The sequence below is a fragment of the Cysteiniphilum litorale genome (assembly GCF_003428165.1).
Taxonomy (GTDB): Bacteria; Pseudomonadota; Gammaproteobacteria; order Francisellales; family Francisellaceae; genus Caedibacter; species Caedibacter litoralis.
The window spans coordinates 1-57,671 of record NZ_QLIQ01000003.1 but is presented as its reverse complement, the minus strand read 5'-3'; the positions used below and the strand labels follow the sequence as shown (position 1 = coordinate 57,671).

Below are 57,671 nucleotides of genomic sequence, written 5' to 3'. Positions count from 1 at the left end.
AGAGATTCTGGAACCCAAAAATGAGCGAATTCATTTTTGGTATTAATCACGGTATTCACATTATCAACTTAGAAAAGACAGTGCCTTTGTTTCAAGATGCTGTTAATTTCGTTGGTAAAGCAGCGTCTAAAAACGGCAAGATTTTATTCGTTGGTACTAAGCGTCAAGCACAAGAAGTGATTGCTGAAGAAGCATCACGTTGTGGTATGCCATATGTTAATCACCGTTGGTTAGGTGGTATGTTGACGAACTATAAAACAATTCGTCAATCAATCAAGCGTTTACGTGATCTTGAAAAAATGCAAGAAGACGGTACGTTTGAGCGTATGACAAAGAAAGAAGCGTTACAAAACTCACGTGAAATCGAGAAGCTAGAAAAAGCGCTAGGCGGCATCAAAGAAATGGGTGGTTTGCCAGATGTTTTAGTCATTATCGACAGTAAAGAAGAGCATATTGCGATTGAAGAAGCTAAGCGCTTAGGTATTCCTGTTGTTGCGGTTGTTGATAGTAACTCAAGTCCTGATGATATCGATTATGTTATCCCTGGTAATGATGATGCAGTTAAAGCAATTCGTTTTTACTTAAGTAAATTTGCTGATGCGATTATTGATGCAAAACAAGCGTCACATATCGCAGAAGAAAAAACAGCAGACGTTTCTGAAGAAGAAGCTTAATTAACTGAAGTTATGCACTTTAGAAAAAGCTATGATTTTATAAACACCCCGTCAGCCTGCGGCTGCCACCCCTCTTGCAAAGAGGGGAATTGGGCAACGGTGATTTTAATTCCCCTCTTTGCAAGAGGGGTGCCGAGCCTAAGAGGCGGGGTGTTGAAGTAGTAAAAGGTCGTAACTCAGCAATTAATAAGTTTATATTTTAAAAGTATTAACAAGAAGGAATCTAATCAATGGCTACTATTAGCGCACAATTAGTAAAAGAGCTTCGTGAGCGCACCGGTGCGGGCATGATGGAGTGTAAAAAAGCATTAACTCAAACTGATGGTGATATCGAAAAAGCAGTTGAAGAGATGCGCAAATCAGGTGCGGCAAAAGCAGACAAGAAAGCATCTCGTGTTGCTGCTGAAGGCGTTATCGTAATGTCGCAATCTGTAAACAAAGCGGTAATCGTTGAGATTAACTCTGAGACTGACTTCGTTGCACGTGATGAGAACTTTAAGAAATTTGCTGATGCAGTGGTTACTGCAGTCGCTAACTCAAATGCAAAAACACTTGAAGAAGTACTAGCTTTAACTTTAGCAAGTGGCGAGAGCATCGAAGAAGCACGTAAGAACTTGATCGCTAAAATTGGTGAAAACATTAACGTGCGTCGTGTTGATGCACTTGAAGGCGAAACGGTTGGCGTTTACAGCCATGGTGGTCGCATTGGTGTGATCGTTGCAATGAACGGTGGCAATGAAGACTTAGCAAAAGATATTGCTATGCACATCGCGGCATCAAACCCAATCGTTGTATCACAAGATCAAGTACCAGAAGATATCGTTGCGAAAGAGAAAGAGATCTTTATCGCTCAAGCGCGTGAAAGTGGCAAGCCTGATGAGATTATCGAGAAGATGATCACAGGGCGCATTCGCAAGTTCTTGGATGAGCAAAGCTTAGTTGGTCAGCCGTTTGTTAAAAACCCTGATCAAAAAGTTTCAGATCTATTGAAAGCAAACAACGCAACAGTAACTGGCTTTATTCGTTTTGGTGTTGGTGAAGGCATCGAAAAAGAAGAGACTGACTTCGCAGCTGAAGTGATGAGCCAAGTTCAAGGAGCATAATTAATATGTCACACCTGACACTTAAGCGTGTTTTAATCAAATTAAGCGGCGAGTCGCTATCAACGGATGGCTTCGGTATCCAAGTATCAGCGGTTCAAGGCATTGTAAATGATATAAAAGAAGCGCTAAGTTCAGGTGTGCAGTTGGCTATAGTCATCGGCGGAGGCAATATCCTAAGAGGTGGGCGTGCTAATTTTCAAAATCAAATTGAAAGAAGTACCGCTGATACCATGGGTATGCTTGCGACGATGATTAACGCATTGGCGTTATCAGACATATTAACGCACGCAGGTATTGACAATGAAGTGTTATCCTCGCGTGGCATTGATGGCGTGCTAGAGTGCACCAATCCAAAACGTGCAAAATGCTATTTAAATGAAGGAAAAGTGGTGATTTTTGCGGGTGGTACAGGCAATCCCTTTGTGACAACCGATAGCACAGCAACGCTTCGTGCTATCGAAATTGATGCGGATGCCATTTTAAAAGTAACGACTGTTGATGGTGTTTATGATAAAGATCCAAATAAACATGATGATGCGGTTAAATTTGACAGTTTGAGTTTTAATGAAACGCTCAAACGTGAATTGGCAGTAATGGATTTAGGTTCGTTTGTACAGGCACGTGATTTTAATGTCCCTATTTGTGTATTTAATGTAAATAATTCAGGTGCCCTGTTACGTGTGCTTCAAGGCAAAAGAGAAGGCACTTGGGTTAGAGACTAGGAGAAACTCATTATGATTAAAGAGATTTTAGCGGATGCTAAAGACCGTATGGAAAAAAGTTTAGAGAGTTTACGTCATGATTTGGCAAAGATCAGAACAGGACGTGCTCACCCTGACTTATTGGCGCATGTAACGATTGATTACTATGGCATTGAAACACCGATTGCACAAGCAGCTAATATTACGGTTTTAGATGCGCGCACGTTGGGTATTACACCGTGGGAAAAAGGCTTAGCTTCAAAAATTGAAAAAGCAATTTTGATGTCTGACCTAGGGCTTAATCCAGCAAATATGGGTGATAGCTTACGAATTCCAATGCCTGCATTAAATGAAGAGCGTCGTAAAGAGATGGTTAAATTAGTGCGTTCAGAGGCGGAAAAAGGGCGCGTAGCGATTCGCAATATTCGTCGTGATGCCAACTCTGATATCAAAGATTTGTTAAAAGACAAAGAAATCTCTGAAGATGAAGCAAAAAAAGGCGAAGAAAATATTCAAAAATTGACCAATGACATGATTGCAAAGGCAGATGTCATCGTTCAAGAAAAAGAACAAGACTTAATGGAAATTTAGTGCTATATGCCAAATGATAACATGCCCAAGCATGTTGCAATTATCATGGATGGTAATGGGCGTTGGGCAAAAAAGAGACTTTTCCCACGTACAGCAGGACACAAAGCCGCAGTCAAAAGCGTGCGTGCTGCAATTGAATTTGCCGTTGAGAAAAAGATTCAAATACTAACACTTTTTGCTTTTGGGCGTGAGAATTGGTTACGTCCACAAGAGGAAGTTGACACGCTGATGATGCTATTTTCAGAAGTGCTTGTTAATGAAGTAGCGATGATGCAGGATAATAATGTGCGATTACATGTTGTCGGTGATCGTAGCCGTCTATCTCATGAGGTCGTTAACAATATCAGCAATGCTGAAAAAGAAACAGCGCATTGTAGCGGACTGCAATTGAATGTTGCGATTGATTATAGTGGTCAATGGGAAGTGTTAACGGCTGCTAAAAAGCTATTACAACAACTGCAAAGTGGCATATTGAAGGCTGATGAAATTGATCAAATCAGCGAAGAGGATTTCAGCGCGTGTTTGATTAAAGAAATTCAAACGCCAATTGATTTATTGATTCGTACCAGTGGCGAAAAGCGGATTAGCAATTTTATGATTTGGCAGTTGTCATATGCTGAGTTATACTTCTGCGACAAGTACTGGCCTGATTTTTCAAAAAAAGATTTTAAGTTGGCGCTAGATGAATATCAAAAGCGCACAAGACGCTTTGGCAAAACGGATGAGCAAATGAAGGGGAAAGTGTGAAGGAAAGAATTATTACTGGAATTATTTTAGGTCTTATCGTGCTATGGGCGATTTTTCGCTTAAGTGATACGATTTTTGATACCGCAGTGGCAATTATCTTATTGTTTGCTGCATGGGAATGGGCTGCTTTTGCTAATGCAAAAACATTGCCTAAACGCATCCTGTATTTAGTCATTACATTGGTTTTAATTTATCTATCACAATATGTTAAGCTGCCGATATTGATACTATCCTGCCTTTTCTGGATTTTCGCACTTTATTTGATATTGCGTTACCCTAATGTGCGTTTTAATGCATTATCTAATAGCTCACGTTACTTGATGGGCTTTTTTGTGATTGTACCACTATGGGTATCCGTCTCTTTATTGCATCAACAAAAACCATCATTTCTATTGCTAATGATGTTGGTGGTAACACTTGCCGATAGCGGCGCTTATTTCGTTGGACGTCAATATGGCAAGAAGAAATTGGCACCGGTGATTAGTCCTAAGAAAACGATAGAAGGCTTAGCAGGAGGTGTGATATTTGGTGGGCTTGCAGGTGTTGTCTGCTCACTTATCATTAGTCACAGTCGCTATGAGCAAACCATTTTAATTATCCTGTCTTTTGTGATTGTGTTGATTGCACTATTGGGTGATCTTTTTGAAAGCATGATCAAACGCGAATGTGGTGTTAAAGACAGTGGCAATATTCTACCAGGGCATGGTGGTGTTTTAGATCGTATGGATAGTTTATTTTCAAGCTTACCGGTGTTTGTTTTAGTTTTGTTAGCATTTGGACTGTTGAGCTTGAGTTAAAGCCTCATATTTTTTATCGAGAAATTAATAACTGTAATTGTTCAAGATAGTTTGACTCATCAGGTGGCATATGATTTTTTTGCGCACTCCAGATGGATTCGGCTAGATAGTCCATCATCATATGCTGCACCTTATGCTCATCACGCTGTTGCTGGCAAAGCTGTTGGTAAATCTGGTGGATACCATTAGGGCGATTAGTAACAACTTGCTCAATTAATCCCATATGCAGCCCCATATGCAGAAAGGGGTTGGTTTCACCGATTTCTGGTGGGAAGTCTTTGTCTAGATTATCCAGATTTGACAGATAATGATGATACTCAGGATGATGCTCTATAATCCGTGTGATTTGCGTTTCAAGGTCAGTTAATGGCTGCTTGATTAAATACTTATGCCAACTGTCAAAGTATAGTTTTCTAAGTTCTAAACGATCGGAGCTAAAAATCATAAATAGGCTTCTTTTTGTTTGAATTCACATAAATCATAAATGGGGCATGTGCCACATTTTGGCTTTTTCGCAATGCAGATATAGCGACCATGTAAAATAAGCCAATGGTGGGCATCTTTTAAAAACTGTTTGGGAATTACTTTAAGTAAATGCATCTCCACTTCATCAACATTCTTACCAGGGGCTAAATTGATGCGATTGGCAATGCGAAAAATATGCGTATCAACTGCCATGGTTAGCTCACCAAAAGCCGTGTTTAACACAACATTTGCGGTTTTGCGTCCAACACCTGGTAATGCTTCCAAAGATTTACGATCACGTGGCACAAGGCTATTATGCTTTTCAATCAACAGCTGGCAGGTTTTAATAACGTTTTTAGCTTTTGTTTTATATAAACCAATCGATTGAATATATTGCATAAGGCGTGCTTCACCCAGTGCCAGTATTGCTTCAGGAGTATTCGCAACGGGATAAAGCTTATCAGTGGCCTTATTTACACTAACATCCGTGGCTTGTGCTGATAAGATCACAGCAATCAGAAGCTCAAAGTCTGAGCTGTAATTTAGCTCAGTTGTCGGATTAGGATTGTTATGCTGCCAGATCTCAAAAATTTTTTGACGCTTTGCTTTATTCATGAGTGTCAATTAATCCATTTTTTTCTTGGCTTTAAAGTTTGCTAAAGCTTGTTCAATATAAGCTTTCTTATCAATGTTCATATTACTTAAACGAATGTTTTGTTGATGTTTTTTGGTCTCACTTTCTTTTTGCTGTTTAAGACGTATCGCACGTTTATTATGCCGGCTACGATAGTGAGCTTTTTGTGCCTCGTATTGAGTGTCAGTTAAGGTTTGAGGTTGTGCCTCTAAAGGTAACTCATGCATTTCAATACAATCCATAGGACACGGTTCAACGCATAAATCACATCCAGTACATTCTTCATTAATCACCGTATGCATTAATTTTTTAGCGCCCATAATCGCATCAACAGGGCAAGCTAAAATGCATTTAGTGCAGCCGATACACAGATCTTCATTAATCCATGCAACTTTCTTTGGCGCATGCGTTCCACAGCTTTGATCAAGCGTTAGCTTTTCTCTTTGTAATAATTTTGCCAATGCATCTGCACCTTGTTGACCACCCGGTGGACAGCGATTGTGCTTCTCACCATTGGTGATGGCCTTGGCATAATCATAGCAATCTTGATAACCGCATTTAGTGCATTGAGTTTGTGGTAAAAGCGCATCGATGGCGTCAATGGATACAATCATTGGAGTATTAAATTATTTCATTCATCTGATAAGTTGGGCATTGTAGCACAAATCATGATTTTTGTAACAAGCATGCAGAAACTGCACCTTGCTTAGTTCGTTTGAGTATGGTGAAGTGTGACTGTGATGGTGGTAGGTTGTTACTTGCGTATTCAGCATAAATAACGCAATCATTATTGATATTGACATTGCTAAGGATGCTAGAGAGTGATTGCTCCAATAAATCACTACTAAACGGCGGGTCAAGAAAAATAACATCATAGTTATCGCAAGTTTTTAGATGAGTTAAAACATCTCTTTGATAGATAGTGGCATTTTCTATGTTGAGTTTGTTTTTATTACTGTTTAAATGCTTTATTGCCTGAACATCAAGCTCAAAGAAATCACAAGATTTTGCCAAGCGTGATAGGGCTTCAAAACCTAGTGTGCCACTGCCTGCGAAAGCATCAAGACAGTTTGCGTCAACAACATAAGGCATAAGCCAATTAAATAGTGTCTCACGTAAACGATCTGAAGTTGGACGCAGAGTAGAGTTATTTTCTCCACTAAATTCAATCTGGCGTGATTTATACTTGCCAGAAATAATGCGTACTTTGCTTAATGGTGCTTTACTAGTGTGTGTTTTAGAAAGAGGGCGCATTGTTTTATTCTCTCATTTTCCAAAATAAGAAGCCTAAAATGATCAAAAAAATAAAGCTTGGAATAGCGGCTCCCCAAAACCCTGAGAGGTTATAAACAAGACTAAAGGGTCCAAAGGTTTGGTTAATAATATAGAAGCTAAAGCCAAAGAGCATGCCGATGATAAACTTATAACCCAAGGCCGATGAGCGCATCGATCCTAAAGAGAAGGGCACTGCAATCAACATTAAAATAATTAGCGAGAGCGGTTGAAAGAAAGTCTGCCAAAATTTAAGCCAAATGCGATTGGCACTTTGCTGACCTTCTTTGTTGACTTTGATATAGTCAATCAGCTCGCTTAAATTAAGATAATCGGTATTGGAGGTAATGATCTTAAGTAAAAAGGGTGGTAATAGGTTATTCCAGTACTGTTGTTTATCATGGTAAACAATGCTGCTATCTTTGCCAATTTGCGTGCTTGAGACATCATTGACTTGCCATTGCTTATTGGTAAATAACGCATTATCGGCATGATCAATTGCCGTGAGTTGATTGTTATCGATGGTATATTTAGTGATGTCTTTAAGCTTGCCATTAGCATCATTTTTACCAACATGGATAAAGGCGTTGCCTTCACGAATCCATAAGGTTTGCGTGTCATATAGTACCAATGCTTCATTACCACCTGTGGCAAGCGTTTTGTTAATCGTTGCCTTTTTTTGGAAATATGGTGCAATGTAGGCGCCAGTTAAAAATGTTAAAAACGCCAAGCCAAAGGCAGCTAATAGTACGCCTTTAGCAATTTGTGTGATCGATTGACCTGAAGCGCGCATAACGATCAATTCACTATTATTGGCTAAAAGCCCAAGCCCCATAAGGCCTCCCAATAAAGCGCACACCGGCATGATTAGGTAAATGTTCGCAGGCACCTCATAAAGAACGTACAAAAAGGCAGCTAATGCGGTGAAGTTACCTTTGCCAATGTCACCGGCTTGTGCAATATAGGTGAATAAAAAGAAAATGGCAGTTAATGCCAGAATCATAATAAAAGACGTGTATAAAACGGTTGAGGCGACATATAAAGTTAAGCGTTTCATGTGTTGACCTCTTTGGTTTTCTCTTCAAAGATACGTCCGTTGTATTGTTTGAGTATTAAAAGCATAATACCGGCAAAGACAATATGTACCCACCAAAGTCCAAGCCAACTTGGGATATTGCCATCATTAAGCCATGACTTGGATAAAGATAGGAGGTTGAAATAAAGAATAAATACTATAAGGGCTGGAATGATTTTGCTATAGCGGCTTTGGCGTGGACGCATTTTGCACATCGCAAGTGCGATGAGTGAAGAGACGAGTATTGCCAAAGGAAAGCTTAATCGCCATTGCAGCTCAGCCTGATAGCGTGGTTCATTGCTATTTATTAGTTCTGAAGTAGGAACAGATTCGATAGAGTTGTTGTAGCCTACGCTAACCTTGGTTGGGATAAATTGCGTCGCTTCAGTGAAATGACCTTTTTGCACTTCAGCAACACCCGGCTTTGCATCATAGAAATAGCCATTTTTAAGTACTAGATATTGATTGCCATCAGGTCTTGTTTCGGCATATCCGGTAGGGGCTGTGATAATTGTGCTGCCATTGTTGGGTTTTTGCTGATAAATGAAAATATCATGCAAAGTGCCATCAGGATCGGTTGACTTGGTATAAACGACTTGTTTGCCATCACTAAAGGGTGTGATTTTTCCTGGCTGAATGAAGCTTAAAAGCGAACTTTTAGTCGTTGTCTTTTGTACCAGAAAATAGTTTTGATCCATTTTCGGTAATACAAGTAAAGTTAGAATAAGCTCTATCGCAAAAAGACTTAATGCAGGGATCATAATGAATTTTAATAAGCGAAACCAGCTAGTGCCACAGGCAAAGGTGACTGTTAGTTCGTTATTAGCAAACATTTTGCCGTAAACAATCAAAATGGCAAAGAAAAAGGCGATTGGTAGCAAATACGCAATATATTTGGGTAACATGACTGAGATCATTTTAAAAACAGCATCAGCTTCGATATTACCGCCAGAAACAATCGATAGATAACGCACAAACATATTACTGATCACAATTAACAGCAGGATAAGAATAATCGCCATCGTCATATTCACAAGCTCGCGATTAAGATAACGTAATAAAATCAAAATTTATCCTCTACAAATCATTATGTAACTAAATAAAAATCTAAGTTAATTAACTCGATACTAAAAACTTAGTGTATTTTACACGAATGTGTCAGAAAATCAGTGTTTTTGTCGGTTATTTTGAAGTTACACATATCGAGCTAAAGCTTAGTTTGAATGAGGAATGTTGGAGTTGATTCCAGTTTTTATCTAAAAAGTCTGGAGTCTGTTCCAAGTTTTTTGTTAAAAATCTAGAGTTGATTCCAACTTTGTCGTTTTTATATTAACTTCTGATTGGCGTTATTTTGTTAATTTGTTAGATTAGCGGCATTAAAAGATAAAGTGATATCAATAAGGCAAAAATGATTTTAATAACTGGCGGCACTGGGTTTATCGGCTCGCATACGGTAGTTGAGTTTTTAACAGCAGGCTTAGATGTTGTTATTTCGGATAATCTTTATAACAGTAGTGATGATATTATCGAACGTATTGCAAAAATCACTGCTAAAAAACCCATATTTATTAAAGGTGATATCCGTGATGAGGTCGTATTGCAGCAAATTTTCAGTCAATACGATATCAAGATGGTGATCCACTTTGCGGCATTAAAAGCCGTGGGAGAGAGTGTTTTTAAACCACTGGAGTATTATGATAATAATGTTGCAGGGACGCTAAATTTATTAAAAGTCATGCAGCAACATCATGTCAAAAGCTTTGTGTTTAGCTCATCAGCTACGGTTTATGGTAATCCACAAGAAATCCCGATTACTGAAAAATGTTCGATTGGCACACCAACCAATCCTTATGGTGTCTCTAAAGTGATGGTTGAGAAAATGCTGCGGGATTTGGCATTCGCTGATAATGAGTGGTCGATTGCGTTGCTAAGATACTTCAATCCAGTCGGTGCGCATAAAAGTGGTTTAATTGGTGAATTACCAAATGGTGTGCCAAATAATTTATTACCTTATCTCACACAGGTGGTTAGTGGCAAGTTGGCAAAGTTATCTGTTTTTGGTAATGATTATAATACGCCCGATGGCACAGGGGTTCGTGATTATATCCATGTGGTGGATTTGGCGTTAGGACATCTAAAAGCATATGAATATATTAAGAATCAAAAAGGTTGTCATATTTGGAACTTAGGTACGGGTAATGGTTATTCGGTACTTGAAGTCATTGATGCCTTTGAAAAAGCTACAGGAGAGAAAGTGCCCTTTGAGATAAAGCCACGACGCGCCGGTGATATTGATGAGTGTTGGGCAGATTGCTCAAAAGCAAAAAATGAGCTTAATTGGTATGCAACACGCGATATTAACGAAATGATGATTGATAGTTGGCGTTGGCAGAGTAATCAATAAAATTTGACAAGTAAGAAAGTAAGATAAATAAAAAGTAAAGCTAGTTAAGCTTAAGCAAATAAGTGTAGAATTGCTTGAGTTTATATATGTTATTTAAAATACAGAGGAAAATATGGCATTAACATCACAACAGCGTCAACAGCTAAAGGCGCAAGCACATAGTTTAAATCCAGTGGTTATGCTTGGAGATAAAGGATTAACGGAGAATGTGTTAACTGAAATTGATTTAGCATTAACGGCACATGAGCTTATTAAAGTTAAAATCGCAGGTGCTGAAAAAGAAGTGCGTCAAGCAACGACTGAGGAAATTTGTCAGAAGACCAAATGTGAGTTGGTGCAATTAATTGGCAATATCTCGATATTATATCGCAAGAAGCCAAAGAAAAAAGGGGCATAACATGGGGTTTTTCCCGGTGACACGTCCAAGAAGATTGCGCCGCACTGAAGTATTGCGAGAGCATATTGCTGAGACGCGTCTGCATATGAGTGATTTGATGTATCCGGTATTTGTCGTCCATGGTGAGAACATCAAGCGCGAAATTACGGCAATGCCAAATCAGTATCACTGGTCACTTGATCTGCTGCCTGAGTTGATTGATGAGATAAAAAAAGCCGGTGTTTTATCGATTATGCTGTTTGGTATTCCAGCGTGTAAAGATAAATATGCCTCAGAAAATTATGCCGATGATGGCATCGTGCAGCAAGCGATTGCTAAGATCAAAGCGCTTCATCCGCAATTGATTATTGCCACAGATGTCTGTTTGTGTGCATACACTGAAGATGGACATTGCGGTATCGTGCATAATAATGAGATTAATAATGATCAGACCTTAGAGATATTGCAAAAAACAGCGGTTTCACATGCCAAAGCAGGGGCTGATATCGTCTCACCCAGTGGCATGATGGATGGTATGATTCAAGCGATGCGTTATGCCTTGGATCAAGAAGATTACGCTGAAGTCGCGATTATGTCTTATGCGGTGAAATATGCTTCAAGCTTTTATGGACCCTTTAGAAGTGCGTGTGATTCAACGCCAAAGGGTGACAGAAAGTCTTATCAAATGGATTATCGCAATAAAAAAGAAGCACTTAAAGAAGCGCAGATGGATGAAGATGAGGGCGCTGATTTTTTAATGATAAAGCCGGCTTTAAGCTACTTGGATATTATTCAAGATGTTAAAGATAATAGCACGTTACCGATCGCGGCATATCATGTCAGTGGTGAATATGCGATGATTAAAGCTGCAGCTGAGAAAGGTTGGATTGATGAAAAAGGTGTTACTCTTGAATCCTTAACAGCGATAAAGCGCGCTGGTGCTAAAATCATTCTTAGCTATAGCGCATTGGATGTCGCTAAGTGGCTATAAGGAAGTAGTTTCAGAATCTAAAAACACCTACTGTGCACTGCGCGAAGTCGAAGCGCTGCACTGAGCATCAGTCAAAGTGGGTATCTTTAAAATCACACATTAGCAAAAGCTTCCGTGGATGCCTATTTCTGTAAAGTTAAGCGCAGGTAGCACCATCACCAAATAGTTGATTTTTTATAATGAATTCTGCCGAATAATCTCTATATAATGAAACCTCATGCTAATTTTTGAAGGTGAGTTATTGATGGAATATATCGTACATAAATTTGGTGGTAGTAGTCTTGCAGATGAGGTGAAAATTGAGCGTGTAGTTAATATTATTGGCACGACACCGCAGTCAGTGGTTGTTTCTGCAAGTGGTAAAACCACGAGTTTACTAAAAAAATCCATTGAACTTGCCTTAGAGAATAAAGACAGCACTAAAGTGATTGCGCAACTTACTGAACATCACCTATCTTTGATTAGCGCATTATGCCCTGAAGACAAAACGCTTAAGAATACCTTTGAAAGTGATGTTACACATTTAAAGCAAATGCTCACGACAATTGCCTTAAGTGGCATTTGTGGTGATGCCTTGGAGTATTTTATTTTAGGGTTTGGTGAGCTGTGGTCGGCACAAATTTTAACAGGCGCTTTGCAACATAAAGGCATTAACACTGAGTTTATTGATGCATCTAAAGTGTTGTTTATCGATGATAATCATAAGCCTGTCAGTGTTGATTGGCAAAGAAGCCAGCAAGCGGTTGATCAGAAATTTAATGATCGCAAACATAAAACTTATATCATTACTGGGTTTATTGCCCAAAACCAAGAAGGTGTGCGTAGTATTTTAGGCATGAATTGTAGCGATTACTCCTCAGCTATTTTTGCTAAGCTTTTGCAAGCCAGCAAATTAGTAATCTGGACGGATGTTGCTGGTGTTTATAGTGCTAACCCACAAGTGGTTAAAACTGCGCGTCAATTGAAACAGTTATCCTATAAAGAAGCGTTAGAGCTTGCTTATTTTGGTGCCTCAGTGGTTCATCCATTAACGATTAATCCGATGATGGAAATGGGCATTCCGATTGAAATAAAAAGTAGTTATGAGCCACAAAAACAAGGAACGGAAATTATTCGTGCATTGGATAAAACCAACCTTGAACAATACCTTATTAAAGGCTTAACGAGTATCTCAAATGTTGCCTTAATGCGTGTGCAGGGTGCGGGCATTATTGGCGTCTCGGGAATGGCAGCCAAAGTCTTTAGCGTGCTTGAACAATCACAAGTGTCAGTGATGATGATCTCACAATCAAGCTCGGAATATTCGATTTGCTTTGCAATTGAGGCAAAGCTTGCCAAGCGTGCTACTAAAGCACTAGAACGCCATTTCAAAGCGGAGATTGAGCGCGGTGATATTGAGCATATTTATTGTGAAACGGGTTATGCAATGATTACAGCGGTTGGTGATGGGCTAAGAGCGCAACCTGGCGCTTTAGCGCGTGTGATTAAACCACTAGCTGATGCCAAGATTAACATTCATGCAATTACCCAAGGCTCATCCGAGCGCAGTATCACCGTTACCGTTAAAAAAGAAGATGAAGATCTAGCGCTTAATTTAATTCATCAACAAGCCAAAAATCCACCCGTACAAGAAATAGTGATTGCACTGATTGGTGTTGGCGGTATTGGTGCTGAGCTTGTCAATCAGCTAAAACAACAGCAACAAGTTTTACATAAGCAAAATATTAATTTGCGTTTGGTTGCTGTAATGAGCTCAACGAAGTTATTGTGTGCTGATGATCTTTTGTTAGAGAGTGAGCTACTTCACCAATTAAAAGCAAGTGATTGTAAAGCGGATACAAATGCGTTGGCAAAATACTTACAATCTATTTCTTGTGCGCACAAGGTGCTCGTCGATGCAACGGCAAGCGTTGGTATTGCTCGAGCCTATGTTGATTTCTTGGCACAAGGCATTCATGTAGTGACACCCAATAAATACGCTAATACGCAGTCGATGGATTACTATCGTAAACTTCGCCAAGTAGCACGTAATCATAATGTTACATTTAAATATGAAACGAATGTTTGTGCGGGATTACCACTAATTAGCACCTTAGAAACGTTGCAAAAAACGGGTGACAAAATCCATAAGATCCAAGGGGTTTTTTCAGGGACATTGAGTTATATTTTCAATGAAGTTAATAAGGGTAAAAGCTTTGTTGAGAGTTTAATGCTCGCTTATGACAAAGGTTATACTGAGCCTGATCCACGTGAAGATCTATCCGGTATGGATGTCGCACGTAAAGTGGTGTGTTTAGCACGTGAAATCGGTGTGAGTCTTGAGTTAAGTGATGTTGAAGTGCAGAATTTGACACCAGAGAATTTAAGATCCTGCTCAAAAGAGGAGTTTTTAAAGAAAATCAACTCTCATGATAAGGAGCTAACACAACAGCTTAAAGTCTTGCAAGGTAAAGCTTCAGCACTGCACTTTGTGGGAGAGGTATCAGATATTGGTGAGGCGAAAGTGTCTGTCGCATCATTAGTGCAAAACAGCCCCTTTGTTAGCCTCGATGGAGCGGATAATATGGTACTTATTTATTCCAAGCGTTACGCACGTTCACCAATGGTGATAAGAGGCGCAGGTGCAGGTGTTGAAGTGACTGCAGCGGGTGTTTTTGGAGATATATTGGCGATTTCTAATTAAGATGAAATTTACAGAAATAACGTGAAATTTGCAGGAATAGTGTCTAGTGAAAATGTATGAAAACACCTCTCACCAGCACTGCAAATGCAGTGCGACCTCTCCCGCAAGGGGAGAGGTAAATGGTGGAAGGAAACTCTATTGGAAAACAACTTACCTTTTGCGTAAGTGAGGGAGGTAGCTAGTGGAACGAGTTATAGTGAGACTATTCTGGTTAGGAACTAAATATAAAACTCGTAATGCATTAGCGTGCTGGAAAATAACTTACCTCTCCCCTTGCGGGAGAGGTCGGCAGGCAAAGCCTGTCGGGTGAGGGGGAAATTGTGAATATTAAAATATTTCAAAAGCAGCTAAAAACAAATCAAACCAATGCTGAGCAAACACTTTGGTATTATTTAAGAAATCGTCATTTAGGAAACTATAAGTTCCGAAAACAAGTTATCATTGACTCGTATATTGTCGACTTTGTTTGTTTTGAAAAGAAGCTGATTGTTGAGTGTGATGGAGGTCAGCATAATGATATGGAGAAAAAGGCTTTGGATGAGGTAAGAACGCAGAACCTAGTGAGTAAAGGATATAGAATATTACGCTTTTGGAATCATGATATTTTGGAAAAAACAGAAGATGTGCTGAATAATATTTATAAGGAGTTGCAGAAGTGATAGATGAAAACACCCCTCACCCGCACTGCAAATGCAGTGCGACCTCTCCCGCAAGGGGAGAGGTTAGAGATCTTCTACGCTATAGGAAAGTCACACATAACGATAAACCATTAGTTGAAAAATGGTTGAGTGAGGCACATGTGACGGAGTTTTTTTATGGTGAAGGCTTGCAAAATACCCTAAATAATTTAGCGCTTTATTGCCAAGGTATCAATGATAATGGGCGCTATAGTTTTGATCAATGGATTGGATTTTATGATGGGATTCCCTTTGCTTTTCTAATCACCTCAACAGTGACTGGACCATATGATCCAAATGACCCTTATGACAAATGGTATGTTGATGGGAAGGAGACTTGTACTTTAGATGTGTTAATTGGTGCTACAGAGTTTCTTGGAAAAAGCTTAAGTACTATTATGATCAAACAATTTATATTGAAACATTTTTCTCAGGTAGACTACTTTATTATTGATCCAGAGTTGAAAAATGAAAAAGCCATTTATGTGTATGAAAAAGTTGGGTTTCAGAAAAAGGAAGTATTCACACCTGAATATAATAAGGTTCCGCATCAAATGATGCATTTAGAGGTAAAGGACTTAATCAATGGATGAAATGATAAAAAGAATAAAGAAAATAAAAATAAATGAAAAAATAGCTAAAGTAACTGCATTTGCACCAGCAACCAGTGCAAACTTTGCGGTAGGATTTGATTTGATGGGTTTTGCGTTATCGGGTGTCGGTGACACAGTGCATTTACAAAAGCGCGATGATAAACAACTAGTTATTAAACAAATCTGTGGGCTATTAACAGATAAAGAGTTAAGTCTAGATGTTGATCAAAATGTCTGTGGCGCGGTAATAAAGAAATTTTTGCAAGATCACCAGCTATCACTTGGTTTAGATATTAGTATTGAAAAAGGTATTCCTTTAGGCTCTGGTATTGGCGGTTCTGCTGCATCTTCAGTTGCGGCAATACTTGCAGTTAATGAATTCTTAGTAGAGCCTTTAGCAAAAGAGCAGTTAATTGATTATGCCATTTATGGTGAAAGCCTTATCTCTGGTGGCGTTTATCATGGTGATAATGCCGTGCCTGCGATGTTTGGTGGCTTGGTGTTGCTGCAAAACTCAAAGCCATGTGAGTTTATTCAACTGCCGAGTTTAGATTTATGTGCTAGTGTTGTTGTACCTAATCTAAAAATCGAAACCAAAGAAGCACGAAAGTTGATTGATGTGCCTTTTACGATCAAAGAGTTTGTCGCGCAAAGTGCCAAAACTGCGGCGATTATTAGTGCACTTTATGAAGGTGATCTTGTGCGCTTTAAAAAACATTTTGTTGATATGTTAATTGAACCAAAACGTAAAGTGCTCATTAATGGCTTTGATCAGGCAAAACAAAAAGCAATTGAGCTTGGCGCGCTTGGGTTTGGTATTTCGGGATCAGGTCCTGCTGTATTTGCGCTAAGTAGCAATAAAGATGCTGCTGCAGTGATTGCAAATGAATTAGTTAAAGTATTTGCCAACGAGGGGCTATCAGCAGAGAAATATATTACAAGCTTATCTGCAAAAGGTGGGCAAATTATCGCAAAGGAGGAAGTATGAAATTTATCAGTACCAGAGGTGATGCCAAGGCTGTAGCGATATCAAGTGCATTACAAAATGGCTTAGCAGAAGATGGTGGGCTTTATGTCCCTGAGTCTTTTCCATTGTTTGATTGGCAGGCTTTAGATAGTGCAATGAGTTATCCAGATTTTGCAACAAAGTTACTAACTCCATTTTTTAACGGCGATGCACTTGAAAACCAATTAAGCACAATATGTCATGAGAGCTTTAATTTTCCTTTGCCGTTGGTGAATATTGATCAAAAAACATCGGTGCTTGAGCTTTTTCATGGTATGACTTTATCGTTTAAAGATTTTGGGGCGAGATTTTTAGCCAATGCCTTAAGTCATATTAAAACCGATAAAAAATTCACGATTATGGTCGCAACATCAGGTGATACGGGCTCTGCGGTTGCCGCAGCCTTTTATCAAAAGAAAAACATCAATGTGATGGTATTATTTCCTAAGGGTAAAATCTCAATGCGTCAGCAAAAGCAGATAACTTGCTGGCAAGATAATGTTTGTGCAGTTGAGGTTAATGGTACATTTGATGATTGTCAGGCATTGGTTAAAGGCGCATTTGCCGATAACTGGTGGCAGAATAATACGTATTTAAATACATCTAATAGTATTAATATCGGGAGACTTTTGCCACAAACAACCTATTACGCATATATTGCTTGGCAGTATTTTTTAAAGCATGGTAAAAAGGCAAATTTCATCGTGCCATCGGGTAATATTGGCAATGTTTGTGCTTGTTTTTGGGCGAAAAAAATGGGCTTGCCAATTGGTGATATTGTCATTGCGCAAAATGAAAATAACGTCATTGGGCAGTTTTTGGCACATAAAATATTGCCTAATAAAGCAAGTATCGAAACACTAGCTAATGCGATGGATGTCGGTAAGCCAAGTAACTTTGAGCGCCTTTATGCGCTCTTCCCTGATTTTGACGTTTTTGCTCATGAGGTAAAAGCTTTTAAAGCATCTGATAGTGATATTAAAAAGATGATTGCTGAGGTAAAGAATGAGCATAATATGCTTATTTGTCCACATACGGCAACTGCATTTTTTGCGCGTGAGTCTTTGACAGAAGATACGCATTATATCGTTGTTGCAACTGCCCATCCAGCAAAGTTTGAAGAAGTAATTGAACCAATTACCCAAGAGAAAATTAAAGTGCCTGAGCACTTAAACAAATTACTTGAAAAGAAACAACAAAGTGTTGGAGTTTCTGCAAATCTTAATGCCTTAACAGAGCAGTATCAGGCATACTTTGGTGTTTATTCTTCATCCTCATAATCATAATCATCGTAATCTTCATCGTCAAAGTCGTCATAATCATCGGCGAAATCAAAATAATCATCATCAAACTCATCTTCTTCATAGCTATATAAACTCTCAGCATCTTGGCGCAATGTGAGGATCAGCGCTTGCATATCTTTGGGAGGTTTAGCACTAAATTCAACAACTTCAGCGCTAACGGGATGAATGAAAGCCAGTTTATAAGCATGTAAGGCTTGACGGTTAAAGTCTTTTAATACATCTTGCGCCTCATCAGATAAACCACGCGCGAGTTTCAACCTCGGGTTATAAACAGGGTCACCAACTAATGGTGCTTTAAGATGTGCCATATGCACACGGATTTGATGCGTGCGTCCAGTTTCTAGTTTACAACGAATGCGTGTATGTGCGCGATAGCGCTCCAATACCACAAAGTGCGTGATGGCTTCTTTGCCCGTGGGGGTCACCGCCATTCTTAAACGATTGTGAGGGCTTCTGCCAATTTTGGTTTTGATAGTACTGCCCACCGTAATATAACCTGTGGCAATTGCTTCATACTCGCGTTTGACTTGACGTTTGGATAATTGGGCGACAAGGGATGCATGTGCTTTGAGACTTTTAGCGGCAACCATTAATCCAGAGGTATCTTTATCTAATCGGTGCACAATGCCGGCGCGTGGCACCTTGGCGAATGCTGGATCATGCGCCAATAGCGCATTGGATAATGTACCGGATAAGTTGCCTGCCCCTGGATGGACAGTTAGTCCCGCAGGCTTATTAATAACGATGACATCATCATCTTCATAAATGATATCAAGCGGAATATCCTCTGGCTGCCAGTGGTTTTTATCCTCCAGTGTCGCATTAAGTGATATTTCCTCGCCACCAATGATTTTATCTTTGGCTTTTTTGATCTCACCATTAACAAGAATGGCGCCTTGTTTTAGCCATTTTTGTAGTTGTGAGCGCGAGTAATCACTGAAAACGTTGGATAAGCATTGATCCAAACGTTGACCAGCACAGCTTTCAGGTGCAATAACATTTTGCTGAATGTTTTTAGATACGGTATGATGTGGCACAAATAAAATCCTATCAAGACGCCGGTTAAATTGTGCATCATTGTAAACAATAAATGACAAAGGCGGTAATAAATTAAAGGGTAATCGATGAAAAAGATCAGTTTGGCATTAAGCGGCTTAGGTGCGCTTTTGTTAATGGCAGGATGTTCAACAACAACGACTAAGGCATTGCCGTATCAAGGCGAAAGTGCTGAATATATTTATGCCAAAGGGCATGAGCAGGTTAAAGATGGCGATTATTATAAAGCGATTGATACCTTTAGATCGTTAAACTCGCAATATCCATTCCAAAGCTATACTGAAATGGGCAATTTAGAGCTTATTTACTCTTATTATGAAGATGGACAGCCTGAGATGGCGTTAGGGTTGGCTCGTCAGTTCTTACGCGCTTATCCGACATCAAAGCACTTGGGTTATGTTTATTATATGATGGGTGTGATTAACTATGATAATGGTCGTGGGTTCTTACAACGCCGCTTGCCATACGATATGGCGCAACATGATCCAGCATCGTATCTACAAGCTTTTAATGATTTAAAGCGTTCAGTAATCTTAAGCCCTAAAGCCTCTTATGCTGAGGATGCTAGGCGTCGTATGGTGCATATTAATAATGTCGTTGCTGAGTATGAATATAATATCGCTAATTTCTACTTTGAGCATGAGGCTTATGTTGCTGCGATTAATCGCGCTAAGATTGTCGTTGAGAAATATTCACAAAGTAACTCGATTGAGAATGCATTGGTTCTGTTGATTAGAAGTTATGATATTTTGAAAATGCCTGAGTTAGCTGAGAAATCAATGGAAGTATTAAAGGCAAACTATCCTAATAATGCGTATTTAAAATCTTTAGAAGATGCAGCAAAACGTCCAACGGTAGTATTTAAATAGACCTCAATTAATTATGTGAAGTTGGTTGATGTAGAACTCATAAAGCGCTTAATGATAAAAGCGCTTTTTTAATGAATAAAGGTAATAATTATGTGGTTTAAAAATTTAGCATTATTTCAATTTACAGAAAACTTTACAGTCAGTGCCGAAGAGCTTGAGAAACAATTAGCTGAGCATGCGTTTAGTCCATGCTCAACAAGTGCACCAATATCAATGGGTTGGGTATCGCCTATGGCGCAAGATATGCCATTAGTGCACGCAGCCTCAGGCTTTATGATGGTGTCATTTAAAATACAAGAAAAGATGGTGCCAGCAGGCGTTATCAAAGAAGTCTTGGATGAAAAAGTTGAAGAAATTGAGCTAAGAGAATCGCGTAAAGTCAAAAAGAAAGAAAAAGATACGTTAAAAGAAGAGATCTATCAAAGCTTATTGCCGCGCGCCTTTACGCGCAACACCGTGATTAATGCTTATATTGACACGCAAGCAGGTTGGCTTATTGTCAATGCTTCATCCGCTAAAAAAGCGGAGCACTTAACCGTTAATTTACGCAAAGCCTTGGGTAGTTTGAAAATTCGTATTCCCGAGGTATTGCCAGTTTCGATGCTTCTGACACAATGGCTTAAAACCAATGAGTATCCGCAAGATCTAACAATTGAAGATCAATGTGTGTTACAAGATAACAAAGATGCTTCAGGCATTATCCGATGTCAGCGCCAGAATTTGTTTACCGATGATATTTTGTCATTGATTGACTCTGGGCGCGAGGTTATTCAATTGGGACTATCATGGCAGGATCAGTTGAGTTTTGTGATTAACGATGAATTTATGTTGAAATCATTGAAGTTTTTAGAGGTCGTACAAGACAAAGCCAATGATATTGTTTCTGAAACCAAACAAGAGCGCTTTGATGCTGACTTTATTATCATGGCAGAAACCTTACGTGAATTTATTGATTTTATTATGCAGATTTTTGCTAAAGATTCGCAAGAGAGCGAGGTTTCTGATACAGCAAATACAATGACTGATATAAATTCTGTTGAAAATGGCGAAGAAATAAGTCAAGCACATGATGAGGATGATGCGCCATGGGAAGATAATGAAGCAACAGATGATACTCGCGATACTTCAGTTGATCACCAAAACCAGTAATGTGATAGTTTATGCATCCAAATGAAGTAATGTCTTTAAATAGTCAGCTTGAAAATATCAAGCGACCACCATCCTCAATTGATGCTGAGCGCTCGGTTATTGGTGGGTTGATACTGGATAATGAAGCATGGTTTAAAATTGAAGAAATTCTGCGACCTGATGACTTTTACAGCACGCAACATCGCATTGTTTTTCGCCAAATGCAAAAGCTCATTAAAGATGAATCGCCCTTTGATATCATCACCTTAAGTGACTCATTATCAAATGAAAAGCTTTTAGAGCAAGCCGGCGGGCTTCATTATTTAGCTGAGATTGCCAAAAATACGCCAACTGCTGCTAACGTTGTCGCTTATGCTGAAATTGTTAAAGAGCGCTCAAAATTACGTGTTCTTTTAAATACGGCAACCGATATTGCCAATATGGTTTATGTGCCAGAAGGGCGCAAAGCCGAAGACATCTTAGATGTGGCTGAGCAGAAAATTTTGGCAATTGCTGAGAGTGATACTCAGCGCAGTGATGGTCCTAAGTCCGTGCGTGATATTATCCCGAGTGTGATTGATCGCATTGATGCAATGATGGAAGCAAGTGATGGTATTACTGGAATCTCCAGTGGCTTTACCGACTTGGATGAGTTAACTTCAGGCTTGCATCCGGCGAATTTAGTGATTGTTGCCGGACGCCCATCAATGGGTAAAACAACCTTTGCCATGAATTTGGCTGAAAATGTTGCCAGAGGTGCTGAAAAGCCCGTACTTGTTTTTAGTTTAGAGATGCCTTCAGAAGATATTGTGCTGAGGATGATTTCATCTCTTGGTCGTGTTGAGCAAAATGCGCTAAGAAATGGTCGCCTAGAAGATGAGCACTGGGCAAAGATCACAACGGCAATGGAAGTGCTATCCAAAGATTTCAATATGCATATTGATGATAGTGCGGGTTTATCCCCTGCTGATATGCGCTCACGTGCACGTAAACTCTATAAAGAGCAGGGAGGCTTAAGCATGATTGTTGTCGATTATCTGCAGTTGATGAAAGTGCCAGGCTATGAAAACAATCGTACCCAAGAGGTCTCAGAAATCTCACGTGCTTTAAAGTCCCTTGCCAAAGAGTTGCATGTGCCTGTCGTGGCATTATCACAGCTTAATCGTGCGGTTGATGATCGCGCCGATAAACGCCCCATGATGTCAGATCTACGTGAATCCGGTGCAATTGAGCAAGATGCGGATGTGATTATGTTTGTTTATCGTGATGAGGTTTATCATAAGGACAAGGAAGACAATAAAGGACTCGGTGAAATTATTATCGGTAAGCAACGTAATGGTCCAATTGGCAGTATAAAAGTGCACTTTGAAGGACGCTTCTGTCGCTTTGCTGATTTAACCTTTGAGCAAAGTGTGCCGTTTGGAGTGCATTAAATATATTTTATGATATACTAAAGCATATTTGAAAATATGGAGGTTACTATGTCAACGATTTCATTAAAGTTGGATGATTCACTCGAGAAAGAGAGCATGCTAATTGCAAAGTCGTTAGGTTTATCTAGAACCAAATTTATTACCCATGCTATCGAGCATGAAATAGCGCGTATAAAACGCAAAAATGAACGTAAGAAAATGGCACAATTCTTAGTGCAAATGAATGGAAATACAGATTATCAAAAAGAATTGAATGAGATTGAAAAAGGTTTAGACGATGATTAAATACCTTAAGAACTCTGGTGTTTATTTGGCGAATTTAAACCCAAATAAAGGCAGTGAAATTGGCAAAAAAAGACCAGTCATCGTATTAACTCATCAAAGCTTCCTTGATAATGATATCTCTCCTATATTTATTTGCCCGTTAAGCACACAGTCATATGATAAAAACCAAATTTTGCACGTAAAAATAACAGAAAGAGACTACTTGCAACAGGATAGTTTTGCTTTGCCTGAGCAATGTCGGTCAATATCAATGACAAGATTAGAGCCAACATTGATTACCAGTATTACAGACAAAGAGAGACAGGAAATCTTCAGTAAATTGGACTTGTTAATCGGATTTAAGGAAAATATAACTAATTTTTAATTGTTTGGTCTATGCCATTGATATCATTTTGGCATAGAATGATGGGGTTAATTAACTATAGTAACAGAGCATTCTAGTGTTAGATATACAAAAAATTCGTCAAGACTTTCCTTTTTTAAAGCAAACGATTCATGGCAAACCCGTGGTGTTTTTAGATACCGGTGCATCAGCACAAAAGCCCAATATCGTCATTGATGCAGTCAAAGATAGCTATACCAATGACTATGCGAATGTTCATCGTGGCGTGTATTATTTGAGTGATCAAGCCACTGAGAAATATGAAGGCACGCGTAAGATTGTGCAGCATTTCATTGGTGCGCAAAAGATGGAAGAAATTATCTTTACAAAAGGCACTACAGAGTCGATTAATCTGGTGGCAAGCTCGTTATTGGATCAGTATTTTAATGTCGGTGATGAGATTATCATTACCGAAATGGAGCATCATGCCAATATTGTGCCGTGGCAGCTAATGAGTAAACACAAACCCTTGACGATTAAATATATACCTGTAACAGATAAAGGGGAGCTTGATTTATCTGTTTTACCCACACTTTTAACAGATAAGACTAAACTTATCTCATTAACGCATTGTTCAAATGTGTTGGGGACGATTAATCCGATTAAAGAAATTATCCAAAGCATTCGCAAAACGCATCCTGACGTTGCAATTGTTGTTGATGGCGCGCAGTCTGTCGTTCATCAAAAAATTGATGTGGTTGATTTGGATTGCGATTTCTTTGCTTTTTCGTCACATAAACTCTATGGCACGACAGGCGTTGGCGTGTTATATGCCAAAGAGAAATGGCATCAATTAATGTCTCCTTATCAAGGCGGTGGTGATATGATCAAGCTTGTGACGATGAGTGAGACGACATTTGCCGATCCACCGTATAAATTTGAAGCAGGGACGCCCGATATTATTGGCGTGATTGGTTTATCCAAAGCCATTGAATATGTGCAAAGTATCGGGCTTTGTAAGATTAAAGCACATGAAGAAACGCTGCTTCACTATGCCACAGAAAAATTACAAACCATTTCAGGGCTTAGAATATTAGGTCAAAGCACACATAAAGCTTCGGTAATTACCTTTGTCATCGATAGATTCCATGCCAATGATTTGGGTACATTGCTTGATTTATCAGGGGTTTGTGTGCGCACGGGACATCATTGCGCGCAACCATTATTACAACGCTATAACGTACCATCGACGGTGCGAGCATCGTTTGGTGTATATAATACCAAAGAAGATGTTGATATGTTGGTTGAAGGGCTACATAAAGCGATTAAGATGTTATCTTAAATGGTAGTGAATTATTTGGGCTATGAACCAAGTCCAGCCATTCCAAACGTGCCCTGAGCAAAGTCGAAGGGCATGCAAAGATGAGTGGCTTCGACTAATGCTCAGCCAACGTTTATGTTTATAGTGAATTAAGTAGCCATGCAAATCTTATCAGGTATTTTTTGGATTCCTGGATCAAGTCCGAGAATGCCAGCAAGCCGTCATATTCGGGCTTGACCCGAATATCCATTATATTGTTTAGGTACTTATTCTTTTGAGCGTGAATAGCGCTTACGATCTGATTCAGTTAGCAGCTTTTTACGTAGACGGATTGATTTTGGTGTGATCTCAACTAACTCATCATCTTCGATAAATTCTAATGCATACTCAAGGGTAATTTTAATGGGTGTTGTTAAGACAATACTTTCATCTTTACCAGAGGCGCGCATATTGGTTAGTTGCTTGCCTTTACAAGGATTAACCGTCAAATCATTATCACGTGAGTTAATGCCGATAATCATACCCTCGTAAACTTCAACGCCATGACCAATAAACATTTTGCCACGTTCTTGTAAATTAAACAGAGCAAATGCCACTGCCTTGCCAGCACAAATAGAAATTAACGTGCCGTTTAGGCGCGATTCAATAATTCCCTTTTTCATAGGACCATAATGATCAAAGATCTTATTGATAATGCCAGTACCTGAAGTAATGGTTAAAAACTCAGTGTAAAAACCAATTAGACCGCGCGAAGGGATGATGAATTCTAAGCGCACACGACCTTTGCCATCTGGCTCCATATTTCTAAGCTCACCTTGGCGTAAACCCATTTTTTCCATGACAGAACCTTGATATTGCTCATCAACATCAATAATAGCTTGCTCATATGGCTCACACATCTCACCATCAATTTCTTTAAAGATCACATGTGGACGTGATACAGCGATTTCAAAACCTTCGCGACGCATATTCTCAAGTAAAATAGATAAGTGCAGCTCACCACGACCAGAAACCTTGAATTTATCAGGATCATCTAGTTGTTCAACACGAAGAGCAACGTTGTGTAAAAGCTCTTTTTCCAAACGATCTTTGATTTGACGAGAAGTTACAAATTTACCTTCGCGCCCAGCAAATGGCGAGTTGTTCACTTGGAAAGTCATCGAAATGGTTGGCTCATCAACGGATAATGGCGGCAGTGCTTCAACACAATCCAATGCGCAAATGGTGTCAGAGATATTAATTCCCTCAATACCGGTAATGCAGATAATGTCTCCCGCGGATGCTTCAGGCACTTCAACGCGCTCAAGCCCCATATGCCCTAGTACTTGTAATACACGACCTTGTCTTGTGTTGCCATTTTTATCAACAATACTTACCGGTGTATTGGTTTTGATCTTACCACGCTTAATACGCCCAATACCGATTGTGCCAACAAAGCTTGAATAATCCAATGAAGAAATTTGCATTTGAAATGCACCTTCTTGATCAACCTCAGGTGGCGATACACGCTCAACAATCGTTTCAAATAGAGCATTCATATTGTCAGTGATTTCGTTTTCATCCATTGTCGCAAAGCCGTTTAATGCTGATGTGTAGACAACAGGGAAATCAAGCTGCTCATCCGTGGCGCCCAAGCGATCAAATAAATCAAAAACTTGATCCATAACCCAATCAGGGCGGGCACCAGGTCGATCAATCTTGTTAATAACAACGATGGGCTTTAAACCGCGAGCGAATGCTTTTTCAGTCACAAAACGCGTTTGTGGCATAGGACCATCAACGGCATCTACTAAAAGAAGTACAGAATCAACCATCGACATCACACGCTCTACCTCACCGCCGAAGTCAGCATGTCCTGGTGTGTCAACGATGTTAATACGATAATCATTCCATTTAATAGCAGTATTTTTGGCAAGAATGGTAATGCCACGCTCTTTTTCTAAGTCGTTGGAGTCCATCACGCGCTCAACGTCAGCGCCACGCGTTTTTAATGTGCCTGATTGCTGTAATAGTTTGTCAACCAGTGTTGTTTTGCCATGGTCAACGTGTGCGATAATCGCGATATTACGTAAATTTTCGATCATAAAATTATATTCTTTTAAGAGTTAGCGTAAATTGATTAGTGATTGTACGGTCACATTTAAAATACGCAATGTTTTTTTTGTGAGAATTGCATGTTGCGAGAGAAAAGATTTTCTCATTAGAGTTGTCATCTGCATTGATATTTAAGTTTGAGGTGTTCTTTGTATCTTTACGTAATACAGTAATGCTGCTATGCTACCTAACAAGGTACTAAACAAATGATTAATTACGTTGATTAAAAGTTTTAAACACAAAGGCTTAGAACAATTTTTTTACAGCGGTATAACGAAAGGTATTCAGTCAGAGCATGTAGCGAAGGTATCGCGGATTTTGTCTGCACTTAATGCTGCATCAAAAGCTTTGGATATGAACCTTCCAAGTTATAAGCTGCATAAACTTAAAGGTGATAAATCTGAATTTTGGTCAGTTACTGTTAATGGTAATTGGCGAGTGATTTTTAAATTTGAAGACGGTGATGCTTATATTGTAAATTATTTGGATTACCATTAAAAAACTTAGGAGGATATTAAAATGTTTAACCCAAGTCACCCCGGTGAGATTTTAAAGCATGATATATTAGAGGCGCTGGATGAGAAAATCACAATTACAGAGGCTGCAAAGCGTCTTGGTGTCACACGTGCAAACTTATCCAATCTGCTAAACTGTAAAATGAATGTAAGTATTGAGATGGCGATTAGACTATCAAAGGCAACAGGCACAACAGCAGAGTTTTGGATAAATTTGCAAGCGCAATACGATTTAGCTCAAGCAAGAAGCCGAGATAAAAATTTAAATATAATACCTTTTAGCGATGTTCAATCCCAAGCAGGTTTGCGTAGCCACTAAACAAACTATTTTACGCTTAGCGATGGCTGATCGGGTATACCTTAATTAGCTGGTATATTTAGCGAATCTTCTTATTAATGAGTTCAATCTGATAACCATTAGGGTCTTTGACAAAGGCGATGACACTGGTGCCACCTTTGACAGGACCTGCTTCACGCGTGACAATCCCTCCTTGTTTCTTAATCTCCTCACAGCTTTGATAAACATCCTCGACTTCAATGCACAGATGTCCAAAAGCATTGCCATGATCATAACTATCGGTATCCCAGTTATGAGTCAGTTCGATGGCAGTGATGGCATTGATGTCATTGCCATAGCCCATGAATGCTAGTGTATAGCGATAAGCCTCGTTATCCATCTTTTTAAGTAAATTCATGCCAAAAATGTTTTGATAAAAATTGATTGACTCTTCGAGATTGTTAACACGAATCATAATGTGAGCTAGACGCATAATGTTATCCTTTGTTCTTATTGTATGAAGCTGTGCAGAATGTTAATAAAACAGCATGGGTATGACAAGGTAAATCATACCAACTTCAAAGCAATAAGTTCTACAAAACGCCTGATGACAGGTATATACCCATCGTAAGCCATTTTATAGTGTTTAATGTTGAAGAAGTTTTTGGTGTTTTTGAATGATTGGATTGCAGGTAATAGCTAGGACTATTAGCAAGATCAAATCATTCAAAAGTGCAAGAAATTCAATAGCAGAAATACTGTAAACTGGTTTGTGATGGGTATATAATGCACGCCATTATTTGAGTAAAGGTAACATGCATGCAAATCGTAGATGAAATCTGTTTAAAAGCATTAACAGACGTCGAAAACACAAAAAATAGACAAGATTTAGATCATATTCGCGTTCAGTATTTGGGGAAAAAGGGTGAACTTACCGAGATTATGAAACAATTAGGTAGTTTGCCAAATGAAGAAAAGCCAAAGCTTGGGCAAGCAGTCAATGAAGCGAAGAATAAATTGCAAATGGCAATTACCGCGCGCTTGGATGTGTTAAATGCGATTGAATTGGCGCAAAAATTAGCAGCTGAGAAAATTGATGTCACGCTTTCAGGTATTGGACATGAGCAAGGTACATTGCATCCGGTTTCAACAAGCATGCAGCGAATTGAAGACTTTTTTAGTAAGATGGGTTTTGCGATTGAATATGGTCCTGAGGTTGAGGATGACTATCATAACTTTGAAGCATTAAATATTCCTGATCATCATCCGGCGCGTGCCATGCATGATACTTTTTACTTTAATCCTAATACTGTATTAAGAACGCATACTTCCGGTGTGCAAATCAGAACAATGGAAAAACAACAGCCACCGATTCGCATGATCGCGCCTGGGCGTGTTTATCGTTGTGATTCGGATATGACACATACACCGATGTTTCATCAGGTGGAAGGTTTGTGGATTGATGAGAAGGCATCATTTGCTGATCTAAAGGGCTTGTTAAATGCCTTTTTAAATGCCTTTTTCGAGAAAGATCTAAAGATGCGTTTTCGCCCTTCATATTTTCCATTTACTGAGCCATCAGCCGAAGCCGATATGGAATGTGTGATGTGCGAAGGGCAAGGTTGTCGTGTGTGCAAGCAAACCGGTTGGCTTGAGGTGTTAGGTTGCGGTATGGTGCATCCTAATGTGTTAAAAGCCGGCGGCATTGATAGTGAGAAATATCGTGGATTTGCTTTTGGCATGGGTGTTGAGCGCTTAACTATGTTGCGTTATGGTATTAATGATTTACGTTTATTTTTTGAGAATGATTTACGGTTTTTAAAACAGTTTTAATTGCTTTGTATTGCACTCAATATATCAGAGGTAGCGTTAGCTCATGAGCTAACGCTACCTCGAAAATTACAGGATAATAAAATGAAATTTAGTCATCGTTGGTTAGAAAATTATTTGGATAAAAATCTTGAGGTAAATACCTTAAGTGAAAAGCTTACGGCTGCCGGTTTGGAGGTTGATTCAATTGAAGCCGTTGCATCGCCATTCACACAGGTAGTTGTCGGGCAAATTAAAAAAATTGATAAGCATCCTGATGCGGATAAGCTAAATGTTTGTGAAGTCGATGTTGGTGATGATGAGCTAGTTACCATCGTCTGTGGTGCGCCAAATGTCTATGCAGGGATGAAAGCACCTGTTGCTAAGATTGGCGCATGCTTGCCTGGTGATTTTAAGATAAAGAAAAGTAAACTTCGCGGTCAACCATCGCATGGCATGATGTGCTCGCAAAAAGAGCTTGGGTTAAGTGATGAAAGCGAAGGTTTGATGGATTTGCCAGTGGATGCACCTGTTGGTGTTGATATTCGTGAATATTTGCAATTGGATGATCATATTGTTGAAGTGGATTTGACACCGAATCGCGCGGATTGTTTAAGTGTATATGGAGTGGCAAGAGAAGTCGCCGCTTTAACTGATGCTAAGCTTAAACCTCTTGATCAGATTAAACTTAATCTTGTTAAAGGCGTGCAAAAACAAGTTGTTTCACAGGTGTCTGAGGCATGTCCACGTTATTTTGGACGGATGGTTTATAATATTGATGCGAAAGCGCAAACGCCCCTTTGGATGAAAGAGCGCTTACGCCGTTCAGGTTTAAGATCAATCTCTGCGATTGTTGATATTACCAATTATGTGTTACTTGAACTGGGTCAGCCACTGCATGCCTTTGATGCTGATAAAGTTGGCAGCACCGTCTATGCACGCATGGCAAAAGATAATGAAAAAATTACCTTATTAGATGAAACTGAAGTAACACTCAAATCGAATACGTTAGTGATTGCTGATGAGCATAAAGCGTTAGCCATCGCTGGTGTGATGGGTGGACTGGACTCGTCAGTAACTGATAATACACAGAATATCTTTCTAGAAAGTGCTTATTTTGCGCCTAAAGCAATTGCAGGTAAGGCGCGTCAATATGGATTGCATACAGACTCATCACATCGCTTTGAACGTGGTGTTGATCCGAAGTTGTGCCAATATGCGATTGATTATGCCGCACGTTTGATCGTTGATATTGCTGAAGGTGAAGTCAGTGAAGTTGTTAAGGCGGATCATTACAATGAAACAACGATTCAAATTCCGTTACGCTTAAATAAGATAAACTCAATTCTTGGCATGGATTTCAGTGCCACATTTGTTGAAGAAGTATTAACAGCACTTAATATCACACTTACACCAGTTGACGATACCAGTAATGAGATTAAGTGGTTGGCGACAGCTCCAAGTTATCGCTTTGATATGGCGATTGAAGAAGATTTAATCGAAGAAGTCGGGCGTGTATATGGTTATCAAAATCTGCCGATGACTTTACCTGAGGTAACATTGTCACAACAACAAGTTTCTGAACATATCATCACTTTAAGCGCATTAAAAAATACATTGATTAATCGTGGCTATCATGAAGTGATCAATTATAGCTTTATTGATCCTAAATTAGATGGATTGTTTTTTGATACGGCAGGATTGGCTTTGCAAAATCCGATTTCACAAGATATGTCGGTGATGCGTCAAGGCTTGATCCCAGGTCTTGTATCAACATTTAAAGCCAATTTGAATCGTCAGCAATCGCGTATTCGTATTTTTGAAGAAGGTGTTTGCTTTCAGCCAGCTGAAACATTAGCGCATGAATATTCACATTTTGCTGGTCTTGTTTATGGTGATATTAATCCACTGAACTGGCAGGAAAAAACGGCAAGCGATTTTTATTCAGTTAAGGCAGATGTTGAGGCGCTGCTGCAATTAAATAAAAAGTCAGTCAATTATGTTGCTTGTGAAGATATCGATTGGCTGCACCCAGGACAATCCGCTTATATTTATCAAAATGGTGAAAAAGTTGGTGTTATTGGTGTTTTGCATCCAAGTGTAATGAAAGTGTTGCAAATCAAAGGTAAATCACCAGTAGTATTTGAATTACAAACCAGTAAAATCTCAAACAAAGACGTTGCTAAATTTATGGCAATTTCTAAATATCCATCGGTTTCACGCGATATTGCGGTTATTGTTGATTGTAATATCAGTGCGCAAAGCTTGATTGATGCAGTGAATAAAGCAGATGTGAATTCATTGAATCAAGTTGATTTATTTGATGTTTATCAAGGTGAAAATCTGCCAGAGAATAAAAAGAGTATTGCTTTGAATCTCACTTTTCAAGATAACACACAGACTTTGACTGATGAGCTTATGAATGATGCGATGGCTAAAATTCTTAAGTCTCTGAAAGAAAATACTGATGCCAGTCTGCGAGAATAGTATCTCGTGATTTTGAAACCATTACATACTTCTGAACTACAAGCTTTTAAGGAAGCAATACAGATATCAAATATTCCTATTCTAGTGCAAGTGTTAGATTGGGCTAGAATCCCTGAGGTTTTTCATCAAAGCACTCTAAAGGGCTATGCTATTTTAAAACCTTTGGGCTAGGCTTTTTTAATATACCAATTATAGATTTGTATCAGTGCATATTGTTGACTAGAATCACTAAAAATATGAAATATTATGATGATTATGAATAATGGTGGGTCGTGCAGGATTCGAACCTGCGACCAATTGGTTAAAAGCCAACTGCTCTACCGACTGAGCTAACGACCCAAAGACAGGGCACATTATAGGGAATATGGAGTTAATTGCAATATGAAGATGAGAAAAAATGGCAAAAACAACAGAGGCGCTCGAAATCTAGGCTTTAGCTTGATTGAAGGGATGGTGGTTATTGTTGTAATGGCGATTGTTATTGCAGTTGCTGTGCCTTTGATGGTTGGCACTTTTGGGCGCGCTAATTCAGAAATTTATTTAGATAAAGTCAAAGCGGCTTTAGAGTTAGGCAGAATCACAGCAATGTCAGAAGTAACATCAGTATTTTTGTGCCCAAGCACGGATGGTGCTACCTGTGCGACGGTACCAGCAAGTAATTGGGGGAATAATCGCTTGATTTTATTTACAAGTTCAACGGGGGTGTCTACTGATGTTGATCGTATTATTACAACGGTTGAGGCACCAACCACAGGAGAGTATATTTCAAGTACAAATGGTGATTCGATGGAATTTCAGCCAAGTGGATTATCCTCAACCGCTGCATCTTTACGTTATTGCGCTACCGTTGATGGGCAAGGCGCGGGGCATTATGATCGAGAAGTAGTGATTAATATGATTGGCAGAATCAAGATTGATATTTTTAGTACCTCACAAGTGTGCTAATGTAATTGACATACTAGCTCAGTTAACGCTTGCTCTACATCGCCTTGTTCGATTCCTTTAACGAGTAAATCAATGGCAAAGCATTGATTAAAAAGCTTGGCATAATGCTGCCTGCTAAATTTTCTAGCTAGGCGTGCATAGACGGCTTGCCGTGTTTTCCAGATATTGTTGCGTATAAAGGTCTGTTGTTGCTGTTGTGGCGTTTGTGTGCTTAGGTTATAGCAAATGCGTAACTCTTTTAAAATTGCCCAAAGAATAATGGCACTTTCAACACGCTCTTTGAATAGATGCTGTAATATCACCAGTGAGCGATTCATATTCTGCTCAATAAGGCTTTGTGCCAGATCAAATACATCGTAATTCATCGCATTGGATAAATAATCAGTAAGCGTCTTATCATCAAAGTGCGTCTGTGGTTGATGTTGCAGTAAGCTAATCATTTGGTTAGCAGCAAAGAGATTGCCTTCGGTTTTTTGTGCTAAGAGCATCAGGGCGTCTTCGGTTAATGTAATCGGTTTATTTAGAGAGCTAAGCTCAAATTTAATGAGTTTAATCGACTCTTGAATGCTAACTGGCCATACTTGAATGTATAATGCCTTTTGCACAAGCGATTGAAACCATTTGGTTTTTTGTTGCGCGCTTGTTAGATCGTCAAATATCAATAAAAAACGATCACTTTGAGAGATGTTTTTAAGGCAATCAACGAGCAGTTTTTGCGCATTCTTATCAGGCGCTTTAGTAATGGTGAGTTGCAATAAACGCTCTTCAGCAAACAGGCTAAAGCTATTGAAGTTGCTTTGTAAAAAATCATACTGCTGGTTGATGATTTGCGTACGCAGAATCTCAAAGTTTAGTGCTTTATATTTGGCATTAATTTCTTCAATGAGTTTATTTTTTTGATAAGGCTCTTTGCCGGTGATGATATAACAAGGGAAGTCTTTTTTTTCAATGGCTTTTAAGGCTTCTAGATAGTTCGTTGCTTTGATCATTACTCTTTTCCCTTATGGTTGGCACTGTGGGCAATAAAAGGTGTTGCGTTGATTGATAACAATCGATGAAATGACGGTTGAACAGATCTGGCATGCTTTGTCTTTTTGCCCGTAAACCGCTAAAGATTGGGCAAAATAACCAGGTTTGCCTGTGGCATTTTTGTAGTCTTTTAAAGTGGTGCCACCGGCTTTAATCGCTTGCAACAACGTGGATTGGATGGCATCGATAAGCTTGCTGATCTCATTTTTTGTTAAGGTATTAGCGGGTTTTAACGGTGAAATACCTGCCTTAAATAAGCTTTCACAGGCATAGATATTGCCAACACCAACAACGATTTTATTATCCATAATCACATTTTTGATCGCTTGTGTGCGTGCGTTAAGTGCGCGTTGCAAATAGAGACTATTAAAATGTTGCGTCAAAGGCTCAGGACCGTAGTTTAAAAAGTATTTATGCTCTAAAGGATCACTGTCGGTAATATCCCAATAACCAAAGCGCCGAGGGTCATGATAAAAGATTGTCTGACCGTCATCGAGTTGTAAAACAATATGATCATGTTTTTTATGCTGATAGGCATTACTATCAGTAATTTGTAAAACACCAGACATGCCAAGATGAATAATCAATGCATAATCATCTAAGGTGATAATCAAATGCTTGCCGCGCCTTGAGATATCATGAATTGATTGGTTAGTCACTTTGTCACTAAGCTTAGGATCCAGTGGGTAGCGTAGTTTATCAATATAAGTATGAGCGCTTATGATTTTGCGCTTTAAGCAATGTAAGCTAAGACCGTTTTTAACCGTCTCGACTTCAGGTAATTCAGGCATTTTTCTTTTGACCTATTTTGCTTTCACTACCATTGATTAAGCGCTTAATATTTTCGTGGTGTCTTAAGATGACAATAATCGCAATGATAATAAATGGCAGTGCGCTTTGAAAACTAAAGATGAAAATCACACAAACAGCAGAAACAATCGTCGCAATTAATGCAGATAATGAAGAGTATTTGGTAATTAATGCGCATATGAGCCATGTGGCAAGGAAAATAACGCCAATCAACCAATAAAATCCAAGAATGACACCAATTAAGGTAGCGACGCCTTTGCCACCTTTAAAACCAAAGAACACAGGAAATATATGCCCAATAACGGCAAGAAGTGCAACATAACCAATCTCAGTTGCGCTTAAGTGTAAAGCATGGGCAATGAGTACAGGAATTAAGCCTTTCAGTGCATCACCTAAAAGGGTGATTGCTGCGGCTTTTTTGCCACCTAGACGTAAAACATTGGTCGCTCCTGGATTACCGGAACCAATACTGCGTGGTGAAGGTAAACCCATAAGTTTACAAGTAATGATGGCACTATTAATTGAGCCAAATAAGTAGCCAATGATAAGCATTAAAATAAATAGCATGATTTCATACAGTATGATTTAAACTGCCCATGAGTGTCTAAATTTTTGAGGATTAAGTCAAGTGCTTATTAGATCAAGTATCTTAAAACATGATGCCATACCTATCACAAACCAGTTTACAGAGTTTCTGTTAGTGAATTTCCACAGATAATATTAAAACCATTCTTTATTTATCTGTTTTTTGATCTATATTTTACCTTGAGCGGGCAAAATTTCGGGGCGATGATATGCAAAGTTATCAGCAAAATACAGCGTTATTAGCGCTAATACAAGCAGCCAGTTTATATCAGGTGGCGTTAGATCCTAAAACGATTTTTCATCAGTTCGCTGTGGATGGCATATTTGAACATATGGCATTGATGCGAGCACTTAAAGCCAATGGTTTTCATGCCAAAGAGGCAAGCTGCGATATGGCGAGTATTAAGCTATCTACGCTACCTGCGATTATTGTTGGCAAAAACGATTATTTTGTTTTGGTCGGTGTTAATGATCAACAAGAGTATCTTGTGATTTTAGCTAATAGTAATGAGCTGACGAGTTTATCATCAGCTGAATTTAGTCAATTATTTAATGGTAAAGTCATCTATCTCAATCCTAAAAATAATACCTCAAAAGATAAGGCATTTAATATCAAATGGTTTATTCCGGCACTATGGAAATACAAACACGTCTTTCGTGATGTGCTTATCGCGTCATTTTTCTTGCAGTTATTTGCTCTGGTAACACCACTATTTTTCCAAGTGGTAATGGATAAAGTGGTTGTCCATCAAGCCTTAACCACATTGGAGATATTAGCCATTGGCTTTGTGGCAGTGAGTATTTTTGAGGTAATCTTAGGTGCGATTCGCACCTATTTGTTTGCGCATACCACAAGTCGTGTTGATGTTGAGCTTGGCACGAAACTGTATCAGCATTTGTTAAGTTTACCTCTTGCCTATTTTGAGGCGCGGCAAGTGGGATTAAGTGTGGCACGTGTTAAAGAGCTTGACAGTATTCGTGAGTTTTTGACCAGTAGTGCATTGACCTTGTTCATTGATCTTGGATTTACTTTTATCTTTTTCGCGGTCATGTGGTTTTATTCAGTCAAATTAACCTTAATCGTATTGGCAACCATTCCTTGTTATGTTGTGTTATCACTTTTCATTACCCCAATACTAAAAGCGCGCCTTGATCAGGCATTTAAAGAAGGTGCCAAAAATCAAGCATTTCTAACCGAATCATTAACCGGAATTCAAACCGTTAAATCATCAGCAATTGAGCCACAAATGCAACATAAATGGGAAGATAATCTAGCAAATTACGTGCGAACCAACTTTCGCGCACGCAACTTAAGTAATATCACTTCTCAAATTGCACAATTTATTAGCAAGATCACGACACTTTTAATTATTTTCCTAGGGGTTAACTTAGTGATTTCAGGTGACTTAACCATTGGTCAATTGATTGCTTTTAATATGCTCGCCGGACGTGTTACCAGTCCTATTTTAAAAGTAGTGCAATTATGGCAAGACTTTCAGCAAGCACGTATATCATTAAAACGTTTGGGGGATATTTTAAATACCGCAGCGGAAGGATCGACCGTAAGCAATAATCAGCAATTAGCCCAATTATCTGGAAGTATCGAATTTAAGAATCTTACATTTCATTATGGCATCAATACCCCTGCGGTACTAAAAGAGATCAGCTTCAATGTTGAAGCCAATCAAACCGTTGGTATTGTCGGGCGCTCAGGCTCAGGTAAAAGCACATTAGCAAAACTCTTACAAAAGCTTTACCTACCGCAATCAGGCAGTATTTTACTCGATGGTGCTGATATCTCAGCATTAAGTGCTGTATGGTTAAGGCAACAGATCGGCGTGGTGTCACAAGAGAGCTTTTTATTTAATCGTAGTATTCGTGAGAATATTGCGCTGACGTGCTCAGGGGCTTCTTTGGATGTAGTCATCAATGCGGCTAAATTATCAGGAGCTGATGAGTTTATTATCAAATTAAAACATGGTTATGACACGATTGTAGAGGAGCAAGGTGCTAATTTCTCTGGTGGGCAAAAACAACGTATTGCCATCGCCAGAGCATTGATCAATGAGCCTAAAATACTTATTTTTGATGAGGCAACATCGGCTTTAGATTATGAATCCGAGCGCATGATTCAGCAGAATATGCGTGAAATCACCCATAATCGCACGGTGTTTATTATTGCTCATAGACTATCAACGGTGATGCATTGCGATAAGATTATCTATCTTGAAGCAGGTAAAGTGGTTGAGGAAGGAAGTCATAATGAACTATTAGCATTGGGTGGTCACTATGCCAAGCTGTATCGTGCACAATTTGCAAGTACAAGGGGATGATTATGAGAAAGTTATATCGCAAAATTGTCCAACTTTATCAGCGATTGGTGCAATGGCAAGACAGACGCAATCAGCAAAAGGATGCGTTAAGTTTTCTACCCTTGGCACTTGAGATTGAAGAGAGACCACCGCACCCCTTAGCGCGCATCATGATGTGGCTTTTGGTTGTGTTAATTGTCATTGCGGTACTATGGGCATGCTTTGGCAAAATGGATGTTATTGTGAGCGCACAAGGTAAGGTCGTACCCGAAGCGCAAGTTAAATTAATTCAACCGTTAGAGAAAGGGGTGATTAAAGCGATTTTGGTAAAAGATGGTCAGCTGGTAACAAAAGGGCAAGTATTGATTGAGTTAGATCAGCGCATTACTCAGGCTGATATTGAGAATATTACGCAACAGCGCAAGGTGGCGTACTTTATGTTGAAAGAGTACCAAAGCCTTTATCAGTTATTACAGTTAGCAACGAAGGATGGATTAGCAAAAAAGGATATTGATGAGCTGTTGTTTACACAAGGATTAACGTCAACAGAAAGAGATGCTTTGCTTGAGCTGATATGGCGAAAATGGCAAGCCTATAGTGCGGATATTGATTATCTTGCGTCTGAGGTTAATGCCGCCAAAGCGGAGAAAACAGCACTTGAGATGCAACTTGAAATGCTCAATAAGACACTGCCGATTATTACCGAGCAAAACAGCATGTACCAAACCCTGCATCAAAATGACTATGGCTCAAAAGCTGATATGTTACAAAGTCAAAAAGCGGTGATTGAGACCGAGCAAGCATTAGCACAACACAAGGCAACAGTAGCGCAGTTAACTGCAAATATTAGCAGTAAAAATAGTGCGCTTATGCGTGCTAAAGCGGATTATTTAGCGCAAGTGTTAGAACAGATAGAATTAAATCAAAAGGATTTTAAAAGCCTAAGCAATGAGCTTAATAAATATCAACTAATGCAGCAGGCACAAAGCCTAAGTGCGCCACTATCAGGCTTTGTCCAGAGCTTATCTGTGCATACCATTGGTGCGGTGGTGACGCCCGCTCAAGTATTAATGCAGATTATTCCCAAAGATAGTCCACTAGAAGTTAATGCCATGATCTCAAATAAAGATATTGGCTATGTGCATGAAGGGCAAAAGGTGCAAGTCAAGATCGATACGTATCCTTTTACTGAATATGGCTTATTAACCGGTGAGATCGTTGAGATAAGTGACGATGCGATTGACGATCAACAGTTGGGATTGGTCTTTAAAGTCATTGCAAAGCTTGATAGCACGACATTACACAAGCAAGGAAAGGATTTCCCCATTCGCTCAGGCATGACGGTGACCGTTGAAGTGAAAACCGGCGAAAGACGAATTATTGAATATTTCCTAAGTCCGTTAACTAAGGCGTTTAAAGAAAGCTTGCATGAACGGTGACACTGAGCAAGGATATGAAAAGTTTGATGGTGGGAATTCTCTACAATTTTTTGAAGGCTTAGTTTGAATGAATTGGTGATGTTGTTTTGTGAAAAGCATGTAAGGAGATAATCGTGGTATTAAAAGATAAACAAGATAGCTCTGATATGCCCAAAAAATGGAGTAGAAATTGGCTTGAGTGTAAGCTTGTAAAAGATGATTATTATTTAATGAATTTTGCAAAAGATGAAGAAATAAAAAAAGCTTATCGGTTTAGGCGTTTGCTATCGCTTATAATATTGCTGCTAACTATTTCAGTGGCACCATTTTTTTTGATGACTCCTTTAATTCTAATCATTATATATTTTATCTCTTTAAGATTTTTTTGGTTTATCCTTGGCTTGTTGATTATGGCTGTATGTTGTTTTTTTACATACGCATCATTGACCAAAGGAGAGTATGTTGTTGCTTTTGTATTTGTTTTAATAATAAGTGAGGTTACTGTCTTTATACTTTTTTTGATAAATCAAGGAGCATGTAAAAGACTGGATGAAATTTATTTTGAATCGATTTATTTAAAGTTAAAACAAATGGGTTCTAAAGATAATCTAACAAATAATTATATTATTAATGCTTTCTTGCAAGGCGCTTTTGGCTTTACAGCTATCTGGTGTTTAAAGTTGGATGAAAAAACACCTTACTTATTCGCGTTTAAAACTAAATATTTTAGGTGTGTATGTCTATATCCATGGCTTATCTATAGTAAGCCTGAGTGGTTTCAAAAAGGAGGAGAGTTGTGTTGCTTTGCATTCTGTCGTTGGATAGTTATTTTCCCAACCATAATGTTTATTGTTGCTTGTGCTTTGTATGTTTTGAGTAAATTCTAAATAAAGCAGGAGATTTATTATGTGTTCTAAATTAGAAAAACTAAAGAGTTTACCGGTTTAGAAAAAGCTGTTGGAGGGATTAGTGTAACATTAACACAGACTAAAGAAATATTTGGAAGTTTGTATCAAGCGCTTGTCAGTGCATGGGCACAATCAGCTGAAGGATTTACCCCAGCTATTACCATACTGGAAGGACTAATGCTCAAAGAATCATCCTGCTCCCTGAGCGAAGTCGATGGGAGGAATAAAAGTGTACATGGGCTTCGACTGACGCTCAACCTATGGTTGCAAAATATAGCTGTTAACAATGTTTTTGCTAGCAAGAGGACGGTGGTTAAGCATAATTTTTCAAAAAATCAAGAATGAAATTTGATCTTTGTGAATAATGGTCTAGGCTTAATCCGAGGCAACTCTATTTTATCCCCCCGCGCTTGATTCTTATCACATGGATTGATTGTACTAAAAGCCATTTTTTGAAGGCTTGGAAAAATAAACTATTAATGATGCTGTTTTAGAGCTCATTGATAAATATGTTTAACCAAAGAAAGACGGTAGGCAATGGGTTATGTTAGCAGATACAAGCAATAAAAAGCGTAAGCATTTTAAAATGATAATAATCATCTTTTACGGGTTTTTGCTACTGTTCTGTGCTGTGACATATATATCAGACAAATTGGCGACAGGGGTTTTTGTCAGTGCGCCCATTGATTTATCCAAACCTTCTGAAGTGACGTTAGACTATTTTATTTGGTTTCCTGGGAAATATGAAATTGATATTCGTTTTCAAAAAGAAAGCCAAGAGTCATTAACACTCATTGATGGTCATATCCCTGATTATTCAGATCAGTGCAATAATTGCCAAAAATTTAAACTTAAGTGGTGCATATATAAACAATTGAAAGTGGTTGATTGCGGAATGAAAACGTTGTTAAATAAGCCGTTTGGTGGGAAATATTCAAGAAGTTATATTGCTAAATCAGTGGCTAGGATCATTCTACCATTTGGATCTCAAAGAGTGGAAGTTAAATACTTGGGGGGGCTTGAGGATTTAAATAAGTTAGCGCCTGAAATGCGTCTAGTGGCAGGTGGTTTTAAAAGACCTGTATCAACTTTAGCCAGCTCCCTTATGTTCTTAGGAATAGGTTCATTTGTCATTTTACTAGTAAGCTTGGTTGTGGGGCTATTAATCTTTTGTATATTTCTGGTAAACAAAATATTAAGAAAGTTAAAGAAAGCTATTAAGTTCAATGAATTCAATTAATGAGGAGAGATAAAATGTTAGAGAGAAGTACTGAAAACGAAAATTGTGATGCCAAATATAGTTTTTCATTATACTCTGATGGTTTAGGAGGCTATGACGGATATCATACTTGGATAAAGCTTTCAAATGGCACCAATACTTACACATATAGCTTTGGTCCTTTGGGTGATGTTTCTTTAGGTGAATTATTATTACCTTATGCAGTACTGGGTCATATGAGTCGTCATGAACCAGAAGGTAGAGAGCAACAGTCAGAATCCTATACAGGATTTATTTCTAAACAGCGGTATGAAATGATGAAAAATATGGCTGACTTTTTGGCTAGTAACCCTCCTGATTATCAATTATATCAATATAATGGTGATAACTGTGTTGAGGTAACCTCAAAGATTCTAGAAGCAGCAGGTATAAAGATTCTTAAAGGCATACTTGGTCCTGGAAGAGTTATTGACGAGATTGACGTACTAAATGCAAGACAAAATAGTGCATACCAGTTTTATCCTGAATACCAAGGTGATGAGGAGGAGTGTGATGATGAAATAGATGAATCTATTAATAATGACTTCAACACCGCAGCCAATGTGGTGCCGCGACGCAGGGACCCTCTGATTTTTGATTTAGATGGAGATGGTATTGAAACCGTAGCTGCTGATGGCAGTGTGCTATTTGATCACAATGGAGATGGAGTGAAATATGCCTCAGGTTGGGTTGGTGCTGATGATGCTTTACTGGTACGTGATTTAGATCAAAATGGACAGATTGATAATGGATTAGAGTTATTTGGGGACAATACCATTAAAGCAAATGGAGAGAAAGCCACAGATGGTTTTGATGCGCTATCAGACTTGGATGATAATGTCGATGGTGTTTTTGATCATAATGATACAGCATTTGATGAGCTTAGATTGTGGCAAGATAGCAATCAAGATGGTGTCGTGCAAGATGGTGAGCTTAAAAGCTTAGATGATGCAGGTATTTTAAGTGTTGATTTAAATGCGACTAATGATGGCGGTGGCGCAACAGGTGGCGTGATTGCTAAGAAATCAACTTATAACACAGTCAATGGTGAGAGCTTTGTCGTCGCGGCTTTAGATTTTAATGCCAATTTATTTTATCGTGAATATCATGATGACTTTAACCATCAATTTGTTGATGAGCTTGAAGCGATAGATTTAGCTTTTAATATTAGGGGTTCAGGTGCGGTGAGAGATTTGAACCAAGCGGCAGTCTTGAACCCTGAAATTGTTGATGTTATCCAAAACATCATGCAAACCAATAGTTATCAACAACGTATTGGTTTATATCAAGCGCTTGTCAGTGCATGGGCACAATCAGCTGAAGGATTTACTTCAGCCATTACAACTCTGGAAGGGCTAGTGCTCGACTCTGGTGCAAAGATTAGTTTTGACATTAGTGATGAAACACGTCAGCGCTTAGAGAAGATTGTGGTACTTGAGGCATTTAATTTTAGTCATATGCTTGATTATGTTATCACTGAGAATGGAGTGAATTCGGAAATTAGAATCTCCATTGGTAATTGGTCAAATGTGATGAAGTTTAACAGCGATGAAGATTTAGTGTTAAATGATGCGATGTTTATGGGCTTTGTGCAGCAGGTAGAGTTTATTAACAAAGCATATGATAAGTTATTAAAATCAATAGATAGATCTGCTTTTAAATCAATTGATCATCAGATGTTTCTAGATATGATTGAATTTAATCTGACTGATCAAGGAAATGTGGGGCTTGATTTTAGCCACATTTACAGTTACTTAAATGACCGTGCAAAGACAGATAGTACAAGAGTTTTGCACACTATTTATGCTGTTTATGAATACACGCCATATTTCATTGATTTAGGATTAGATGTTATATCAATATATCGTCAAAGCTTAGGTGAAATGGCAGCTTATCTGCCGGATGGTTTTTTAGCTGAAAGTTTGCAGCAGATTGATATGATGCTAAGTGACGGTAACTTTATGACAAATGCACAAACGTTATTGGGCTCTAATGGCAATGACCGTATCTCAGTGCATGGAACTCAGTTGATATTAGCAGGTGATGGAAATGATATTGTCATAAGAGACCGTGGGACAGATGATCTTGGTTTGCCCACAGTGGGAGGGCGATACTATATCGATGGGGGTAAAGGCCATGATAAGTTGTATGGTAATACTTATGATGATGTGTTATTTGGTGGCGATGGCAACGACTACATCGATGCTGGTTTAGGCGATGACATAATTGATGGGGGCAAAGGCGATGATTATTTATATGGTGGCGTGCATGGTAATGATACGATCTTTGGTGGCGATGGGAATGATTATATAGCTTCTGGGTCCAGTGTCTATCAGTTCTATTATGAGGATTTTCATGGTTATTTAGGCGAAAATATTTTTCCTTACTGGAATATGATTACAGGCGGAAAGGGTGACGATGTTTTAGCTTCAGGCTATGCTAGGGATTCTGTTTTTATCTATCATATGGGCGATGGTAATGATATTTTGGTTAAAAACTCATGGGGGAGCATAAGGGATAATGAAATTATATGGAATTATCAGAAAAACCTTGGAGATGGATTACTATACAATAAAACCCTAGGTGCAGATGGTGTGATGCTTAATGATACTTTTAATGATGTTATACGCTTTGGTGAAAGTATTAGTGTCGAGGATGTCAGCATTAGAAGGATTGATTATGATTTGTTTTTAGATGTTGTAGACGGTGGTAGTATTCAGGTGGTAGGATTTTATAAGGAAGACGATGATTACGCTAACTTAAGCAAAGTATCTAGGATTGAGTTTTCAGATGGCACGGTTTGGGATAGAAACAATGCTATTTTTAATGTGGAAGCTCAAGGTGTAAACTACATGGGAACAGAGAGTGACGAATATATTTCTGCTACGATTGCCGATGATACACTCCAAGGACTTGGCGGCAACGATGCGCTATATGGAAAACAAGGTAATGATATATTAGATGGTGGTCAAGGAGATGATCACTTAGAAGCTGGTGATGGTGATGATATTCTAATTGGTGGTAAGGATAATGATTTCCTACTTGGTGGATTAGGGCACGATCGTTATATATTTGGAGGTGACTCTGGTGAGGATATGATTTATTACTATCACTATGCAGATGAATCTTTTACAGATAGCTCAATGACTTTGGTTTTTGAGGATGGTGTTCAACTGCAAGATCTAGCAATAAATACTTGGCATAAATATTTAGCAGGTCAATGGCAGGCGCAGGATTTAAAGTTAGCTTCTGAAGATTATAATATTTCAATTAGTTTAGATAGCTATTTTTATGACTTTAATGATAGTACGATGGGTTATTCTATGCCAGTTTATCTTGAATTTAACAATGGCACCGAGCGTTGGCAACTAATGCCGCATAAAGCCATGAGTATCGAGATCAATGGCGAAGACAAGTCATTTCATAACAGTGTGACTTTAACGCGCTTTGATGAAGTAGCACAAATGATACATATCAAAGGGATAGGCAGAAGCGAGTATTTACAAGGCACTGAAGGTAACGATATTTTAGATGGTGGTGGCTATCATGATTATTTAGCCGGAGGCTTAGGTGCTGATCATTATGTATTATCAAATCTTTCTTTCAATGATGATGTTATCATCGCTGATGAAACAAATACAGAGGACGCTGTTTTACTTAAAGATGTGAGCATGGATGAGCTTTATTTTCTAAGGGACAACGATGATCTTTCAATCATTGCATTCAACAGTGATTTTGAGCAGGCGAGCAGTTATCAAAATAATGGTGGTTTTTATCGTAGCAGCATAAAGCTAAGTGGCTACTTTAAGGGATTAAGTGTTGAAACCATTGTTGATAGCGAAGGTAATACGCATTCAATCGCAGAGCTATTAAAGGATGAAAATAAATATAGTGCAATAACGGATGATGTACATCGCATAGGTAGCAAAGGTAATGACTATATCGAAAGCTATGCTGGAGATGATGTCATTCATGCCAAATCAGGCGATAACTGGATTGAAGCCGGTGCCGGAAATAATACCATTACAGCCGGAAGTGGTGATGATAGGATTCATGTAGACAATGGTAATAACCTCATTAAGGCAGGAAGTGGCGATAATGTGGTTGAAGCTGGTGATGGTGAGAATACGATTATCACAGGCAGTGGCGCTGATACGATTGACGTTGGTCAGGGTGACAATGTCATTAAAGCAGGGCATGGCGAAAACAGCATTCAAGCAGGCAGCGGTGACAATCAAATCTATGGTGGTGCGGATTATGATTATGTTTATGTTGAGGACGGTAATAATCTAATCAAACTAGGGAACGGTGATAATGAGCTGGATGCTGGGGGTGGTGATAATGTGATTTATGCCGGTTCAGGCGACGATTCAGTTAGTCTAGGCGATGGTAACAATACCGTGAAATTAGGTAACGGAGATAATCAAGTCTACGCTTATGATGGTGATAATATCATTATGACAGGGGGCGGTGATGATTACATTGAATTAGGCGATGGTAATAATATCATTCGCGCTGGACATGGTGATAATGAGATCGATGTGGGTGATGGCGATAACCAAATTTATAGTGGCAATGGCGCTGATGTGATTTATGTTTATGATGGTGATAATGTCATTAAAGCGGGTCATGGTGAGAATGAGATCTATGCAGGCAACGGTAATAATATCATTACCACAGGCAATGGTGATGATCTTATCGAGGTTCAATCCGGTCAAAATACTATTCGCTCAGGTGCTGGAGATGATACCGTTTATAGTGGCAATGGGAGTGATTTGATCTATGCAGGTAAAGGTGATGATGTCATTTATGCAGGAGGCGGCAATGATCAGTTGTATGCGCAATGGGGTGATAATATCTTATATGGTGAAGATGGAAACGATAGCTTATATGCAGGCAATGATGGCGCGGATCAGCTTTTTGGTGGTCAAGGTGATGATACACTTCGTGCTAAAAATGGTGATGATTTTCTTCAAGGTCAGGACGGAGATGATCTGCTTATCGCGCATGGTGATAACAATATCTTAAGCGGTGGCAATGGCAGTGATCACTATCAAATCAACTTCAAAAATGCTAATAATACGATCATTAATAACTATGACAGTGATGGCAGTTCTGACTTCATGAAGCTCAACGGCATTAAAACAACGGATTTAAGATTTTATCGTGAAGTAAGCAACTTAATGATTAAGAATTTGGCAGACAAAAACAAACCCAAAGAGATCATTGTAACGGATTGGTTTGAATCTGGGGATCATCAAATCGATGAGATAGAAGTTGGTAAATTTGTACTAAGCAACAAACAAATTGATGTGATTATTCAAACACTAGCTAGTTTTAATGTCGAAAGTGGAGTAGGTGAAGATCTTTTAAACAAAGAGCAGCAGGATGAGATTAAGAGTACACTTGCCAATGCATGGATGCCAAAATCAGCTTAGTTATCGGCAATAATCTGCATCAACCATTTCTTATTTCTATTTAATAATTCATATTCGCTTAATGGCTGCTGGTAAGGCACGCCCATATATTGCAAGGTGTGCTGAGCAATACTGGCAAAAACAGGTGCTGCGGAGACACCTCCGAATTGATAAAAATGGCTACCCTTAGGGTTGTTGATCCAAACGACAATCGAAAGCCTTGGGTTTTTAACGGGTGCCACACCAGCAAAAATAGCGTTATATTCATTAACAAATTTACCATTGGCAACGCGATGTGAAGTACCTGTTTTGCCAGCTACATCAAACCCAGGAATATTAGCAAGCACACCTGTGCCATGAATACTGACCACCGTTTGCAGCATGGCCAATACTTCTTTGGCAATATCTTTTGGTAATACTTGACGACAATTGATTTCATCTGGATGCTTTGGCTTGATTAAGCTTACTGGACAAAGCTTGCCATCATTGCCAAAAATCGTATAAGCATGTGCTAACTGTAAAGCTGAGCTACTTAATGCATAACCAAAGGAAAGGGTAGCAAATTCAAACTCACTTAATGAGCTTAAAGGGGGCAAATAACCATTGGTGGCACGTGGGAAATCAATGGTTGATGGCTGTCCAAAGCCTAAGCTTGATAGGAAGTTATAAACCTTTTCTTTATCCAGTGTTAAGGTGACTTTACTAACACCAACGTTACTGGATTTCTCAAGAATTTGTGTCAAGGTGATATCACCAAAGTTGGCATCATCACGAATGCGATGACTATGCAGGAAATAATAACCAGGATTCGTATCAATCATACTATCTGGTGTGTATTTTCCCGAGAGAAGTGCTTGAGAGATGAAAAATGGCTTAATGGTTGAGCCTGGTTCAAAGGTCTCAATAACGGGTTGTAAGGCGATGGCTTTGCCGGTATGTTCATTGAAGTTATTAGGGTTAAAGCTTGGGTAACTGGCAAGTGCTAAAATCTCGCCATTTTGCGGATCAACAACAACGGCAGCGCCTGAGTCGGCATTGGTGTCAATGACCCCTTTTTTAAGCGCTTGATAGGCAAAGCTTTGGATATTACTATCAATGGTTAAATAAATGCTTTTGCCTAAATGGTAATGTTGCGGTTTATCATTAAAACTTATAGCGCGCCCTTTACCATCTAAAGTACTAGATAGTGCACCTTTCTCTGCGTGGAGCTTATCTTGATAGGTCAGCATCAAGCCATCTTGCCCTTTATTAGCAATGTTTGTAAAACCAATAAGCGGGGCTATCTCATCGGCTTTAGGATAGTAGGTTCTATTTTGATCTTCTATCTCAACCCCTGGGATATTTAATGCTTTTAAATCATCGATTTTTGAGGGTTCAACAAACTGTGCAGCGATATAATATTGTTTATTGGGATACTTACTAATGAGTGTTTCAAGGTCATTTAATGAAAGACCATCAATATTTGCCGCATTGACCTTTTGATATTTTTCAGGGTAATCTTTTAAGACTTTGATATCCAAAATAACTTTATACAAATTGGTACTGACTGCCAATGGAATGCCGTTGCGATCATAGATAATGCCACGTGTTGCATCTAAATCAATGGTGCGATGACTTTCGTTTTGACCGTGATCAGATAAGAAGCTGTGATCCTTGGTTTCTAGATAAAATAAGCGATAAACCAGCACAAGAAAGACCGCAATAATCAGAAAGAATGTAAAGAAAAAGCGCCATTTATGCTTGGGTGTACGCTTTGGCTTGTCATTATAGGTGTTAGGTTTTTTTGGTTTTTTTAGTTCTTTATCTTTCTTATTGTTATATTGTCTCATGCATAAAAATATCGTGGTCACCGTCACAGTTCGAGAGTGTACCGGAAAATGCAGCATTAAGACAACCGCTCGCGCGAGAATTGCCAATAATTGTCAGTGGTAATTGCGTTTTGTGGCTAATGTTGGTATACATAGAGGCAGCTTGAGGGTTATCAAAAATGACAGAAAATATAAAAAGGTAAAAGAAGGTAAATAGATCGCTATGCATAGCATTGAAGAAACATTAAGTGTGATTAAGCGTGGTGCCGAAGAGGTGCTGTTAGAAGACGATTTGATTGCGAAGTTAAAAAAGAAAAAGCCACTTATTGTCAAGTTTGGCTGTGATCCAACGGCACCTGATATTCATTTAGGACATACCGTGGTGATCAATAAATTGCGTCAATTACAAGATTTAGGACATGAAATTCATTTTTTAATTGGTAACTTTACCGCACAAATTGGTGATCCAACGGGGAAAAATGCTACGCGTCCACCATTGTCAGCGGCAGATGTCGAAGAGAATGCTAAAACCTATCAAAAACAGATTTTCAAAATTTTAGATCAAGAAAAAACGGTCGTTAAACGCAATGGTGATTGGTTTGATCAAATGAGCGCAAGTGACATGATTAAGCTTGCATCAAAACAAACTGTTGCCAGAATGCTTGAACGCGATGATTTCTCTAAGCGTTATAAATCTGGGCAAGGTATTGCTATTCATGAGTTTTTATATCCTTTAGTGCAAGGCTATGACTCAGTGGCGATGGTTGCTGATATTGAGTTAGGTGGCACGGATCAGAAGTTTAACTTGTTGATGGGGCGTGAGCTGCAAAAGCAAGCTGGACAAGAGCCACAAGTGATTATCACCATGCCGTTGTTAGAAGGGTTAGATGGTGTCAAGAAAATGTCTAAATCAGCCAATAACTATATTGGTATTGAAGAGCCTGCAGATGAGATGTTTGGTAAAATCATGTCGATTTCGGATGAGCTGATGTGGCGCTATTATGAGTTGTTAAGCTTTAAACCGATGACTGAAATTCAAAGTTTAAAAGAAGCGGTTAACAATGGTCAAAACCCACGAGATGTTAAGATTGATTTAGCTAAAGAGATTATTGCGCGCTTTCATGATGAGGCGGCAGCACAAAAAGCACATCAAAACTTCATCGATCGCTTTCAAAAGAATCAGATGCCTGAGGATATGCCTGAAGAAACCATTACATTGGCAGAAGACAATATGCCGATTGCGAATGTTTTAAAGTTAGCAGGTTTGGTCTCAAGCACCTCTGAAGCGATCCGTATGATTAAGCAAGGTGCGGTTAAAATTAATGGTGATAAGGTTGAGGATACACAGCTTGTATTAAAGCAGAAAACCTCGGACGTTTATCAAGTTGGCAAAAGAAAATTTGCCAAGATCACATTGGTATAGTAATGATGAAAATAAGTTGTACCAGCCATCACCTCTCCCCTTGAGGGAGAGGTCGCGCAGCTTACGCTGCGCGGGTGAGGGGGATAATTAAAACGCAACTTATTTCTTAATCATTACATAGAGAATGGCAAAAGAAAAAAGCAATAAAAAGCAAAAGGAAATAAAATGGAAAAATTTATTCAGGAAGTCTTGGTTATTTTTGTGATATTAACGGCATTGGTCGTGCTTTATCATGTTTTTATCTTTTTATTTTGGATTTTATTGGTTGCGATTGGTGTGGCGATTGTATATCGCGTGATTAAATTTATTGTATCTTTGTTTTCACCAAAGAAAAGCAATACCGTTGAACACGAAGATTTATAATTAATCGGTGTCATGTGAAGCAGTTAAAGGCGTTAATTCTAAGTGCAATGCTGGTGACACTGACAGCCTGTGGTAATCAAGGTAAAGACACACTAAGCAAATCTGATCTTGAGACAGGTGAGTACGCAGATGAGCTTAAATCACATTTAGATGTGCGTCAAGCGCAATTGAATGCGCTTTTTGCCAATAGTCGTATTACGCAAACATTAATGAATGCCAATAAGCGCTTAGCTGAGGAAACGCCATTACCAGAAGCGCGTTATCAGGCAATTGATCAGAATATGCAAAAAATGCGCGATACCTATAATGTTCAGCTTTTACTTTATAATGCGTGCGCGGTTAAATTAAAGCAATTTCAGGCAGAGCATCCTGCCTTTGTTGAGATTTTTGTCACTGATTTATCGGGTATGAATGTTTGCCAAACCAATATGACGACTGATTTTTATCAAGCCGATGAAAAGTGGTGGCAAGTGGCTTATCACAATGGACTAGGCAAGGTGTGTTATGGCGAGATTGAATATGATGATAGTGCTTCAGAAGTTGTAGCACCAATCTATATGCCTATTTATGAGCATAAAAAATTAGTTGGTATTGCCAAAGCTTTAGTGGCAATAGAGGATATAAAACTCAGTGAATTTAACTAATGGATTCATTGTGGTAAGTTGAATTTATATAGCATTTTGCTGCATAAACAATGGCGTAAGTAATAGGAATCGCAAGGATACAGAAAATGGCTTTAGAGCCAAATGAACCAAGGATTAATGTGGTTTTATCGGGAAAAGACCAAAAAACGATAGAAATGAAAATCACGGAATCAATCAATTGACCTAAAATGCTTGAAAACCCTGAACGTAACCATAAAAAACGTCCTTTAGATAGGTCTTTGATTGTCTGAAAGATAAAAACATCAAGAAATTGTGAAATAACAAAACCAATCACCGTGCCCAAAATCACAAGGTTGCTTTTGGCTAAAACATGGGCGTAAACGCTTTGATCATGCCAGCCTGTAGTATGTGGCATAACGACTGAAAGCTCAATAATCAGTACGAAAATTACCTGACTGATTACCCCAAGGATTGAGATGAAATAGGCTTTCTTTTTACCATATAACTCACAAACTGCGTCAATGATGGGGAAAGTGAAAAGGGCAAAAATAATATTTGAAAAAGGAAAGCTGAGTCCTAAATGAACAGGTTTCGTAGCAGTGATTGCTGAAGAAGTCATCGCGCAAATAACGATCATTGATAGGATTAACAAAATAATAACATGTTTATTGACACGCTTATCACCTTGTAAGAAATGTTGTTTTGTTGCTGTTGTCATCATTATGTCTCCCTCATTTTTTGTAATAGACAATAGTAGAATCCATCGCCTCCATCTTCAGTAGGCAAAATCTGGTAACCATGGACTTGTTTGAGTCTGTTATCCAGCATTGGAATATCAATAACACTAAACTCAGAATGTGTTTGCAGAAAATTTGCCATTTGTTTGTCATTTTCCTCAGGCAAAATAGAGCAAGTAGCATAAAGAAGTAAACCATTAGGTTTGAGATAACTCACAAGATTATGCAAGATACGCTGTTGTATGTGTACAATCTCTTTGATCTCATCAGGCGTGCGTAGCACTTTGATATCTGGATTGCGCCGAATCACACCTGTGGCACTGCACGGTGCATCAATCAATATTTTGTCAAATAAAATATCCTCTTTAAGTGGTGCTGTGGCGTCATGAATTGCAAGGTGAATATCAAGCTCATTTAACTGTAAACGCGCGAGATTCTCTTTAATGCGTTCAAAACGCTTGGCATTATTATCCATAATGGTTAGCTCAATATCAGGACAGAGCTCTAACAGATGCGCGCTTTTGCCACCAGGTGCGGCACAGGCATCAAGAATTTTCTCTCGTGTTTGTGGCGCTAAGATATGTGCGGCTAATTGAGCCGATTGATCCTGAACGCTGAAGAACCCTTGAGAAAACAAAGGTAATTCCTGGATGCTCTGTGCTTCATTTAGTTGAATACAACTATCAATGGTTTTTGCTTTGTAACTAATATTATTTTCTTTAAGTGCCTTTAGAAATTTCTCGGGATTTTGCTGTTGATTAAGACGCAGAAAAACAGGCGGCTGGATATTACTGTTTGTAATGATGCTATCAAGCGCATGAGAGTAGTGTTTCTTAAGCTTGCCATATAACCAATCAGGTAGTTCTTTAAAGTGATCACTGGTGGGCAGCATTGCTTTATCAATCTGACGTAATAAGGCATTAATAAATGATTTAGAATGATTAATATTTAATTCATCACAGGCATTAACGGTTTCATTAATACAGGCATGCACTGGTTTATGCATAAAGATAATCTGATATAAACCAATCATTGCTAATAGTCGCACTTTTGGTTTGGTTTTGCCTTCGGCTTGCCGGTTGAAAATATGCTCAAGGTAAAAAAAATGGCGAAACACACCATAGCATAACAGATAGACTAAACGGCGATTTTGCTCCGTCAGTGGATAATGTTGAAGTGTGGTATCTAAAGACGCTAAGCTGTCTTTATGTTGAGTGATTTGATGAATAATAGAACACGCGATAGCGCGTGGATTGGTTAATGTTTTCATTGCTTGGATTTAGATTAAGCTTTTTCAGCAGGTACCAAATGAGGTGTTAAAAACTTGGTCAGTTTAGCTACGATACGCGGATTGCCACCGATGAGACGTCCATCTTCAAGGAAGGTAACACCGCCATCTAATCCACATAACATACCACCGGCTTCTTTAATCATAAGGGCAGCTCCGGCAGTATCCCAGATTTTGGCATCTCTTGATGTCCAAACAGCATCTAAGTAGCCGGCAGCAACATAGCACATATCAAGTGCTAATGAGCCAGAATAGCGAAGACCGGAAATCTCTTTATGTAGATCAAGTACGGCTTCAGGATAAGTGTGCTCAAAGACTTTTTTGCTGAATTTCAAAGCGCCTGAAAACAAGCAGCCTGAGAAATCTTTGCGATTGGCAACACGGATTCGCTGACCATTTAACTGCGCACCTGAACCTTTGGTTGCCGTAAATAATTGATCTAAATAAGGGTTATAAATCACCGCAAGCTCTGTTTTGCCACGAAATTGCATCGCAATCGAGACACAGTGATGTGGGATGCCGTGAATAAAGTTGTTTGTGCCATCAATCGGGTCAATGATCCATGTGTGATCACTATCTTCATTGCCAAACTCACCTGATTCCTCAGTAATATAATACTGATCTGGAAACGCACGTTGCAAAATATCAATAATTGCCTTTTCAACATCAACATCGACATTGGTGACATAGTTATTAGGAGACTTTGTTTCAACCTTAACGTTTTGCATGTTTTCACTTGCATTTAAGATCATACGACCTGCTTTACGTGCAGCTTTAACTGCAACATTCATCATTGGATGCATGAAAAATACCTTAGCTTTTACCCGAATAAAAAATTAGTTGTGTATAATACCCGATTTAGTATTAAGGTGATAGTTTCTATTTCAAAGATGTTAAATAAAATTCGGATTATTCTCGTTGAGACCTCACATCCTGGTAATATTGGCTCAAGTGCTCGTGCCATGCTTAATATGCAGTTAACTGAGCTTTATTTGGTAAATCCAAAGCAGTTGCCAGATGAGCAAACCATGGCAACAGCGGCGCATGCCACTGATGTTGTTAACAATGCCAAGATTGTACCAACGCTTCTGGAAGCACTTGAAGGGGTGGATCTGGTGATTGGTACCAGTGCCAGAACACGACGCATGGATTTACCGATGTTAAGTGTTGAAGATGCAGCACAACAGGCAATGGCGCATGTGAGCAAAGGTCTTAATGTGGCGATTATTTTTGGGCGTGAGCGCACGGGACTTTTTAATGAAGAGCTTCTGATGTGCCATTATCATGCATTTATTCCAAGCAATGAAGGATACACCTCATTAAACTTGGCGCAAGCGGTGCAAATCGTTGCCTATGAAGTCTTTAAACAGTATTTATCGCATAATGAGGTGGAAGCCTTGCCAACACAAAACCATGTTCGTGAAAAAGCCTCTGCCAAAGAAGTTCAAAGTTTTTATGATGAGTTGGCACACAAAATGCAAGTTGTTGGCTTTTTAAATCCTGATAAGCCAGGGCATGTTGTCGATAAATTAAAGCGATTATTTCAACGAGCACAACTTGAATCTCAAGAGATAAATATTCTGCGAGGGTTTTTGGGGCAAATAGATCAAAGGAATCAAAGTAGCAATGAGACAAAGGATAGTTAAATGATAATCGTAGGTGTTGATGAAGCAGGGCGTGGACCGTTGGTTGGTTCGGTGGTTGCAGCGGCTGTTATTTTAGATCCAGATAAACCAATTGCGGGATTGATGGATTCAAAGAAGTTAACCGAGAAAAAACGTGAAGCACTTTTCACTGAGATTACCGATAAAGCAAAGGCTTATGCAATTGCTGAGTGTAGCGCTAAAGAGATTGATCAGTATAATATTTTACAAGCAAGTCTATTAGCGATGCATCGCGCAGTCGCTAAGCTTGAGATTGCCTTTGATAAAGTGCTTGTCGATGGTAATCGTTTGCCACTTTGGGATTTTGAGGCAGAGGCGATTATCAAAGGGGACAGTAAAGTACAAGAGATAAGTGCGGCATCGATTCTCGCTAAAGTCTATCGAGACCGTCAAATGATTGAATTAGATCATGAGTATCCAGCCTATCAGTTTGCTAAACATAAAGGCTATCCAACCAAATTGCATTTGGAATTACTAGAAAAGTATGGGGTGCTGGATATGTATCGCAAGAGCTTCGCACCGGTGGCAAGATGTCTTAAGCTTCAATATTCTTGATTAGGAAGTAAACGGAAAGTAATTTGAATCATCCTTGCTCGTTCAGTACAAGCAACTCCGCAAGGGGCGAGGTAAAAAAGTGTACTTTTTTGTCATTGATTAGTATTGATCACGTACACGTGCTTGTAAGTCACAAAATGAAACATAAGCTGTTAATGCTCTTTTCCAAGCTGGGGTCTTTGCTTTTTTAGTGTTGTTATCTAAATTTTGCATAGTGTTCTCCTTGTTGAGAGTTTATCGTGGGGGCAAATGCAGTATAGACAAAGATTTATAAATAGACAGTTTCAGCAAGGTAACGCTGTGTAACAAAATTGATACATATGGTAATGATAGAAAATGCATTACTCTATTATTTACCTCTCCCCTTGTGGGATTGCTCGTGCAGCTTTTGCTGCACGGGTGAGGGGTAATTAAAAATCAATTTAACGACTTAAATCGCCAAAAACAACATCTTAATTGAAACAACCAAAAGTAAAGCAAGGAAAATTACTTTAAGCACTTTAGGTGGCGTTTTGCTTGAGAGCTTAGCGCCTATTTTTGAGAATATCATGCTACTGGGTACGACACAAAGAATTGCCGGTAGATATAAATAACCTAGACTCCAACTAAATTCAATATGATCCATCAAGCCCGTTACGATAAAGGTAATGCTGCCTGTTATTGCAATGATGAGTGTAAAAAGACTCGATGTGCCAATAGCAATACGAATCGAGTAACCTAATGAATTGATATAGGGAATGGTGATAATGCCACCACCAATACCAAAAAATCCAGATTTAATACCAACGACACTGCCCCAAAAAGCACTTTTGCGTTTGCCACTGCGTTTTGGTTTATCAATGGCATGACTTGATTGAAATAACATGCGTAAAAACATAAAAAGCATTAATAAGGCAAACAAAAGTCCCAAAAGTCGTGAGCTAAGAAAGTGGGCAATATCCGCGCCAACAATATTCATGTTGACAATCCATGGCAACATTTTGATGGCAATATCAAAACTGACCTCACGTGCACGCAGTTTATGGGGCACTGAAGAAAGGGCGGTAAAAATCATAATCCCGAGTGAGGTGCCAGCAGCAAACTGCATATAAGCACTTGTGGTTTCTGGTAGTTGGTGGAATACAAAGGCAAGCACAGGAACGATAATAAGCCCACCGCCAATACCTAAAAGACCTGCAAGAATACCTGTTAAACAGCCGGAAAATATCAATAATAAAATAAGATATGTCATATTCGCTTTGCTTTGATTTGTCGATTAAATGGGTTGAATAATTATAACAAATGAAAGAGAATAACCCAGTTCATTTAACCAGAAAAACAAATGATTAAGGGTAAATATGCTTTCTAATATTAAAGTCGGCAAAGATGCGCCAAATGATGTCAATGTCGTGATCGAAATTCCAGCGCACAATGAGCCTGTCAAATATGAGTTTGACAAAGATGCCAATATGCTGATCGTTGATCGATTTATGTCAACAACCATGCAGTATCCATGTAACTATGGTTTTGTGCCAAACACATTATCAGAAGATGGTGATCCAGTGGATGTATTGGTTGTAGCACCTGTGGCATTGCGCCCAGGTGTGATTATCAATTGTCGTCCAGTCGGTGTGCTTAAGATGACAGATGAATCAGGCATCGATGCTAAGATCATTGCAGTACCTACAAGCAAACTCACCAAGATTTATGATGACGTGAAAGAAATTGATGATTTACCAAAGTTGTTGTTAGATCAAATCAAGCACTTCTTTGAGCACTACAAAGATCTTGAGCCAAACAAGTGGGTTAAAGTCGATGGCTTTGCTGGATCTGAAGCAGCTAAAGCAGATATTCAAGCAAGCATCGAGCGCTATAAGGCGTAATAGTTTTCTGATTTTTTATTTTTTGTTTCTTATTTTCTCAGTGATTTGAACCATTTGTAACGAAAGGTGTTTAGACTTGCATCGATTAAAAAGAAAATCACAGCAAGTTCGGGGGATAGCATATCGCCGGTAACTGCGTACAAAAATACGGCAAAAATCAAAATAAAGATCACTGAGCGTATCGCAGCTTTAGCGCCATTTAGTTTGAACAATTCTTTATGCGTCATATTGCTTTGACGTTCAATCTCTTTTTCTTTATCTGTCATATCTTGATTATGAAATTTTCTTAAAAAAGTTGCGTGTATCTTAGCACAAGCCTTTGAGCATTGTCGATTAGGCTGTCGGCATTGTGGTGTTTTTCACATTGAGAATAATTATTGATAATAAGCTTGAAGCAATAAGGGTTACCCATAAAGCAAATAGCATAAAGTGGTAGGTGGAAAAATGGCTATGTGCTTGCACATAAGTCCAGATGGAAATGGTAAAGGTGACGGCAAATGAAATCGTTGCCGCAGCTGAACCATGTGCTTTTTGAATATGCTGCATGGCAGAGCCCGTTGATAGTGGGACGAAAAATCCAGCACAAAAGCATAGTAGCGTAATGCATATGAGGGTATTTAATAATGTAAGAGGTAAAAGACCAAACAGCACTGTCATCACTGCGAAACAGCATAAAGCACTAATGCGATACTGCGCACGATGGCTAAGATGCGCTAAACGGCGAAAACACAAAATGCCTACGATATAGCAGCTAGTAATCAAGACTAAAATAATGTTATAGCTAATGATACTAATGCCAAGATCTGTGGTTAAGAGCGGTTTAATATTGGTCATGATCACTTGAATATAAAAAGCAAAGCATAAGGATCCCTATGTGTCAGGATAGTTGTCGCCTGTAGTTAATTTTTAATCAGGGCGATAATTACTGGAGAAATTATGGGAAGTTATAATGATGCTTTTAAAGCGGATGCGGTTAAAAAAATGTTATCAGGAAC

55 protein-coding genes and 1 tRNA gene (1 of these 56 running past the window's edge) are annotated in these 57,671 nt (G+C 38.9%); 36 read left to right on the top strand and 20 right to left on the bottom strand.

Annotated elements, in window-relative coordinates; all coding sequences use genetic code 11:
- The 6 genes from rpsB to DNJ75_RS02430 form a co-directional block, all read left to right on the top strand.
- Positions 1–674, top strand: the 3' portion of a protein-coding gene (gene rpsB, locus DNJ75_RS02455) for a 30S ribosomal protein S2 (RefSeq protein ID WP_117001591.1). Its footprint begins 52 nt before the window's first position; the window shows 674 of its 726 coding nt (coding positions 53–726); its start codon lies beyond the left edge, outside the window; it ends in the stop codon at positions 672–674.
- Between the two features lie 230 nt (positions 675–904).
- A complete protein-coding gene (gene tsf / locus DNJ75_RS02450) occupies positions 905–1,777 on the top strand; it encodes a translation elongation factor Ts (protein WP_117001590.1) in 873 nt (290 codons plus the stop codon).
- Positions 1,778–1,782: 5 nt separating this feature from the next.
- Complete coding sequence (pyrH, locus tag DNJ75_RS02445; RefSeq protein ID WP_117001589.1) at positions 1,783–2,499, top strand: UMP kinase; 717 nt, start codon at positions 1,783–1,785, stop codon at positions 2,497–2,499.
- 12 nt (positions 2,500–2,511) lie between these two features.
- Complete coding sequence (gene frr / locus DNJ75_RS02440) at positions 2,512–3,069, top strand: ribosome recycling factor (protein ID WP_117001588.1); 558 nt, start codon at positions 2,512–2,514, stop codon at positions 3,067–3,069.
- 6 nt (positions 3,070–3,075) lie between these two features.
- Entirely contained in the window at positions 3,076–3,816 is a 741-nt protein-coding gene (uppS, locus tag DNJ75_RS02435) for a polyprenyl diphosphate synthase (protein ID WP_117001587.1), read from the top strand.
- Complete coding sequence (locus tag DNJ75_RS02430; protein ID WP_117001586.1) at positions 3,813–4,613, top strand: phosphatidate cytidylyltransferase; 801 nt, start codon at positions 3,813–3,815, stop codon at positions 4,611–4,613. The genes uppS and DNJ75_RS02430 overlap by 4 nt, the downstream gene beginning before the upstream one ends.
- 13 nt (positions 4,614–4,626) lie before the next feature.
- On the opposite strand, the gene DNJ75_RS02425 is transcribed toward DNJ75_RS02430, so the two are convergent.
- Genes DNJ75_RS02425 through lptF form a run of 6 tightly spaced genes read right to left on the bottom strand, consistent with a single transcriptional unit; the run spans position 4,627 to position 9,126 of the window.
- Complete coding sequence (locus tag DNJ75_RS02425) at positions 4,627–5,058, bottom strand: DUF1841 family protein (protein ID WP_117001585.1); 432 nt, start codon at positions 5,056–5,058, stop codon at positions 4,627–4,629.
- Positions 5,055–5,693 (bottom strand): endonuclease III, encoded by a 639-nt coding sequence (gene nth, locus DNJ75_RS02420; protein ID WP_117001584.1) that lies wholly within the window; start codon positions 5,691–5,693, stop codon positions 5,055–5,057. Before nth ends, DNJ75_RS02425 begins: the two co-directional genes overlap by 4 nt.
- 9 nt (positions 5,694–5,702) lie before the next feature.
- The gene (locus DNJ75_RS02415; protein WP_117001583.1) at positions 5,703–6,326 is read right to left on the bottom strand and encodes an RnfABCDGE type electron transport complex subunit B; all 624 of its coding nucleotides are present in this window, start codon (positions 6,324–6,326) and stop codon (positions 5,703–5,705) included.
- A 52-nt stretch (positions 6,327–6,378) separates the two neighbouring features.
- Complete coding sequence (gene rsmD / locus DNJ75_RS02410) at positions 6,379–6,966, bottom strand: 16S rRNA (guanine(966)-N(2))-methyltransferase RsmD (RefSeq protein ID WP_117001582.1); 588 nt, start codon at positions 6,964–6,966, stop codon at positions 6,379–6,381.
- A gap of 4 nt (positions 6,967–6,970) precedes the next feature.
- Positions 6,971–8,041 (bottom strand): LPS export ABC transporter permease LptG, encoded by a 1,071-nt coding sequence (gene lptG, locus DNJ75_RS02405; RefSeq protein ID WP_117001581.1) that lies wholly within the window; start codon positions 8,039–8,041, stop codon positions 6,971–6,973.
- Positions 8,038–9,126: an LPS export ABC transporter permease LptF gene (gene lptF / locus DNJ75_RS02400; RefSeq protein WP_117001580.1), complete on the bottom strand. Its 1,089-nt coding sequence runs from the start codon at positions 9,124–9,126 to the stop codon at positions 8,038–8,040. The genes lptG and lptF overlap by 4 nt, the downstream gene beginning before the upstream one ends.
- Before the next feature lie 341 nt (positions 9,127–9,467).
- Here lptF and galE point away from each other — a divergent pair, with 341 nt between their 5' ends.
- The 8 genes from galE to thrC all read left to right on the top strand — a co-directional run bounded on the left by galE (position 9,468) and on the right by thrC (position 18,069).
- Positions 9,468–10,463, top strand: coding sequence for a UDP-glucose 4-epimerase GalE (gene galE, locus DNJ75_RS02395; protein ID WP_117001579.1), 996 nt, complete (start codon positions 9,468–9,470; stop codon positions 10,461–10,463).
- Between the two features lie 112 nt (positions 10,464–10,575).
- Entirely contained in the window at positions 10,576–10,860 is a 285-nt protein-coding gene (gene yhbY / locus DNJ75_RS02390; RefSeq protein ID WP_117001578.1) for a ribosome assembly RNA-binding protein YhbY, read from the top strand.
- Between the two features lies 1 nt (position 10,861).
- Complete coding sequence (gene hemB / locus DNJ75_RS02385) at positions 10,862–11,830, top strand: porphobilinogen synthase (protein WP_117001577.1); 969 nt, start codon at positions 10,862–10,864, stop codon at positions 11,828–11,830.
- A 217-nt stretch (positions 11,831–12,047) separates the two neighbouring features.
- Positions 12,048–14,513: a bifunctional aspartate kinase/homoserine dehydrogenase I gene (gene thrA / locus DNJ75_RS02380; RefSeq protein WP_229667673.1), complete on the top strand. Its 2,466-nt coding sequence runs from the start codon at positions 12,048–12,050 to the stop codon at positions 14,511–14,513.
- A gap of 320 nt (positions 14,514–14,833) precedes the next feature.
- Positions 14,834–15,172, top strand: coding sequence for an endonuclease domain-containing protein (locus DNJ75_RS02375; RefSeq protein ID WP_117001576.1), 339 nt, complete (start codon positions 14,834–14,836; stop codon positions 15,170–15,172).
- Positions 15,169–15,783: a GNAT family N-acetyltransferase gene (locus DNJ75_RS02370; protein WP_206609081.1), complete on the top strand. Its 615-nt coding sequence runs from the start codon at positions 15,169–15,171 to the stop codon at positions 15,781–15,783. The genes DNJ75_RS02375 and DNJ75_RS02370 overlap by 4 nt, the downstream gene beginning before the upstream one ends.
- Positions 15,776–16,771 (top strand): homoserine kinase, encoded by a 996-nt coding sequence (locus tag DNJ75_RS02365; RefSeq protein WP_224742326.1) that lies wholly within the window; start codon positions 15,776–15,778, stop codon positions 16,769–16,771. The genes DNJ75_RS02370 and DNJ75_RS02365 overlap by 8 nt, the downstream gene beginning before the upstream one ends.
- Positions 16,768–18,069 carry a threonine synthase gene (thrC, locus tag DNJ75_RS02360; RefSeq protein ID WP_117001575.1) on the top strand — a complete coding sequence of 434 codons (1,302 nt, stop codon included), beginning with the start codon at positions 16,768–16,770 and terminating at the stop codon, positions 18,067–18,069. The genes DNJ75_RS02365 and thrC overlap by 4 nt, the downstream gene beginning before the upstream one ends.
- Here thrC and rluD read toward each other — a convergent pair.
- Positions 18,051–19,130 carry a 23S rRNA pseudouridine(1911/1915/1917) synthase RluD gene (rluD, locus tag DNJ75_RS02355; protein WP_117001574.1) on the bottom strand — a complete coding sequence of 360 codons (1,080 nt, stop codon included), beginning with the start codon at positions 19,128–19,130 and terminating at the stop codon, positions 18,051–18,053. The genes thrC and rluD overlap by 19 nt on opposite strands.
- Positions 19,131–19,217: 87 nt before the next feature.
- Between rluD and DNJ75_RS02350 the strand changes: the two genes are divergently transcribed.
- The 6 genes from DNJ75_RS02350 (at position 19,218) to DNJ75_RS02325 (ending at position 24,528) form a co-directional block, all read left to right on the top strand.
- Positions 19,218–20,018 carry an outer membrane protein assembly factor BamD gene (locus DNJ75_RS02350; RefSeq protein ID WP_117001573.1) on the top strand — a complete coding sequence of 267 codons (801 nt, stop codon included), beginning with the start codon at positions 19,218–19,220 and terminating at the stop codon, positions 20,016–20,018.
- A 90-nt stretch (positions 20,019–20,108) separates the two neighbouring features.
- Positions 20,109–21,167 carry a recombination-associated protein RdgC gene (locus tag DNJ75_RS02345; protein WP_117001572.1) on the top strand — a complete coding sequence of 353 codons (1,059 nt, stop codon included), beginning with the start codon at positions 20,109–20,111 and terminating at the stop codon, positions 21,165–21,167.
- 29 nt (positions 21,168–21,196) lie between these two features.
- Complete coding sequence (dnaB, locus tag DNJ75_RS02340) at positions 21,197–22,579, top strand: replicative DNA helicase (RefSeq protein WP_206609084.1); 1,383 nt, start codon at positions 21,197–21,199, stop codon at positions 22,577–22,579.
- Between the two features lie 48 nt (positions 22,580–22,627).
- On the top strand, positions 22,628–22,864 hold the full coding sequence (locus tag DNJ75_RS02335; protein WP_117001570.1) for a hypothetical protein: 237 nt from the start codon (positions 22,628–22,630) through the stop codon (positions 22,862–22,864).
- Positions 22,857–23,228 carry a type II toxin-antitoxin system PemK/MazF family toxin gene (locus tag DNJ75_RS02330; protein WP_117001569.1) on the top strand — a complete coding sequence of 124 codons (372 nt, stop codon included), beginning with the start codon at positions 22,857–22,859 and terminating at the stop codon, positions 23,226–23,228. The genes DNJ75_RS02335 and DNJ75_RS02330 overlap by 8 nt, the downstream gene beginning before the upstream one ends.
- Before the next feature lie 76 nt (positions 23,229–23,304).
- Positions 23,305–24,528, top strand: coding sequence for an aminotransferase class V-fold PLP-dependent enzyme (locus DNJ75_RS02325; protein ID WP_117001568.1), 1,224 nt, complete (start codon positions 23,305–23,307; stop codon positions 24,526–24,528).
- A 245-nt stretch (positions 24,529–24,773) separates the two neighbouring features.
- Here the strand turns inward: DNJ75_RS02325 and typA are convergent, their stop codons facing one another.
- Entirely contained in the window at positions 24,774–26,591 is a 1,818-nt protein-coding gene (gene typA / locus DNJ75_RS02320; RefSeq protein WP_117001567.1) for a translational GTPase TypA, read from the bottom strand.
- 229 nt (positions 26,592–26,820) lie between these two features.
- Between typA and DNJ75_RS02315 the strand changes: the two genes are divergently transcribed.
- A complete protein-coding gene (locus tag DNJ75_RS02315) occupies positions 26,821–27,099 on the top strand; it encodes a type II toxin-antitoxin system RelE/ParE family toxin (RefSeq protein ID WP_117001566.1) in 279 nt (92 codons plus the stop codon).
- Between the two features lie 21 nt (positions 27,100–27,120).
- The gene (locus tag DNJ75_RS02310; protein WP_206609080.1) at positions 27,121–27,435 is read left to right on the top strand and encodes a HigA family addiction module antitoxin; all 315 of its coding nucleotides are present in this window, start codon (positions 27,121–27,123) and stop codon (positions 27,433–27,435) included.
- Between the two features lie 58 nt (positions 27,436–27,493).
- Here the strand turns inward: DNJ75_RS02310 and gloA are convergent, their stop codons facing one another.
- The gene (gloA, locus tag DNJ75_RS02305; RefSeq protein ID WP_117001564.1) at positions 27,494–27,886 is read right to left on the bottom strand and encodes a lactoylglutathione lyase; all 393 of its coding nucleotides are present in this window, start codon (positions 27,884–27,886) and stop codon (positions 27,494–27,496) included.
- 326 nt (positions 27,887–28,212) lie between these two features.
- On the opposite strand from gloA, the gene pheS reads away from it, so the two are divergent.
- Positions 28,213–29,226 (top strand): phenylalanine--tRNA ligase subunit alpha, encoded by a 1,014-nt coding sequence (gene pheS, locus DNJ75_RS02300; RefSeq protein WP_117001563.1) that lies wholly within the window; start codon positions 28,213–28,215, stop codon positions 29,224–29,226.
- An 81-nt stretch (positions 29,227–29,307) separates the two neighbouring features.
- On the top strand, positions 29,308–31,689 hold the full coding sequence (gene pheT / locus DNJ75_RS02295; protein WP_117001562.1) for a phenylalanine--tRNA ligase subunit beta: 2,382 nt from the start codon (positions 29,308–29,310) through the stop codon (positions 31,687–31,689).
- Between the two features lie 263 nt (positions 31,690–31,952).
- Here pheT and DNJ75_RS02290 read toward each other — a convergent pair.
- Positions 31,953–32,028 (bottom strand) — tRNA-Lys (locus DNJ75_RS02290).
- A gap of 42 nt (positions 32,029–32,070) precedes the next feature.
- Between DNJ75_RS02290 and DNJ75_RS02285 the strand changes: the two genes are divergently transcribed.
- Positions 32,071–32,634 carry a GspH/FimT family protein gene (locus DNJ75_RS02285; RefSeq protein ID WP_117001561.1) on the top strand — a complete coding sequence of 188 codons (564 nt, stop codon included), beginning with the start codon at positions 32,071–32,073 and terminating at the stop codon, positions 32,632–32,634.
- Here the strand turns inward: DNJ75_RS02285 and holA are convergent.
- Genes holA through plsY form a run of 3 tightly spaced genes read right to left on the bottom strand, consistent with a single transcriptional unit; the run spans position 32,631 to position 35,040 of the window.
- Positions 32,631–33,623, bottom strand: coding sequence for a DNA polymerase III subunit delta (gene holA / locus DNJ75_RS02280; protein ID WP_117001560.1), 993 nt, complete (start codon positions 33,621–33,623; stop codon positions 32,631–32,633). The two genes, DNJ75_RS02285 and holA, sit on opposite strands and share 4 nt — an antisense overlap.
- 12 nt (positions 33,624–33,635) lie before the next feature.
- Positions 33,636–34,454 (bottom strand): bifunctional DNA-formamidopyrimidine glycosylase/DNA-(apurinic or apyrimidinic site) lyase, encoded by an 819-nt coding sequence (gene mutM, locus DNJ75_RS02275; RefSeq protein ID WP_117001559.1) that lies wholly within the window; start codon positions 34,452–34,454, stop codon positions 33,636–33,638.
- Positions 34,447–35,040 carry a glycerol-3-phosphate 1-O-acyltransferase PlsY gene (gene plsY, locus DNJ75_RS02270; protein WP_117001558.1) on the bottom strand — a complete coding sequence of 198 codons (594 nt, stop codon included), beginning with the start codon at positions 35,038–35,040 and terminating at the stop codon, positions 34,447–34,449. The genes mutM and plsY overlap by 8 nt, the downstream gene beginning before the upstream one ends.
- Before the next feature lie 227 nt (positions 35,041–35,267).
- Between plsY and DNJ75_RS02265 the strand changes: the two genes are divergently transcribed.
- From DNJ75_RS02265 to DNJ75_RS15765, 5 genes are all read left to right on the top strand, one after another.
- Positions 35,268–37,391 carry a type I secretion system permease/ATPase gene (locus DNJ75_RS02265; protein ID WP_117001557.1) on the top strand — a complete coding sequence of 708 codons (2,124 nt, stop codon included), beginning with the start codon at positions 35,268–35,270 and terminating at the stop codon, positions 37,389–37,391.
- A 2-nt stretch (positions 37,392–37,393) separates the two neighbouring features.
- The gene (locus tag DNJ75_RS02260) at positions 37,394–38,809 is read left to right on the top strand and encodes an HlyD family type I secretion periplasmic adaptor subunit (protein ID WP_157968168.1); all 1,416 of its coding nucleotides are present in this window, start codon (positions 37,394–37,396) and stop codon (positions 38,807–38,809) included.
- 113 nt (positions 38,810–38,922) lie between these two features.
- Positions 38,923–39,675: a hypothetical protein gene (locus tag DNJ75_RS02255; RefSeq protein ID WP_117001555.1), complete on the top strand. Its 753-nt coding sequence runs from the start codon at positions 38,923–38,925 to the stop codon at positions 39,673–39,675.
- A gap of 565 nt (positions 39,676–40,240) precedes the next feature.
- Positions 40,241–40,936: a hypothetical protein gene (locus DNJ75_RS02245; RefSeq protein ID WP_117001553.1), complete on the top strand. Its 696-nt coding sequence runs from the start codon at positions 40,241–40,243 to the stop codon at positions 40,934–40,936.
- Positions 40,937–40,950: 14 nt separating this feature from the next.
- A complete protein-coding gene (locus DNJ75_RS15765) occupies positions 40,951–46,392 on the top strand; it encodes a calcium-binding protein (protein WP_170137169.1) in 5,442 nt (1,813 codons plus the stop codon).
- Here the strand turns inward: DNJ75_RS15765 and DNJ75_RS02235 are convergent.
- Entirely contained in the window at positions 46,389–48,200 is a 1,812-nt protein-coding gene (locus DNJ75_RS02235) for a peptidoglycan D,D-transpeptidase FtsI family protein (RefSeq protein WP_170137168.1), read from the bottom strand. The genes DNJ75_RS15765 and DNJ75_RS02235 overlap by 4 nt on opposite strands.
- Positions 48,201–48,402: 202 nt before the next feature.
- On the opposite strand from DNJ75_RS02235, the gene tyrS reads away from it, so the two are divergent.
- The 3 genes from tyrS to DNJ75_RS02220 all read left to right on the top strand — a co-directional run bounded on the left by tyrS (position 48,403) and on the right by DNJ75_RS02220 (position 50,609).
- Positions 48,403–49,602 (top strand): tyrosine--tRNA ligase, encoded by a 1,200-nt coding sequence (tyrS, locus tag DNJ75_RS02230; protein WP_117001550.1) that lies wholly within the window; start codon positions 48,403–48,405, stop codon positions 49,600–49,602.
- A 165-nt stretch (positions 49,603–49,767) separates the two neighbouring features.
- Positions 49,768–49,965: a hypothetical protein gene (locus DNJ75_RS02225; protein WP_117001549.1), complete on the top strand. Its 198-nt coding sequence runs from the start codon at positions 49,768–49,770 to the stop codon at positions 49,963–49,965.
- A 14-nt stretch (positions 49,966–49,979) separates the two neighbouring features.
- Entirely contained in the window at positions 49,980–50,609 is a 630-nt protein-coding gene (locus DNJ75_RS02220) for a hypothetical protein (protein ID WP_150469044.1), read from the top strand.
- On the opposite strand, the gene DNJ75_RS02215 is transcribed toward DNJ75_RS02220, so the two are convergent.
- The 3 genes from DNJ75_RS02215 to DNJ75_RS02205 are packed head-to-tail and all read right to left on the bottom strand — an operon-like array spanning position 50,602 to position 53,398.
- Positions 50,602–51,291 carry a queuosine precursor transporter gene (locus tag DNJ75_RS02215; protein WP_117001547.1) on the bottom strand — a complete coding sequence of 230 codons (690 nt, stop codon included), beginning with the start codon at positions 51,289–51,291 and terminating at the stop codon, positions 50,602–50,604. The genes DNJ75_RS02220 and DNJ75_RS02215 overlap by 8 nt on opposite strands.
- Positions 51,291–52,577, bottom strand: coding sequence for a 16S rRNA (cytosine(967)-C(5))-methyltransferase RsmB (gene rsmB / locus DNJ75_RS02210; RefSeq protein ID WP_117001546.1), 1,287 nt, complete (start codon positions 52,575–52,577; stop codon positions 51,291–51,293). Before rsmB ends, DNJ75_RS02215 begins: the two co-directional genes overlap by 1 nt.
- 14 nt (positions 52,578–52,591) lie before the next feature.
- On the bottom strand, positions 52,592–53,398 hold the full coding sequence (locus DNJ75_RS02205; protein WP_117001545.1) for an inositol monophosphatase family protein: 807 nt from the start codon (positions 53,396–53,398) through the stop codon (positions 52,592–52,594).
- Positions 53,399–53,476: 78 nt separating this feature from the next.
- Here DNJ75_RS02205 and DNJ75_RS02200 point away from each other — a divergent pair, with 78 nt between their 5' ends.
- Together DNJ75_RS02200 and rnhB are read left to right on the top strand one after the other, a co-directional pair.
- The gene (locus DNJ75_RS02200) at positions 53,477–54,241 is read left to right on the top strand and encodes an RNA methyltransferase (RefSeq protein ID WP_170137174.1); all 765 of its coding nucleotides are present in this window, start codon (positions 53,477–53,479) and stop codon (positions 54,239–54,241) included.
- On the top strand, positions 54,242–54,814 hold the full coding sequence (rnhB, locus tag DNJ75_RS02195; RefSeq protein WP_117001543.1) for a ribonuclease HII: 573 nt from the start codon (positions 54,242–54,244) through the stop codon (positions 54,812–54,814).
- Positions 54,815–55,244: 430 nt separating this feature from the next.
- Here rnhB and DNJ75_RS02190 read toward each other — a convergent pair whose 3' ends face one another.
- On the bottom strand, positions 55,245–56,045 hold the full coding sequence (locus DNJ75_RS02190; protein ID WP_117001542.1) for a sulfite exporter TauE/SafE family protein: 801 nt from the start codon (positions 56,043–56,045) through the stop codon (positions 55,245–55,247).
- Between the two features lie 106 nt (positions 56,046–56,151).
- On the opposite strand from DNJ75_RS02190, the gene ppa reads away from it, so the two are divergent.
- Entirely contained in the window at positions 56,152–56,676 is a 525-nt protein-coding gene (gene ppa / locus DNJ75_RS02185) for an inorganic diphosphatase (protein ID WP_117001541.1), read from the top strand.
- Positions 56,677–56,705: 29 nt separating this feature from the next.
- Here the strand turns inward: ppa and DNJ75_RS02180 are convergent, their stop codons facing one another.
- Positions 56,706–56,942 (bottom strand): hypothetical protein, encoded by a 237-nt coding sequence (locus DNJ75_RS02180; protein WP_117001540.1) that lies wholly within the window; start codon positions 56,940–56,942, stop codon positions 56,706–56,708.
- A 67-nt stretch (positions 56,943–57,009) separates the two neighbouring features.
- Positions 57,010–57,510: an MFS transporter gene (locus tag DNJ75_RS02175; RefSeq protein ID WP_117001539.1), complete on the bottom strand. Its 501-nt coding sequence runs from the start codon at positions 57,508–57,510 to the stop codon at positions 57,010–57,012.
- Between the last annotated feature and the right edge of the window lie 161 nt (positions 57,511–57,671).

Excerpts from the sequence above, each read along its gene's own strand:
- DNJ75_RS02310 (WP_206609080.1), top strand. The coding sequence starts at position 27,121 with ATGTTTAACCCAAGTCACCCCGGTGAGATTTTAAAGCATGATATATTA.
- DNJ75_RS02350 (WP_117001573.1), top strand. The coding sequence starts at position 19,218 with ATGAAAAAGATCAGTTTGGCATTAAGCGGCTTAGGTGCGCTTTTGTTA.
- DNJ75_RS02215 (WP_117001547.1), bottom strand. The coding sequence starts at position 51,291 with ATGATGACAACAGCAACAAAACAACATTTCTTACAAGGTGATAAGCGT.
- DNJ75_RS02425 (WP_117001585.1), bottom strand. The coding sequence starts at position 5,058 with ATGATTTTTAGCTCCGATCGTTTAGAACTTAGAAAACTATACTTTGAC.
- rsmB (WP_117001546.1), bottom strand. The coding sequence starts at position 52,577 with ATGAAAACATTAACCAATCCACGCGCTATCGCGTGTTCTATTATTCAT.
- DNJ75_RS02245 (WP_117001553.1), top strand. The coding sequence starts at position 40,241 with ATGTTAGCAGATACAAGCAATAAAAAGCGTAAGCATTTTAAAATGATA.
- mutM (WP_117001559.1), bottom strand. The coding sequence starts at position 34,454 with ATGCCTGAATTACCTGAAGTCGAGACGGTTAAAAACGGTCTTAGCTTA.
- ppa (WP_117001541.1), top strand. The coding sequence starts at position 56,152 with ATGCTTTCTAATATTAAAGTCGGCAAAGATGCGCCAAATGATGTCAAT.
- hemB (WP_117001577.1), top strand. The coding sequence starts at position 10,862 with ATGGGGTTTTTCCCGGTGACACGTCCAAGAAGATTGCGCCGCACTGAA.
- DNJ75_RS02345 (WP_117001572.1), top strand. The coding sequence starts at position 20,109 with ATGTGGTTTAAAAATTTAGCATTATTTCAATTTACAGAAAACTTTACA.
- frr (WP_117001588.1), top strand. The coding sequence starts at position 2,512 with ATGATTAAAGAGATTTTAGCGGATGCTAAAGACCGTATGGAAAAAAGT.
- DNJ75_RS02205 (WP_117001545.1), bottom strand. The coding sequence starts at position 53,398 with ATGCATCCAATGATGAATGTTGCAGTTAAAGCTGCACGTAAAGCAGGT.
- DNJ75_RS02415 (WP_117001583.1), bottom strand. The coding sequence starts at position 6,326 with ATGATTGTATCCATTGACGCCATCGATGCGCTTTTACCACAAACTCAA.
- rsmD (WP_117001582.1), bottom strand. The coding sequence starts at position 6,966 with ATGCGCCCTCTTTCTAAAACACACACTAGTAAAGCACCATTAAGCAAA.
- pheT (WP_117001562.1), top strand. The coding sequence starts at position 29,308 with ATGAAATTTAGTCATCGTTGGTTAGAAAATTATTTGGATAAAAATCTT.
- DNJ75_RS02330 (WP_117001569.1), top strand. The coding sequence starts at position 22,857 with ATGATTAAATACCTTAAGAACTCTGGTGTTTATTTGGCGAATTTAAAC.
- dnaB (WP_206609084.1), top strand. The coding sequence starts at position 21,197 with ATGTCTTTAAATAGTCAGCTTGAAAATATCAAGCGACCACCATCCTCA.
- DNJ75_RS02190 (WP_117001542.1), bottom strand. The coding sequence starts at position 56,045 with ATGACATATCTTATTTTATTATTGATATTTTCCGGCTGTTTAACAGGT.
- DNJ75_RS02235 (WP_170137168.1), bottom strand. The coding sequence starts at position 48,200 with ATGAGACAATATAACAATAAGAAAGATAAAGAACTAAAAAAACCAAAA.
- typA (WP_117001567.1), bottom strand. The coding sequence starts at position 26,591 with ATGATCGAAAATTTACGTAATATCGCGATTATCGCACACGTTGACCAT.
- plsY (WP_117001558.1), bottom strand. The coding sequence starts at position 35,040 with ATGCTATTTATTTTAATGCTTATCATTGGCTACTTATTTGGCTCAATT.
- DNJ75_RS02365 (WP_224742326.1), top strand. The coding sequence starts at position 15,776 with ATGGATGAAATGATAAAAAGAATAAAGAAAATAAAAATAAATGAAAAA.
- nth (WP_117001584.1), bottom strand. The coding sequence starts at position 5,693 with ATGAATAAAGCAAAGCGTCAAAAAATTTTTGAGATCTGGCAGCATAAC.
- DNJ75_RS02265 (WP_117001557.1), top strand. The coding sequence starts at position 35,268 with ATGCAAAGTTATCAGCAAAATACAGCGTTATTAGCGCTAATACAAGCA.
- DNJ75_RS02285 (WP_117001561.1), top strand. The coding sequence starts at position 32,071 with ATGAAGATGAGAAAAAATGGCAAAAACAACAGAGGCGCTCGAAATCTA.
- uppS (WP_117001587.1), top strand. The coding sequence starts at position 3,076 with ATGCCAAATGATAACATGCCCAAGCATGTTGCAATTATCATGGATGGT.
- tsf (WP_117001590.1), top strand. The coding sequence starts at position 905 with ATGGCTACTATTAGCGCACAATTAGTAAAAGAGCTTCGTGAGCGCACC.
- thrC (WP_117001575.1), top strand. The coding sequence starts at position 16,768 with ATGAAATTTATCAGTACCAGAGGTGATGCCAAGGCTGTAGCGATATCA.
- DNJ75_RS02225 (WP_117001549.1), top strand. The coding sequence starts at position 49,768 with ATGGAAAAATTTATTCAGGAAGTCTTGGTTATTTTTGTGATATTAACG.
- DNJ75_RS15765 (WP_170137169.1), top strand. The coding sequence starts at position 40,951 with ATGTTAGAGAGAAGTACTGAAAACGAAAATTGTGATGCCAAATATAGT.
- DNJ75_RS02260 (WP_157968168.1), top strand. The coding sequence starts at position 37,394 with ATGAGAAAGTTATATCGCAAAATTGTCCAACTTTATCAGCGATTGGTG.
- holA (WP_117001560.1), bottom strand. The coding sequence starts at position 33,623 with ATGATCAAAGCAACGAACTATCTAGAAGCCTTAAAAGCCATTGAAAAA.
- tyrS (WP_117001550.1), top strand. The coding sequence starts at position 48,403 with ATGCATAGCATTGAAGAAACATTAAGTGTGATTAAGCGTGGTGCCGAA.
- thrA (WP_229667673.1), top strand. The coding sequence starts at position 12,048 with ATGCTAATTTTTGAAGGTGAGTTATTGATGGAATATATCGTACATAAA.
- galE (WP_117001579.1), top strand. The coding sequence starts at position 9,468 with ATGATTTTAATAACTGGCGGCACTGGGTTTATCGGCTCGCATACGGTA.
- DNJ75_RS02335 (WP_117001570.1), top strand. The coding sequence starts at position 22,628 with ATGTCAACGATTTCATTAAAGTTGGATGATTCACTCGAGAAAGAGAGC.
- pheS (WP_117001563.1), top strand. The coding sequence starts at position 28,213 with ATGCAAATCGTAGATGAAATCTGTTTAAAAGCATTAACAGACGTCGAA.
- yhbY (WP_117001578.1), top strand. The coding sequence starts at position 10,576 with ATGGCATTAACATCACAACAGCGTCAACAGCTAAAGGCGCAAGCACAT.
- DNJ75_RS02180 (WP_117001540.1), bottom strand. The coding sequence starts at position 56,942 with ATGACAGATAAAGAAAAAGAGATTGAACGTCAAAGCAATATGACGCAT.
- lptG (WP_117001581.1), bottom strand. The coding sequence starts at position 8,041 with ATGAAACGCTTAACTTTATATGTCGCCTCAACCGTTTTATACACGTCT.
- pyrH (WP_117001589.1), top strand. The coding sequence starts at position 1,783 with ATGTCACACCTGACACTTAAGCGTGTTTTAATCAAATTAAGCGGCGAG.
- gloA (WP_117001564.1), bottom strand. The coding sequence starts at position 27,886 with ATGCGTCTAGCTCACATTATGATTCGTGTTAACAATCTCGAAGAGTCA.
- DNJ75_RS02175 (WP_117001539.1), bottom strand. The coding sequence starts at position 57,510 with ATGACCAATATTAAACCGCTCTTAACCACAGATCTTGGCATTAGTATC.
- rnhB (WP_117001543.1), top strand. The coding sequence starts at position 54,242 with ATGATAATCGTAGGTGTTGATGAAGCAGGGCGTGGACCGTTGGTTGGT.